General features: G+C 69.7%; 45 protein-coding genes (2 of these 45 only partly in view). 29 read left to right on the forward strand and 16 right to left on the reverse strand.

The window, feature by feature from the left end:
- Positions 1–1,283: the 3' portion of an HNH endonuclease signature motif containing protein gene (locus ITJ61_RS01370; RefSeq protein WP_194685273.1), read on the forward strand. It extends 388 nt beyond the left edge of the window; the window shows 1,283 of its 1,671 coding nt (coding positions 389–1,671); its start codon lies off the left edge, out of view; its stop codon occupies positions 1,281–1,283.
- A gap of 286 nt (positions 1,284–1,569) precedes the next feature.
- On the opposite strand, the gene ITJ61_RS01375 is transcribed toward ITJ61_RS01370, so the two are convergent.
- Positions 1,570–2,379 (reverse strand): substrate-binding domain-containing protein, encoded by an 810-nt coding sequence (locus ITJ61_RS01375; RefSeq protein WP_194685274.1) that lies wholly within the window; start codon positions 2,377–2,379, stop codon positions 1,570–1,572.
- Between the two features lie 96 nt (positions 2,380–2,475).
- Here ITJ61_RS01375 and ITJ61_RS01380 point away from each other — a divergent pair, with 96 nt between their 5' ends.
- Together ITJ61_RS01380 and ITJ61_RS01385 are read left to right on the forward strand one after the other, a co-directional pair.
- Positions 2,476–2,832 (forward strand): DUF5997 family protein, encoded by a 357-nt coding sequence (locus ITJ61_RS01380; RefSeq protein WP_219819490.1) that lies wholly within the window; start codon positions 2,476–2,478, stop codon positions 2,830–2,832.
- Between the two features lie 7 nt (positions 2,833–2,839).
- The gene (locus ITJ61_RS01385; RefSeq protein ID WP_104341120.1) at positions 2,840–3,424 is read left to right on the forward strand and encodes an MOSC domain-containing protein; all 585 of its coding nucleotides are present in this window, start codon (positions 2,840–2,842) and stop codon (positions 3,422–3,424) included.
- Positions 3,425–4,049: 625 nt separating this feature from the next.
- Here the strand turns inward: ITJ61_RS01385 and ITJ61_RS01390 are convergent.
- Genes ITJ61_RS01390 through ITJ61_RS01400 form a run of 3 tightly spaced genes read right to left on the reverse strand, consistent with a single transcriptional unit; the run spans position 4,050 to position 7,217 of the window.
- Positions 4,050–5,504: a dihydrolipoyl dehydrogenase family protein gene (locus ITJ61_RS01390; RefSeq protein WP_194685275.1), complete on the reverse strand. Its 1,455-nt coding sequence runs from the start codon at positions 5,502–5,504 to the stop codon at positions 4,050–4,052.
- Positions 5,494–6,135, reverse strand: coding sequence for an MBL fold metallo-hydrolase (locus ITJ61_RS01395; protein WP_258064751.1), 642 nt, complete (start codon positions 6,133–6,135; stop codon positions 5,494–5,496). Before ITJ61_RS01395 ends, ITJ61_RS01390 begins: the two co-directional genes overlap by 11 nt.
- Entirely contained in the window at positions 6,132–7,217 is a 1,086-nt protein-coding gene (locus ITJ61_RS01400; RefSeq protein WP_194685276.1) for an S-(hydroxymethyl)mycothiol dehydrogenase, read from the reverse strand. Before ITJ61_RS01400 ends, ITJ61_RS01395 begins: the two co-directional genes overlap by 4 nt.
- A 28-nt stretch (positions 7,218–7,245) precedes the next feature.
- Between ITJ61_RS01400 and ITJ61_RS01405 the strand changes: the two genes are divergently transcribed.
- Positions 7,246–8,178: a DUF4031 domain-containing protein gene (locus ITJ61_RS01405; RefSeq protein WP_194685277.1), complete on the forward strand. Its 933-nt coding sequence runs from the start codon at positions 7,246–7,248 to the stop codon at positions 8,176–8,178.
- Here ITJ61_RS01405 and ITJ61_RS01410 read toward each other — a convergent pair.
- Complete coding sequence (locus tag ITJ61_RS01410) at positions 8,175–10,424, reverse strand: ATP-binding cassette domain-containing protein (protein WP_194685278.1); 2,250 nt, start codon at positions 10,422–10,424, stop codon at positions 8,175–8,177. The genes ITJ61_RS01405 and ITJ61_RS01410 overlap by 4 nt on opposite strands.
- A gap of 69 nt (positions 10,425–10,493) precedes the next feature.
- On the opposite strand from ITJ61_RS01410, the gene mgtE reads away from it, so the two are divergent.
- Together mgtE and ITJ61_RS01420 are read left to right on the forward strand one after the other, a co-directional pair.
- Complete coding sequence (gene mgtE / locus ITJ61_RS01415) at positions 10,494–11,846, forward strand: magnesium transporter (RefSeq protein ID WP_194685279.1); 1,353 nt, start codon at positions 10,494–10,496, stop codon at positions 11,844–11,846.
- A gap of 234 nt (positions 11,847–12,080) precedes the next feature.
- On the forward strand, positions 12,081–14,552 hold the full coding sequence (locus ITJ61_RS01420) for a helix-turn-helix transcriptional regulator (RefSeq protein WP_194685280.1): 2,472 nt from the start codon (positions 12,081–12,083) through the stop codon (positions 14,550–14,552).
- A 17-nt stretch (positions 14,553–14,569) separates the two neighbouring features.
- Here the strand turns inward: ITJ61_RS01420 and ITJ61_RS01425 are convergent, their stop codons facing one another.
- Genes ITJ61_RS01425 through ITJ61_RS01435 form a run of 3 tightly spaced genes read right to left on the reverse strand, consistent with a single transcriptional unit; the run spans position 14,570 to position 19,289 of the window.
- Complete coding sequence (locus ITJ61_RS01425; protein WP_104241099.1) at positions 14,570–15,568, reverse strand: NAD-dependent epimerase/dehydratase family protein; 999 nt, start codon at positions 15,566–15,568, stop codon at positions 14,570–14,572.
- Positions 15,565–18,270: an alpha/beta fold hydrolase gene (locus tag ITJ61_RS01430; RefSeq protein ID WP_323744286.1), complete on the reverse strand. Its 2,706-nt coding sequence runs from the start codon at positions 18,268–18,270 to the stop codon at positions 15,565–15,567. Before ITJ61_RS01430 ends, ITJ61_RS01425 begins: the two co-directional genes overlap by 4 nt.
- Entirely contained in the window at positions 18,267–19,289 is a 1,023-nt protein-coding gene (locus tag ITJ61_RS01435) for a 3-oxoacyl-ACP synthase III (RefSeq protein WP_104306560.1), read from the reverse strand. Before ITJ61_RS01435 ends, ITJ61_RS01430 begins: the two co-directional genes overlap by 4 nt.
- Positions 19,290–19,468: 179 nt before the next feature.
- On the opposite strand from ITJ61_RS01435, the gene ITJ61_RS01440 reads away from it, so the two are divergent.
- Positions 19,469–20,530 (forward strand): hypothetical protein, encoded by a 1,062-nt coding sequence (locus ITJ61_RS01440; protein ID WP_104299088.1) that lies wholly within the window; start codon positions 19,469–19,471, stop codon positions 20,528–20,530.
- A 174-nt stretch (positions 20,531–20,704) separates the two neighbouring features.
- Here ITJ61_RS01440 and ITJ61_RS01445 read toward each other — a convergent pair whose 3' ends face one another.
- The gene (locus tag ITJ61_RS01445; protein ID WP_104299087.1) at positions 20,705–22,411 is read right to left on the reverse strand and encodes a cation:proton antiporter; all 1,707 of its coding nucleotides are present in this window, start codon (positions 22,409–22,411) and stop codon (positions 20,705–20,707) included.
- Between the two features lie 191 nt (positions 22,412–22,602).
- Here ITJ61_RS01445 and ITJ61_RS01450 point away from each other — a divergent pair, with 191 nt between their 5' ends.
- Complete coding sequence (locus ITJ61_RS01450) at positions 22,603–23,850, forward strand: LLM class flavin-dependent oxidoreductase (RefSeq protein WP_104306561.1); 1,248 nt, start codon at positions 22,603–22,605, stop codon at positions 23,848–23,850.
- Entirely contained in the window at positions 23,847–25,256 is a 1,410-nt protein-coding gene (locus tag ITJ61_RS01455; RefSeq protein ID WP_194685282.1) for an NtaA/DmoA family FMN-dependent monooxygenase, read from the forward strand. Before ITJ61_RS01450 ends, ITJ61_RS01455 begins: the two co-directional genes overlap by 4 nt.
- On the opposite strand, the gene ITJ61_RS01460 is transcribed toward ITJ61_RS01455, so the two are convergent.
- Positions 25,208–26,671, reverse strand: coding sequence for an XRE family transcriptional regulator (locus ITJ61_RS01460; protein ID WP_194685283.1), 1,464 nt, complete (start codon positions 26,669–26,671; stop codon positions 25,208–25,210). The genes ITJ61_RS01455 and ITJ61_RS01460 overlap by 49 nt on opposite strands.
- A gap of 134 nt (positions 26,672–26,805) precedes the next feature.
- Here ITJ61_RS01460 and aceA point away from each other — a divergent pair, with 134 nt between their 5' ends.
- Positions 26,806–28,116 carry an isocitrate lyase gene (gene aceA, locus ITJ61_RS01465; RefSeq protein ID WP_194685284.1) on the forward strand — a complete coding sequence of 437 codons (1,311 nt, stop codon included), beginning with the start codon at positions 26,806–26,808 and terminating at the stop codon, positions 28,114–28,116.
- A gap of 58 nt (positions 28,117–28,174) precedes the next feature.
- Positions 28,175–29,842 (forward strand): malate synthase A, encoded by a 1,668-nt coding sequence (gene aceB / locus ITJ61_RS01470; RefSeq protein ID WP_194685285.1) that lies wholly within the window; start codon positions 28,175–28,177, stop codon positions 29,840–29,842.
- Between the two features lie 86 nt (positions 29,843–29,928).
- Here aceB and ITJ61_RS01475 read toward each other — a convergent pair whose 3' ends face one another.
- Positions 29,929–30,627 (reverse strand): MarR family transcriptional regulator, encoded by a 699-nt coding sequence (locus ITJ61_RS01475; protein WP_104241109.1) that lies wholly within the window; start codon positions 30,625–30,627, stop codon positions 29,929–29,931.
- A gap of 60 nt (positions 30,628–30,687) precedes the next feature.
- On the opposite strand from ITJ61_RS01475, the gene ITJ61_RS01480 reads away from it, so the two are divergent.
- The 8 genes from ITJ61_RS01480 (at position 30,688) to ITJ61_RS01515 (ending at position 40,352) form a co-directional block, all read left to right on the forward strand.
- A complete protein-coding gene (locus tag ITJ61_RS01480) occupies positions 30,688–31,572 on the forward strand; it encodes a VOC family protein (RefSeq protein ID WP_104241110.1) in 885 nt (294 codons plus the stop codon).
- On the forward strand, positions 31,569–32,207 hold the full coding sequence (locus ITJ61_RS01485; protein ID WP_194685286.1) for an alpha/beta hydrolase: 639 nt from the start codon (positions 31,569–31,571) through the stop codon (positions 32,205–32,207). The genes ITJ61_RS01480 and ITJ61_RS01485 overlap by 4 nt, the downstream gene beginning before the upstream one ends.
- A 133-nt stretch (positions 32,208–32,340) precedes the next feature.
- A complete protein-coding gene (locus ITJ61_RS01490) occupies positions 32,341–33,942 on the forward strand; it encodes an ABC transporter substrate-binding protein (protein ID WP_194685287.1) in 1,602 nt (533 codons plus the stop codon).
- Positions 33,943–33,946: 4 nt separating this feature from the next.
- Positions 33,947–34,981: an ABC transporter permease gene (locus ITJ61_RS01495; RefSeq protein ID WP_104241113.1), complete on the forward strand. Its 1,035-nt coding sequence runs from the start codon at positions 33,947–33,949 to the stop codon at positions 34,979–34,981.
- Entirely contained in the window at positions 34,978–35,937 is a 960-nt protein-coding gene (locus tag ITJ61_RS01500; RefSeq protein ID WP_104307254.1) for an ABC transporter permease, read from the forward strand. The genes ITJ61_RS01495 and ITJ61_RS01500 overlap by 4 nt, the downstream gene beginning before the upstream one ends.
- Complete coding sequence (locus tag ITJ61_RS01505) at positions 35,934–37,598, forward strand: dipeptide ABC transporter ATP-binding protein (protein WP_194685288.1); 1,665 nt, start codon at positions 35,934–35,936, stop codon at positions 37,596–37,598. Before ITJ61_RS01500 ends, ITJ61_RS01505 begins: the two co-directional genes overlap by 4 nt.
- Positions 37,595–39,637, forward strand: a complete 2,043-nt coding sequence (locus tag ITJ61_RS01510) for an FAD/NAD(P)-binding protein (RefSeq protein WP_228496550.1) — start codon at positions 37,595–37,597, stop codon at positions 39,635–39,637. The genes ITJ61_RS01505 and ITJ61_RS01510 overlap by 4 nt, the downstream gene beginning before the upstream one ends.
- Complete coding sequence (locus ITJ61_RS01515; RefSeq protein WP_104341108.1) at positions 39,564–40,352, forward strand: DUF1684 domain-containing protein; 789 nt, start codon at positions 39,564–39,566, stop codon at positions 40,350–40,352. Before ITJ61_RS01510 ends, ITJ61_RS01515 begins: the two co-directional genes overlap by 74 nt.
- Positions 40,353–40,441: 89 nt before the next feature.
- Here ITJ61_RS01515 and ITJ61_RS01520 read toward each other — a convergent pair whose 3' ends face one another.
- Entirely contained in the window at positions 40,442–40,867 is a 426-nt protein-coding gene (locus ITJ61_RS01520; RefSeq protein ID WP_194685289.1) for an RNA-binding S4 domain-containing protein, read from the reverse strand.
- Positions 40,868–40,962: 95 nt separating this feature from the next.
- Here ITJ61_RS01520 and ITJ61_RS01525 point away from each other — a divergent pair, with 95 nt between their 5' ends.
- Positions 40,963–41,535 carry a CDP-alcohol phosphatidyltransferase family protein gene (locus ITJ61_RS01525; protein ID WP_181057884.1) on the forward strand — a complete coding sequence of 191 codons (573 nt, stop codon included), beginning with the start codon at positions 40,963–40,965 and terminating at the stop codon, positions 41,533–41,535.
- Here ITJ61_RS01525 and ITJ61_RS01530 read toward each other — a convergent pair.
- On the reverse strand, positions 41,507–42,322 hold the full coding sequence (locus tag ITJ61_RS01530) for a DUF3097 family protein (protein WP_194686673.1): 816 nt from the start codon (positions 42,320–42,322) through the stop codon (positions 41,507–41,509). The two genes, ITJ61_RS01525 and ITJ61_RS01530, sit on opposite strands and share 29 nt — an antisense overlap.
- Before the next feature lie 257 nt (positions 42,323–42,579).
- Between ITJ61_RS01530 and ITJ61_RS01535 the strand changes: the two genes are divergently transcribed.
- From ITJ61_RS01535 to ITJ61_RS01545, 3 genes are all read left to right on the forward strand, one after another.
- A complete protein-coding gene (locus tag ITJ61_RS01535) occupies positions 42,580–43,080 on the forward strand; it encodes an FHA domain-containing protein (protein ID WP_068478243.1) in 501 nt (166 codons plus the stop codon).
- 65 nt (positions 43,081–43,145) lie between these two features.
- Positions 43,146–43,775: a MerR family transcriptional regulator gene (locus tag ITJ61_RS01540; protein ID WP_308471360.1), complete on the forward strand. Its 630-nt coding sequence runs from the start codon at positions 43,146–43,148 to the stop codon at positions 43,773–43,775.
- Between the two features lie 301 nt (positions 43,776–44,076).
- Positions 44,077–44,619 (forward strand): MerR family transcriptional regulator, encoded by a 543-nt coding sequence (locus ITJ61_RS01545; RefSeq protein WP_104241118.1) that lies wholly within the window; start codon positions 44,077–44,079, stop codon positions 44,617–44,619.
- A 130-nt stretch (positions 44,620–44,749) separates the two neighbouring features.
- Here the strand turns inward: ITJ61_RS01545 and ITJ61_RS01550 are convergent, their stop codons facing one another.
- Entirely contained in the window at positions 44,750–45,616 is an 867-nt protein-coding gene (locus ITJ61_RS01550; RefSeq protein WP_104241119.1) for a ParA family protein, read from the reverse strand.
- A 77-nt stretch (positions 45,617–45,693) separates the two neighbouring features.
- Between ITJ61_RS01550 and ITJ61_RS01555 the strand changes: the two genes are divergently transcribed.
- The 3 genes from ITJ61_RS01555 to def are packed head-to-tail and all read left to right on the forward strand — an operon-like array spanning position 45,694 to position 51,063.
- Complete coding sequence (locus ITJ61_RS01555) at positions 45,694–49,116, forward strand: pyruvate carboxylase (protein WP_104341105.1); 3,423 nt, start codon at positions 45,694–45,696, stop codon at positions 49,114–49,116.
- A complete protein-coding gene (locus ITJ61_RS01560; RefSeq protein WP_194685290.1) occupies positions 49,109–50,515 on the forward strand; it encodes a mycothione reductase in 1,407 nt (468 codons plus the stop codon). Before ITJ61_RS01555 ends, ITJ61_RS01560 begins: the two co-directional genes overlap by 8 nt.
- Positions 50,512–51,063 (forward strand): peptide deformylase, encoded by a 552-nt coding sequence (def, locus tag ITJ61_RS01565; protein WP_194685291.1) that lies wholly within the window; start codon positions 50,512–50,514, stop codon positions 51,061–51,063. Before ITJ61_RS01560 ends, def begins: the two co-directional genes overlap by 4 nt.
- 51 nt (positions 51,064–51,114) lie before the next feature.
- On the opposite strand, the gene ITJ61_RS01570 is transcribed toward def, so the two are convergent.
- Complete coding sequence (locus ITJ61_RS01570; RefSeq protein WP_104306571.1) at positions 51,115–52,935, reverse strand: AMP-dependent synthetase/ligase; 1,821 nt, start codon at positions 52,933–52,935, stop codon at positions 51,115–51,117.
- Between the two features lie 175 nt (positions 52,936–53,110).
- On the opposite strand from ITJ61_RS01570, the gene ITJ61_RS01575 reads away from it, so the two are divergent.
- The 3 genes from ITJ61_RS01575 (at position 53,111) to ITJ61_RS01585 (ending at position 57,254) form a co-directional block, all read left to right on the forward strand.
- A complete protein-coding gene (locus tag ITJ61_RS01575) occupies positions 53,111–53,830 on the forward strand; it encodes a lysophospholipid acyltransferase family protein (RefSeq protein ID WP_104241124.1) in 720 nt (239 codons plus the stop codon).
- A gap of 169 nt (positions 53,831–53,999) precedes the next feature.
- Complete coding sequence (locus tag ITJ61_RS01580; RefSeq protein WP_104241125.1) at positions 54,000–55,385, forward strand: class II 3-deoxy-7-phosphoheptulonate synthase; 1,386 nt, start codon at positions 54,000–54,002, stop codon at positions 55,383–55,385.
- Between the two features lie 165 nt (positions 55,386–55,550).
- Positions 55,551–57,254, forward strand: a complete 1,704-nt coding sequence (locus ITJ61_RS01585; protein ID WP_194685292.1) for an acyltransferase — start codon at positions 55,551–55,553, stop codon at positions 57,252–57,254.
- 51 nt (positions 57,255–57,305) lie between these two features.
- On the opposite strand, the gene pknB is transcribed toward ITJ61_RS01585, so the two are convergent.
- Positions 57,306–57,671, reverse strand: partial view of a Stk1 family PASTA domain-containing Ser/Thr kinase gene (pknB, locus tag ITJ61_RS01590; RefSeq protein WP_194686674.1) — the end only. The gene runs 1,650 nt beyond the window's last position; 366 of the gene's 2,016 nt are visible here — the last part of the coding sequence; the start codon falls outside the window, past its right edge; it ends in the stop codon at positions 57,306–57,308.

Consider the following 57,671-nt stretch of genomic DNA (forward strand, 5'->3'; position numbering starts at 1 on the left):
GCCTGTCGGTGTCGCACGTGAATGCGGGGGAGCAGACAGCACGCCGAGCTGCGTTCGTCCGCGTGATGCTCGCGGAGGTTGGTGCGCGGGTGCTGCCGCCCCGCGCGTTGCGGGGGACGGCGGCGAGGGTCGCGGAGTCGTTGACGCAGGAGTCGGTGTGCGAGCGGTTCGCGCGGGCACGGAAGACGCGGTACGTGTCGGTGACCGAGGCGGAGAACGGCATGTGCCTGCTGCGAGCTCGGTTGCCGCTCATCGAGGGCAAGGCGATCGCGGACCGCCTGCGCAAGCAGGCCAAGGCCGTGATCCGGGCGAGGCCTGCACCCGCCGGCATCACGGGCAGGGCCGGGAGTCCCGGGGCTGCCGGGAGTGCCGGGGACACCCAGAGCACCGAGAACACCCAGAGCACCGGGGGTATTGGGATCAGCGAGAGCGCCGCGAGCGGGGCCCGCGCCGAGGGGGCGGACGCGACTCGGGATGAGGGGCCGGGCGTGATGCCGGGCGAGATGACGGACGAGGCTCCGGATGAGCGAACGGTCGACCAGGTCAAGGCCGACCTGTTCGCAGACGTGCTCCTCACCTCGACGCCCACCTCCAACGGCGCGGCTGCGGGGATAGAGGCGAGCGTGCAGTTCACGATCCCGATCCTCACGCTCCTCGGCCCTGACCGCGCTGTCGCCCCGGACACTGATCGCCTGACTCCGGCGCCCGCGCTGCTGAACGGCATGTCACCCATTCCGCTCGAGGAAGCGAAACGACTCGCGGCGAACGCTCCCTCATTCCAGCGGATCCTCACCCACCCCATCACGGGCGCGGTCGCGGCCGTCGATACCTACCGTCCCACCGCGGCGATGCGGGCCTTCCTCACCGCGAGAGATATTCACTGCCGCTGGCCCGGCTGCCGGCAACCCGCCGCGTGCTGCGACCTCGACCACACCCACGCCTGGGAACACGGCGGCACCACCAGCATCGACAACCTCTGCGGACTGTGCAGAGGGCACCACGTCATGAAACACGCCACCGCATGGACCGTGAGACAACTCGGCGGTGGCGTCCTCGAATGGCGCACCCCCAGTGGCAAGACGTACACCGACCAGCCCGAACACCACGACACCCACGCCAACACCAACATCGAATTCAGGCCGAGCGATGAGGCGCGCGACGGCCGCGCCGCGACAGGCATGGCGATGCCGCGGCCAACGTCTCAGCAGAACAGCAACGTTGAGGCGCCAGCCCCAGATGAGCCGGAGCAGCGGGAGAGCGCAGACGAATTGCCGCCCTTCTAGGCTCGGTGCCGCGCGACGTCAAGAAGGTTGCCGTTGCCGTTGCCGTTGCCGCTGCCGCTGCCGCTGCCGCTGCCGCTGGATTTCACCCGAACCCTGTCAGAGAAGTCGGCAAGAGCTCGGCCTGCCTGCCTGCTTACCCGCCTGCGTGCGTGCGTGCGTACCTGCCTGCCTGCCTGCCTGCCTGCCTGTTGGTTTGTTGGCTCATCTGTCTGGCAGGCGAGCACGCAGCCGGTCGGCCAACAAGCGAGCGAACCAACAAGCCAGCGAGCCAGCCACCCAGCCAGCGCTAGCGGCGCTTGCGCTTGCCGCCCGATCCGCCCGCCTTTGCGCGCTTCGCGGCGAGCTGGGCGCCGCGGCTCGTCCCGGAGGAGGTGCCGATTCGCTTCGCGGTCGCCCGCTTCTTCTGCTGCTCCTTCACGCGGCGCTCGGCCTCCGCCAGCGCCTGCTGCTCTTCCCGCTGCAGCGCGGCAGACTTTGCGCCGGTGCGTCCCCTCGAGCTCCCCGCGGTGCGCCCGCGGACGATGCCGACGAACTCCTCGGTGTCGAGACGGTCATCGGCGACCGCCCAAACCACAGAAACGGGAACCCGAGGGAGGTCGCTGATGACCCGATACGTGACGTCCTTGCGGGCGTGCTGCCTCGCGACCGACTGAGGGACGATCGCCACCCCGGCCCCGCCCGCTACAAGCTCCATCGCGTCCGCCGGATCGGTCGTCATGGCCGCCTCGCCCGAGTCGAGCCCCAGGCGCTCTGCCGCCTCCGCCCAATCGGGGGTCCAAGCGGCCAGCACCAGCTGCCAGTCGTCGAGCTCCTGCAACCGCAACGGTTCATCGATGTCGAGATCCGACTCGACAGCGACCACAGCGACCACATCTTCGGCGAACAGGTCGATCGCGTTCAACCCCTCACGTTCGAAGGGATGCCGCACGAAGGCGACCTGCGCGCCATCGTCGAGAACGAGCTGCCTGGCCTCGGCCGAGTGCAGGGTCGCGAACTCCAGCGGCGTCTCTGCTCTCCGCTCCTCCCACACTCGAGACCACTTCCGTGGGTTGATGCCGGGGGCGAGAGCGACCGTGAGGTGCGTCGGAGTCTCCATGCCCGCAAGGCTACTGGGTACGATGCTCAGATGAGCGAATCAGAAGGCAACTCGGCCGAGAGCCACACCGCGGCCGACCGCGGGTCAGACCAGACCATGAAGCCGGCGACCGCCGCCAAGAAGCTCGGCATCTACCTGCCGGCAACCCCAGAAGCATTCCAGGAGGCCCCGCTCACCCGCAGCGAGTTCCTCGAGCTGCAGGAGACCCCACCCGAATGGCTGCAGGAGCTGCGCCGCACGGGTCCCCACCCGCGCGACATCGTCGCCCGCAAGCTCGGCATTACCAACTCCGGCCTCGCCCGTGGCGGCGTCACCGAAGCGCTCACAACTGAAGAGATCCAGGCTCTCCTCGAAAGCGCCCCATCGTGGCTCTCCCACGAGCGAGGCGTCCAGGCGAAGGTCCGCGCCGAGAACGCCCGAGTCGCCGAACTGCACGCGAAGCGAAAGAACTGAGCCGACCTTGGCCCAGCTGCTCGCCGTCTGCGCCGTAGCGCAGCTCCGCCGGGACCCGGGTGCCGTCGGCGTGACCGCGATCGACAAGCGGACCCTCGAGGGGCCCGTCAAGGTGGGGCGCTACGGGGTCTACGGCGACGTGCAGGCCGATCGGAAGCACCACGGCGGCCTCGACCAGGCGGTCTACGCCTACTCGCAGGTTGACGCCGACCACTGGGCCGAGGAACTCGGCCGCCAGCTCCCTCCGGGGTTCTTCGGCGAGAACCTCCGCATCGACGGGCTCGACGTCAACGACCTCCACATCGGTGACACCCTCCGCATCGGAGACCTCACCGCCGCGGGCTCATCCCGCGTCGTCGAACTCGTCGTGACCGCCCCGCGCGTCCCATGCCAGACCTTCGCCAGGTGGGTCGGGGGAGACGACGAACGTGGCTGGGTGAAGCGATTCAGCGCAGCCGCCCGCGTCGGCGCCTACCTGCGCGTCGCGAAGAACGGCAAGATCGCGGCGGGCGACACCGTCGAAGTCCTCGAGACTGCTGATGAGGGTGCGCCGACAGTTCGTCAGGTCTTCTCCGGCGACCACGGCGGCTGAGACAAGCGAAGTCGAAGCCGGTGCCGGTGTCGGTGTCGGTGGCAAAGTCAGAACCGGTGCCGAAGTCAAAGTCGGAGCCGTCGCCGAAGCAGAATTCAGAGCAAGAGCGAGACCTGGGTCGGAGCGAGTACCGAAGCGAGCGCGAGTGCCAGAGCCGAGGCCCAACCTGGAATGCACACTGCCTCGCACATGCCGGGTTCCCGCCCGTCAGGTGACACGGAGCCGACGCTCGGTGATGCCAAGCCGCCGGGCTGGTGATGCCGAGCCCGCGGTCTCGTGACGCCGAGCCGCTGGTCTGCTGATGCCGAGCCTGCGGTCTGGTGGCGCCGAGCCGCCGGGCTGCTGATGCCGAGCCGCCGGGCTGGTGATGCCGAGCCCGCGGTCTGGTGATGCCGAGCCTGCGGTCTGGTGATGCCAAGCCTGCGGTCTGGTAATGCCGAGCCGCCGGGCTGCTGACGCTGAGCCGCCGGTCTGGTGATGCCGAGCCGCCGGTCTGCTGACGCCCAACCACCCGCCCGCAGCAGCACCCGGCACCAGCACCTCGCGCCAATACCCCGTACCGGCGGGAGGGGCTCGCAGAACCCGCTCGCGCCCTCCGCCGGTGGGCGTGCGCTTGAGTCGCCTGCTACTGCGGACGCCCGTATCCCTCGAGCAGCCGCAGCCAGAGCTCGCTGATCGTCGGGAACGACGGAACCGCATGCCACAGCCGTGACAGTGGCACCTCGCCGACGACCGCGATCGTCGCCGCGTGCAGCAGCTCGCCCACGTCGGGGCCCACCATGGTGAACCCGACGACAACCTGGCGATCCTCGTCCACGACCATCCGGGCCGTTCCCTCGTAGCCCTCCGCGTGCAGCGAAGCCCCAGACACGTTGCCGATGGGCACGTCGACGGCGCGCACCCGAAGGCCCTGCTTCTCGGCGGCACCAGCCGTGAGCCCGACAGCGGCGACCTCAGGGTCCGAGTAGACGAGCTGAGGCACCGCGGCGTGATCAGCCGTCGCGACGTGCGTGCCCCAGGGCCCATCGTCGAGGGTGCGCCCCGCGGCGCGCGCCGCGATCGCATCACCCGCCGCCCGCGCCTGGTACTTGCCCTGGTGCGTCAGCAGGGCGCGATGGTTGACGTCGCCCGCCGCGTACAGCCAGTCGCTGCCGCGGACGAGCATCGTGTCGTCGACATCGATCCAGGCCCCGGACTCGAGCCCGGCCGTCTCGAGACCGACATCGCCCGTGCGCGGGACCCGGCCCGTCGCCACGAGCAGCTCACTGCTCTCGAGTGTGCGGCCGTCGTCGAGCGTCAGCGTGACCCGACCGGACGCATCCCGGACGACACCAGCTGGCGCCGCACCCGTGATGATCGTCGCCCCACGCGAACGCAGGGCCGCCACGACCGCCTCACCGGCGAACGCCTCGAAGCTGCCGAGCACCGTGCTCCGTGCGACCAGCGTCACCTGGGAGCCGAGATCGGTGTAGGCCGTCGCGATCTCGACCGCCACGACGCCGCCGCCGATGATCGTGATCGACTCGGGGATGCGCTCGAGGGACGTCGCCTCTCGGCTCGTCCACGGTTCCGCGTCAGCGAGGCCCGGAATGTCGGGCAGCAGTGCCGCCGACCCGGTCGCGACGACGACGGCGACACGCGCCGAGTACGTCGTCTCGCCGACCGTCACCTCACGCTCACCCGCCAGGCGGGCATGCCCGCGCACGAGCTCGATGCCAGCGTCCGCGAGCCAGGCCACCTGGCCCTCGTCGCTCCACTCGGACACGTACGAGTCGCGACGAGCGAGGACCGCCGACACGTCGAGGTCTCCCGTCGCCGCCTCGCGGCTGCCCGGCACGGCACGCGCCGCGCGCAGAGCAGCCCCGCTCCGGAGGAGCGCCTTCGAGGGAATGCACGCCCAGTACGAGCACTCACCGCCGACCAGCTCCTTCTCGACGATGAGGGTGCTCAGGCCACCCTGAACGGTGCGGTCGGCGACGTTCTCCCCGACGGGGCCCGCGCCGATGACGATGACGTCGAACGTCGTCGCAGCCGTGGGAGGCACGTTCGCCTCGGACGAGGCCTGAGACTCAGTGGCCACGCGCGATCCATTCTTCGAGGTGCGGCGCTTCCGCCCCGATCGTCGTCGAGTCCCCGTGACCCGTGAAGACCTTCGTCTCGGCCGGCAGCGTCAGCAGGCGCTCCGAGATCGACGCGATGATCGTCCCGAAATCGCTGTAGCTCCGACCCGTGGCCCCGGGCCCGCCACTGAAGAGCGTGTCTCCGCTGAACAGCGCCCCGAGGGCCGGGGCGTAGAAGCAGACCGACCCGGGCGAATGGCCCGGCGTGTGCAGCACCTGCAGGTCGACCTCATCGATCACGATGCGGTCGTCGTCCGCCAGTTCGATGTCGGGAGCCGAGTCGGGGTAGACGGCATCCCAGAGCATCCGGTCGCCGTCGTGCAGGGCGACGGGCGCGTCCACGAGCGTCGCGAACTCCTGCGCCGCCGCGATGTGATCGTCGTGCCCGTGCGTCAGGAGCACCCGGCGCACCCGGCGGTCGCCGACCGCATCGCGCACCGCCTGGGCGTCGTGGGCCGGGTCGATCACGACGACGTCCTCGTCGTCGCCGACGAGGTACACGTTGTTGTCGACGTCCCACGTGCCCCCGTCGAGGGAGAACGTGCCGCTCGTGACGACGCGGTCGATGCGCACCTTGCCGTGGCCGCTCACAGCTCCACCACCGAACGCAGAACCGTGCCGTCCTTCATGCGGCCGAACGACGCCTCGATGTCGTCGATGCCGATGCGCTCCGAGACGAAGGCGTCCAGGTCGAGCCTGCCGAGGCGGTACTGCTCGACGAGCATCGGGAAGTCGCGGCTCGGGAGGCAGTCGCCGTACCAGGACGACTTCAGAGCGCCGCCGCGGCCGAAGACGTCGATCAACGGGAGCTCGAGGGTCATCTCGGGCGTCGGCACCCCGACGAGCACAACCCGACCGGCGAGGTCGCGAGCGTAGAACGCCTGCTTGTACGTCTCGGGGCGACCCACGGCCTCGATGACCACGTCGGCTCCGAAGCCGCCCGTGAGGGCCCTGACGCCTTCGACGACGTCCTCCTCGCGAGAGTTGATGGTGTGCGTCGCCCCGAAGTGGGCGGCACGCTCGAGCTTCGCTGGGTCGATGTCGACGGCGATGATCGTCGTCGCCCCGGCGAGGGCGGCCCCGGCGATCGCCGCCATGCCCACCCCGCCGCAGCCGATGACCGCGACCGACTCGCCGCGCTTCACCTCGCCCGTGTTGATGGCGGCACCGATACCGGCCATGACACCGCAGCCCAGCAGGCCGACGGCAGCCGCATCCGATTCCTCGTCGACCTTCGTGCACTGGCCGGCGGCGACGAGCGTCTTCTCGATGAACGCGCCGATGCCGAGTGCCGGGGAGAGCTCCGTGCCGTCCTCCAGCGTCATCTTCTGCGTCGCGTTGTGGGTGTTGAAGCAGTACTGAGGCTGCCCCTTCGCGCAGGCACGGCACTCGCCGCACACCGCGCGCCAGTTCAGGATGACCCGGTCGCCGACCGCGACCTCCGTCACGCCTTCGCCGACCGCCGACACGCGGCCGGTGGCCTCATGGCCGAGCAGGAACGGGAAGTCATCGCTGATCCCGCCCTGCTGATAGTGGAGATCGGTGTGGCAGACACCGCTCGTGATGATGTCGACCACGGCTTCGCCTGGCCCCGGATCGGGGACCAGCACCGTCTCGATCGACACCGGTTCGTTCTTGCCACGGACAACTGCACCTTTGACACGGGAGACCATGTGGCAAGGGTAGTCGTAGTCTCTCTGGATGGTCATCCTGATCGATCCGCCCGTCTGGCCCGCGCACGGCACGACGTTCTCGCACCTCGTGTCCGACGCCTCCGTCGACGAGCTGCACGCCTTCGCCCGAAGGGCGGGCATCCGCGACCGCGCGTTCGACGTCGACCACTACGACGTCCCCGCCGAGCAGTACGACGCCCTCGTCGCGCTCGGGGCCGAACCCGTCGGGGGCTCCGAGCTCGTGCGCCGACTCGTCGCGGGAGGCGTGCGCGTGCCCGCCCGCGACAGGCCCAAGCGAGCCCGGCTCACCCTCATCCGACGTTGGGCCGAGCTCGAGCTGCCCGTGACTGCTGACCGGCGACCGGCGAAGGATGCACTCCGCGACGAGCTCCTGGACGCCTGGTCGGCTCCCTCCCGTCACTACCACGACGCGACGCACCTGCTCTCGGTGCTGGACGCCATCGACATCATGCGCCTCCGCGCCGCCGAGACCGGGGCGCCCCTGGCCGAGCGCGAACTGCTGACCGCCAGGCTCGCCGCCTGGTTCCACGACGCGGTCTACGCGGGCGCCGCCGGCGACGACGAACGCGCCAGCGCCGACCTCGCCGTCGAACGGCTCACGGCCCTCCGCGTCGACCCCGCCCTCGTCGGCGACGTCGAGCGCCTCGTGCTCGCGACCATCGTCCACGCGGTGGCGGAGAGCGACACGGCCGGCCAGATCCTCATGGACGCCGACCTCGCCGTTCTCGCCCGCTCGGAGGACGGCTACGCGCGCTACGTCGCACTGGTCAGACGCGACTACGCGCACGTCACCGACGAGCAGTGGCGCGTCGGCCGCGCGTCCGTGCTCGAGACGCTGCTCGCGACGCCCCGCCTCTTTGTGTCACCCGCGGCCCCAGAGGACTGGGAGGAACGCGCGAGACGAAACCTCGAGGGCGAGCTCGAAGCGATTCGCAGCTAGGCGCCCACGTAGCTCGCGAGGTGCTTGCCGGTGAGGGTCGACGAATCGGCCACGAGCTGCGCCGGCGTCCCCTCGAACACCACCGAGCCGCCATCGTGACCAGCGCCGGGGCCGATGTCGATGATCCAGTCGGCGTGCGCCATGACCGCCTGATGATGCTCGATGACGATGACCGACTTGCCCGAGTCCACGAGCCGATCGAGGAGCGAGAGCAGCTGCCGCACATCCGCGAGGTGCAGGCCCGTCGTCGGCTCGTCGAGCACGTACACGCCACCCTTCTCTGCCATGTGGATCGCGAGCTTGAGCCGCTGGCGCTCGCCACCCGAGAGCGTCGTAAGCGGCTGCCCGAGCCCCAGGTAGCCGAGCCCGACGTCGACGAGGCGCCCCAGCACCTTGTTGGCGGGACCGGTCGCGAAGAACTCGTGCGCCTCCGCGATCGACATCGACAGCACCTCGCTGATGTTCTTGCCGTCGAGCGTGTAGGCGAGCACCTCAGCTTGGAAGCGCTTGCCCTCGCATTCCTCGCACACCGTCGACACCGCCGCCATCATGGCGAGGTCCGTGAAGATGACCCCGAGGCCGTTGCATTTCTGGCAGGCACCGGAGGAGTTCGCACTGAAGAGGCCCGGCTTGACGCCGTTGGCCTTCGCGAAGGCCGCCCGGATCGCGTCGAGGACCCCCGTATACGTGGCCGGTGTGCTCCGCCTGGAGCCGCGGATGGCGGTCTGGTCGACGACGACCACGTTGGCCGACTTCGGGATCGACCCGTGGATGAGGGAGCTCTTCCCCGAGCCTGCGACCCCCGTCACGACCGTCAGCACGCCCAAGGGGATATCGACGTCCACGTCCTTGAGGTTGTGACGCGTCGCCCCACGGATCTCGAGGCTCGTCTTCGAACTCCGCGGCTCCTCCTTGAGCGAGACCCTGTCGTCGAGGTGCTTGCCCGTGAGGGTCCCCGACGCGCGCAGGCCCTCGACGGTGCCCGCGAACTGCAGCTCCCCACCGTCGGAGCCCGCACGGGGACCGAGGTCGACGACGTGGTCTGCGATCGCGATCGTCTCGGGCTTGTGCTCCACGACCAGCACCGTGTTCCCCTTGTCGCGCAGGCGCAGCAGGAGCTCGTTCATGCGCTGGATGTCGTGCGGGTGGAGCCCAACCGTCGGCTCGTCGAACACGTAGGTGACGTCGGTGAGGCTCGAGCCCAGATGCCGCACCATCTTCACGCGCTGCGCCTCGCCACCCGAGAGGCTCCCCGACTCCCGGTCGAGGCTCAGGTAGCCGAGCCCGATGTTCACGAGGGAGTCGAGCGTCTCCTGCAGGGTCGCGATGACCGGGGCGACCTGCCGGTCCTGCACGCCCTTCATGAACGCCGCGAGGTCGCTGATCTGCATCGCCGAGCAGTCCGCGATGTTCCTGCCCTGGATGCGGCTCGCGAGGGCCGCCTGGTTCAGGCGCGCCCCTCGGCACTCCGGGCAGGCGGTGAACGTGACCGCTCGGTCCATGAAGGCGCGGATCGCGGGCTGCACCGCCTCCGGGTCCTTCGACAGGATCGACTTCTGGATGCGGGGGATGAGCCCCTCGTAGGTCAGGTTCATGTTGAGAGCCGGCATGTTGACCTTCGTCGGCTCCTTGTACAGGAAGTCCTGCAGCTCGGCCTCGGAGAAGTCGGCGATCTTCTTGTCGCCGTCGAGGAACGGCGCGTCCGAGTATCCGCGCACCATCCACCCATCGACCTTGTAGCCGGGAATCGTGATCGCGCCCTCGTTCAGCGACTTCGTTCGATCGACGACCTCGTCGATGTCGAGGTCGGTGACGCGTCCGATGCCCTCGCAGCGAGGGCACATGCCCTCGGCGAGGTTGAAGCTGAAGTGGCCGGCTGGTCCAGCTGACGGAGCCCCGAGGCGGGAGAAGATGATGCGGAGCATGGTGTGCGCGTCGGTCGCCGTGCCGACCGTGGAGCGGGCGTTTGCCCCCATGCGCTCCTGGTCGACCACGATGGACGCGCTCAGCCCTTCGAGCACCTCGACGTCCGGCCGGGCGAGGCTCGGCATGAACGACTGCACGAAGGCCGTGTACGTCTCGTTGATGAGTCGCTGGGACTCGGCCGCGATCGTTCCGAACACGAGCGAGCTCTTGCCTGATCCGGAGACGCCCGTGAAGACCGTGAGCTTGCGTTTCGGGATGTCGACGTCGATTCCCTTGAGGTTGTTCTCACGAGCGCCGCGCACGCGGATGGTTTCATGCATGCCGCGATCGTAGCGACCCGCCGAGGCGCGAGCCACGATCCCGAGGGCAGGGTGTGCTTCGATGCCCCCATGCCTCCGATCCACTCCCTCGACGATCTCGTCGAACTCGTCTCGACCGAACTCGCTCGCGGAGACCTGAGCGCCGCCGCGACCGCCCTGGCGAGCGCGCCGCTCCCGGACCTTGCGGTGCTGCTCGAGCGCCTCCCGGCCCGGGATGCCGGGGTCGCGTTCCGGCTGCTGCCGAAGGACGAGGCCATGACCGTGTTCGAGCGGATGGACGCCCCAGCTCAGCGCGAGGTCGTCACGCAGCTCTCCGATGCCGACGTGGCCCGGGTCTTCGCGGAGCTCGACGCCGACGACCGCGTCGCCCTCATGGACGAGCTCCCGGCGAAGATCGCGAAGCGCCTCGTGCAGGAGCTGCCGGCGGATGAACGCGGCGAGACGGCCATCATCCTCGGCTACCCGGTCGGGTCCGTCGGCAGGCGCATGACGCCCGACTACGTGCACGTCTACGCGCACGAGCTCGTGGGAGTGGCGCTCGAGCGCATCCAGAAGCGAGGCGGGGACGCCGAGACGATCTACACGATCCCCGTCGTCGACGACGGTCGACGCCTCCTCGGGGTCGTGAGTCTCCGTGAGCTGTTCTTCGCGTCGCCGCACGACGCCGTCGAGGCGCACATGGCGACCGCCCTCTACGCGCACGCCGATGACGACGCCGAGGTGACGGCCCGGACGCTCGTCGACCGTGGGGTCCTGGCGATGCCCATCGTCGACCGCGAGGAGCGCCTCCTCGGTCTCCTCACGGGCGACGACGCACACCGCATGGTCGAGGCCGCCCGCGACGAGGACGAGGCGCACGCCGGCGCCTCCGAGCCGCTGAGGCGCCCCTACCTGACCACTCCGGTCTTCGCGGTCGTGCGCTCGCGCGTGGTCTGGCTGTTCGTGCTCGCGATCTCCGCCATCCTGACCGTGAGCGTCCTCGAGCTCTTCGAGGCGACCCTGGAGCAGCAGGTTGCCCTCGCTCTGTTCATCCCTCTCCTCACCGGCATCGGCGGCAATACGGGATCGCAGGCCGCGACAACCGTGACGAGGGCCCTGGCGATGGGGGAGGTGCGACCGAGGAACGCCTGGCCCGTCGCCCTCAAGGAGCTGCGCACGGGTATCGTGCTCGGCATCTCGCTGGGAGCGGTGGCCTTCGCCGTCGCGACGTTCTTCTACGGGGTCGGCATCGGCACCGTCATCGGCCTGACCCTGCTCTCCGTCTGCACCATCTCGGCGACCGTCGGCGGCGTCATGCCGCTCGTCGCGAAGTCCATCCGGGTCGATCCGGCCGTCTTCTCGACACCCTTCATCTCCACGTTCTGCGACGCGACGGGACTCATCGTCTACTTCTCGATCGCCAAATCCGTGCTCGGCATCTGACGGAAGCGACCCTGCTGCTCCACCCGAGGCGGGGCGCGCCCGAGCTGAAACGGAGTTCGTGCGTCGCATCGAGTGGACGCCGTTGGACAGCGCTGGACCGTATACGACGCGTGTATCTCCGAAACCGTATCGTGGGGCCGAGGCGTGGCGAAGGAGGACGATCTCCGAAACCACGCAGGACTCTGGGGGGAGTCCGCAGCGCGCAGCGCTGGGAATCAGCAGGAGAGAACACGCATGTCCAGCAGCACGCTCACTGATGCATCTCGGGCCGCAGAGCCTTGGCACACGCTCGAACGCGACCGGCTCTCCGAGCTCGCGCTCGCCGAACAACGCCTCACCCTCATCGTCGGCATGCCGGGCGGCGGTCGAACCACGCTCCTCAGGCAGATGCAGGGCAAGCTCGGCGCGGCCGGCTCCACGGTCCTCTGGTGCCACTCTCGGGCCGAGCTGATTCGCATCCTCGACGACCTGGACTCCGGGGCGCACACGGGTCGCCCCGCGGTCATGCTCGACGACGTCATCGTGGCGCAGGACGACGAACTGTGGCAGGACATCAGGCGGTTCGTGGCTGGCCCCGACCGGGCGCGGGGCGTGCGGTTCCTCATCGCATCTCTCTCCATGCCGGACTGGGCCTCCTCGCTCGGCTCCGAAGGGGTTGTGCTCCATCCGAGCGAGCTCGCCTTCGACATCTCCGAGCTCGACGGGCTGCTGGCGCTCAACGAGCCGGGGGCACCGCCAGGGCTTCGGATGCGGCTCCTCGATGCGTTCGCCGGCCACCCCCTCACAACCCGCATAGCCCTGCAGCGGTATCGTTCCGACGCGGATGCGGAAGGATGGTCCGTCGTCAGCGGTGCGTCGAGCGCCGCCATGACCCTGCAGGAGCTCCGCCGCTTCGACCCCGCCGAACTCGCCCGCGTCGACGCGGTCCGCATGATGCGAGCCGTGAGCGTCCTGCGCCGCTTCTCGAGGGCCGACCTCCACCTGCTCGCCCCGGAGATCGCCGGTGATCACTGGTTCGACCAGCTCGCCTCCTCGCCGTACGGGACCACCGAGGTGAACCGCATCACGCTCGACGTCGAGTTCGTCTGGCACTCCGACACCTTCCGGCGCCTCAACGCAGACCGCTCCCCACACGAGGCGCGGGCGTCCGCCGCCGCGGCCGTCGCATCCTTCCCGGGTGAGCAGAACGTCATGCAGCGGCTCTTCCTCGCCCTGAGAGCTCGCGCGTGGGGTGAGGTCGAGTCGATCGCGCAACGCCACTTCAGGACCATCTACGAGTACGCGCCCCGCGAGACCGTCGAGGAGATGGTGCACGTCCCGACGAGCGTGCTCGCTCGCCTCCTGAGCACGCGCCTGCTGGTCGCGCTCTTCAAGTGGCGGCGCTTCGGGGCGACACGCGGCGTCCTGCTCAGCCTCCGCGAGTCGAGCCTCGCGACGACGAGGATCGCCCCGAGCGACCCCATCGGGCTCTTCGCCCAGGTCACCAGGCACGCGCTTGCGACCTCCTTCGGGGGCGACCGTGCGGCTGCCCGGCGGGGCCTCCGTGACGCGAAGGCCCTCCTCCGCGACGGCGACGAGACCCTGCTCGCCGCGCTCGCCGCCTCTCCCGTCGCTCGGGGCCGGTTCGCGGCCGACTGCCTCGTCCTCGAGTGGGCCGCGATCCTCTCCGACGACCTGCCGTTCGCACTCGAGCTCGCCGCGCTCGCCGCCGAGCAGGGCGAGAGCTTCAACCGGACCGACGCGGATGCGCTGCGGCACATCGAGATCATCGGCATCATCTGCGGCGTCCGCCAGGCCGACACGGAGAAGCTCAGCGGGCGGAGCCTCCCGGGCTTCGCCGAGTGCTTCGAGCTGCTCGACAACGGCGATGAAGCGGGAGCGCTCGACCTGGCCAGGCAGCTCCGAGACCTGCCGCGAGCCGTCCTGCCGCAGGACACGGCTTCCAGCGTCCGGATCCTCATCGAAGCGCTCCTCGGCGACGAGGACCCGATCGCCGAGGTCGATGAACTCCTCGGGCTCAGCGCGAAGGCCTGGCGCGATGGGCGACCCTCCACCCTGCTGACGTTCGCCGCGACGACCTTCTTCCTCACGCGCGGCCAGAGCGCCCGCGCGCAGCTGGCCGCCGACTACGAAGGTGCGCAGGGCGACTGCTACATCAGCCTCGCCCGGAGCCTCGTCGAGCTCGCCAACGGCCGGCACAGGGAAGCCCTCGCGCACGCCGAGGCGGCCTTGGCCGACACCCGGATCGCCCCGAGGTTCGCATCGATCGGGCGAACGATCACGGCGCTGTGCCTGCTGCGGATGGGCAACCTGGCCGCCGCCGCCAACCGCATCGCGACGATCGCCACCCAGTGCCTCGACGACCGCAACGCCCGGTTCGCGCTCCGCTTCGCGACGGATAGCGACGCTGCCCTCATGGCGTCCATCAGCGACAGGCTCCCGAGCCGCATCGCCGCCCTGCTCGTCGTCGCCGCGGAAGACTCCCGCCCGCTGTCAGCCTTCACGGTCGGCGAGGAGCTCTCGAGCGCCGAGATCGAGGTGCTCAGGCTCGTGGGCCAGAACTGGACCAACGCGCAGATCGCCGCCCAGCGCTTCGTCTCCGTGCACACCGTGCGCGCTCAGCTGCGCAGCGTGTTCCGCAAGCTCGGGATAGGCGACCGGCGGTCCGCGGTGGCCGCCGCCGAACGGCGGGGCCTGCTCGACTAGGCACGGTGTGACACGAGCTAGCGTCGCGCTTGGCCCGATCCCGGGTTGGAACCCGCGGTGTGATCCGCGAGGCGCTGCAGCCCCTCGTCCAGCGAAACAGCCGGCGCCCAGTCGAGATCGGCGCGCGTGCGTCGCTGATCGAACCAGTGCGCCGTCGAGAGCTGCTCGGCGAGGAATCGTGTCATCGGCGGCTCGTCCTGCCCCGGTCGGATGCGCCACACACCCTCGATGAGGGAGCCGGCGGCCCGAGCGATGACGGCAGGCACCCGGAGGCGGGGCGGCGGAGCCCCACCCGCGAGGCAGATCCCCTCCATGAGCTCCGCGACGGTCCGCGGCTCCCCGTTCGTGATGACGTAGCTGTTCCCGTGGGCGACCGGCGCTCGCCGCAACGCCGCTGCGATACCCGACGCGGCATTGTCGACGTAGCAGGAGTCGATGAGGGCCGCACCGCGCCCGAGGAGCGGCAGCGTGCCCCTCGAGGCCCGATCGAGGATGCGCGCCACGAGCTGCGTGTCGCCGGGGCCCCACACCAGGTGGGGGCGCACCGCGACCACGGCGAAGTCGGGGGAGTCGGCGGCGAGAGCCCGCAGCTCCGCTTCCGCCTTCGTCCGGGCGTAGCTGCCGTGGGCGAGGTCGGGCCTGGCCGCATCAGCACCCGCGCCGTGGATGGCCGCACCGAAGTGGGCCACGGAGGGGGAGGAGACCATGACGAAGCGGGTCGCGCCCGCAGTCTTCGCGTGCTCGACGAGACGCTCGGTCCCGGCGATGTTGACGGCCTCGAACTCGGCCTCCGATCCGCTCAGCGACACCTTGGCGGCGAGGTGGACAACCCCCTCCATCCCGGTGACGGCACGCGCCACGGCTGCATCGTCGGTGATCGAGCCGAGCGCATCCGTCACGCCGTCGATGCCGCTCGCACTGCGCTGCATCGTCGTGACCTCGTGGCCCTCGTCGCGCAGCTGCGTCGCGACGGCACGTCCCAGCATGCCGCTCGCCCCAGTGACGAGCACCCTCACGGGGCCGACACCCGCTCCCCGGAGAGCGCGCGCTCGGCCCAGCTGGCGAGCGCTGTCCGGTCGATCTTCGAGTTGTGTCTGATGTCGGTGGGCAGCTCGGGAACGATGAGCGCGGCAGCGAGCGGCTGCGTCGTGGAGGCGCGAAGCGCGTCGGCGAGCTCCGCCTCGGCCACGCGGACCCCGCGAGAGGGCTCCCTGGTTTCGAGCACGGCCACCGCCTGCGCCGTTCCGGCCGGTCCGACGCCGACGACCGCGGCGCGCCGCACCCACGGCAGCCTCTCGAGGTCCTGCTCGGTGCCGACCGGCGCGAGTGGACCGTCGACCGTCACGAAGACGTGGGGGAGGCGGCCCTCGATCCAGAGGCGCCCCTCCGCGTCGAGGTGGCCGACGTCGCCGGTGCGGTGCCAGCGGCCCAGGTCATCCTGGTGGGGATTTGCCTGATCTGAGTGTCCCTGCCCGGCGGCCTCTGCGCCGCGGTGGGGCAGATCGCGCACGGCGGCCCGATCGGTCATGGCGAGGCGGTCGTAGCGCGCCTTGAGGTGGGGGGCGCTGATGATGACCTCACCAAGCACACCAGCCTCGTCTGAGGGGGCGCCGGTCGCGGCACCCGTCTCGTCGAGAGCGCTGATGCGGACGACGTTGCGCCCGATCGGCGTGCCGACGCAGACGCCGTGGTCAGCGGCGAGCGCGGCAGCGGAGATGCCCTCGCGGTCGATGTCGGTGACGAGCAGGCACTCGGTCATTCCGTACGGGGTGTGCGCCTCCGCGTTGGGCATGAGGGCGCAGGCGTCGTCGAGCAGTCGAGCCCCGATGGGCGCCCCCGTCGAGAGGAACGTGTCGACGCTCCCGAGGGCCTCCTGCTGCGCCGCATCGAGGTCGTCTCGCGTCGCGACGACGTTGAGGATCGCGGCCGGCGAGAGGAACACGATGCGAGCATCCGCCGCCACGACAGCATCGGCCACCGCGGTGGCCGTGAGAGTTCGGGGGGAGGTGACGTCCATATCCGGCGTCACCGACCGGGTTCCGAGGGCCGGGCCGAGCAAGGCGAAGGGCGCGAAGCCCGTGACGAGGCCCGATTCGGCCGTCACCCCGTAGGTGTCGCGGAGCGTGTCCCGCACGGCCTGCAGCTGACGGTGCGTGTAGACGACGCCCTTCGCAGGTCCGGTCGAGCCCGAGGTGAACAGCACCGCTGCGAGGTCCTCGGGGCCGGGCGGAGTGGGCAGCGCCGCGCCGCGCCCGAGCTCGGCCACCTCGGCGAGCGAGTGCGCGACACCGAGGGCGGCTCGAGCGCGGGCGGGGATGCTCGTGGCGCTGATGCGCAGGCCAGGCCAGCCGAGCGCCTTGGCCGCCGTCAAGCCGGGGACCTGGCCGATGATGACGTCGGGCCAGGCGCCCCGGACGGCGCGGGAGAGGCCCTTGACGCCGAGCCCGGCATCCGCGACGACGACGACGGCGCCGATGCGCAGGCAGGCGTAGACGATGGCGGTGAGGGTGACGCCAGGCTGCACGAGCAGGGAGACGCGGTCGCCCCGGCGCACCCCGACGGCGCTCAGGCCGGCCGCGATCTCGTCGACTCGGCGCGCAAGCTGGCGCCAGGAGACCCGCAGCGGGGCACCGTTCGCCCCGCGCCCCATCTCGAGGGCGGCGATGCTCGGGTCGTCACGGTGCTCGCCCAACGCAGCCCACATGGGCGTGGATGCATCGTCGGGGCTCGCCTCCGGAGCGTGCTGGCCTCGGCGGCGAGCGGTTCCCGCGGCGACGTCGTCGAGCCAGGCGAGGAGATGCGTCGCGTACGGGGTGTCCTCCGCGATGAGGTGACCCGCGCCTTCGAAGCGGTGCACCTCGGCGTGGGGGAGGCGACGCATGAGGTCGCCCAGGTACAGGTCGGTGAAGATCGGGTCGCGGGGGCCCCAGAGCAGCAGCGCTGGCACGTCGAGCGCCGCGACGCCAGCCGAGACCCCCTGCAGCGCCGCGTGGCTCTGGGTGGATTCGTCGACCGGGATGTCGGCCACGAACTGCTCGATGCCGAGCCGCGAGGCCCGGTCGAGGTACGGCGCCGAGTAGGCGGCCTTCACCTGGGGGGTGAGCGGCGGATTCGCGAGGGCGAGCGTCGTTGCCAGGAAGGCCGGGCTCGTCGACGTGGATGCGCGCAGCACGGGGCCGAAGCGGGCGAGGCGCAGGGCGGCCGGGATGGGCAGCTCGCTCGGCTGGTCGACGGCGGTGTTGAGGGAGGCGACCGCGGTGAGCAGCTCCGGGTGGCGGACCGCCCAGCCGAGCGCGACGACCCCGCCCCAGTCGTGGCCGAGGGACACGACGTCGCCGCTGAGCTCGAGCTCGTCGGTCAGCGCGCCGAGATCGAGGATGCGCTGCTCGAGCGTGCGACGCACCTCGGTGCGCTCGGAGAAGCCCATCTCGAGCTGGTCGACCGCGATGACGCGCCACGCGGATGCCCCGGACTCGGCGGCCGAGATCGATTCGCTCACCAGCGAGCGCCAGAGGTACGACCACGTGGGGTTGCCGTGCACGGCGAGGACCGTGCCGACGGGTTCGATCCCCAGCTCCTGGAGGATCGGCCCCGTGTCGAGGAGATGCCAGGTGCGGCTCGAGCCGGTGTCCTCGCCGACGCCCGTCGTCTCGACGAGGCGGCTGAATCGTTCCTGGAGTCCGGGCAGGCCGGCAGGCGGGCGAGAGGCCGACCTCACCACTTGAGCTCCATCATCGCCGTGTTGAGGCCGGACCCGACCCCCATGAGGAGGACCCGGTCGTCGCGCTTCAGGCTCTTCGACTGCAGGTCGAGGGTGATGGGGATGGACGCGGGACCGACGTTCCCGAGCGTCGGGTAGGTGGTCGGCACGCGCTTCGCGTCGAGGCCGACGGCCTTGACGATCGCGTTGGTGTGGACGCGCGACACCTGGTGGGTGATGTAGTGGTCCATCGACGACCAGTTCCAGTCGGTCTGCGCCTCTTTCCAGGCCGACACGACGAGGTCGAGGCCGCCGCGCAGCAGCGCCTTGGCATCCGTGAACATGCCCTGCACGCTGCCGACGCACAGCTCGTGGAACTGGGTCGCGGCTCGCGTCACGCCGCCGAGGATCTGGTGCCCCTCCGGGTGCTCATCCGTGCGTCCGAGCACGGCCGCCGCCGCACCGGAGCCGAGCGTGAGGCTCGCGAACTCGCTCATGAAGTCCTCGCGCCCGATGTCGTCGCGTAGCAGCCGGTTGATGGTGTTCACCTGGATCTCGTCGGCGTCCTCGCCGTTGACGATGATGGCGTAGCGGATCTGGCCAGCCTCGATCATCTGCGCCGCGAGCGTCATGCCGTTCACGAAGCCGAGGCACGCGTTCGCGATGTCGAAGTTCACAGCCGAGCTCGGCATACCCAGGCCGTGGTGCATGCGCACGGCCACCGATGGCTCGAGATGGGTGCGGGTCACGGACGTGTTGATGAGCAGGCCCACCTGGCTCGCGTCCACACCCGCGCGGCGGAGCGCCTCGTGGCCGGCGGCGACGGTCGCCTCGGTGAACGATTCCCCCTCAGCCCAGTTGCGTCGCTCGGTCACGCCGGCGACGCGCTCGAGGAGGTTGCCGGGGAGCCTGAGCCGCTTCAGGCCGGCGGAGAGCTTGCCTTCGATGTCTGCCGAAGCCGTTGCCTTCGAAGGAAGGCTGCTCGCGACCGACAGCAGCGAGACGTTGTGGAAGCGAGTAGTCGCGTTACCTGTCATAGATGTGATTTGCGTCCTGAGCCGTGCAGAGAGTAGGGAGGGGCGTAACCACGTCAGTCTAGGTGCTCGCCGATGACCGAACTCTCAGGCCCGATCATTAGCGTGCAGAGATGTTGCCAAGTGATATTCCTAGCCATGAAGATCTGCTTGAACTGACCGAGTACCGGGGCGAGGGCAGCGTGAGCATCGCCATCCCGGCCTCGAGCGCCCCGAGCGAGTCGGAGGCCCTGCGACTGGAGTTGCGGGCCGCCGTGAGCCAGGCGGCGAAGGAGCTCGAGACCCTCGGTCTGGATCGGACGCGCATCGCGAAGATCCTCGATCCAGCGAAGCAGCTCGAGTCCGATCCCGAGTTCTGGCGGGCGCAATCCCGCTCCCTCGTCATCCTCGCGTCCAGTGACCGTTTCCGTACCTTCCGCCTCGCCAACCGCCTCGGCCAGCACGTCGCGGTGGGCGACCGCTTCGACGTCGGCGCACTGCTGCGCGCGACCACGTTCCCGAACTGCGGCTTCGTGCTCGGGCTCTCCCGAGGCGAGGTGACGCTCTTCGAGGTGCTCGCCGACGCGAAGCCGCGCCAGCTGCCCATCGAGGGGCTCCCCGACGATCTCGCGACGGTGCTCGAGCACACGACCACCGGCGGCCGCTTCGACCGGCAGCGCGCGCAGGGAACGACGGGCGACCGGATCGGGCACGAGCGCTTCGCGCGCATCGTGCAGGAGCAGGTCATCCCGATCCTCCGAGACTCGGGTGCCCCGCTCATCCTCGCCGCGACCGGCGACTTCGACACCGCCTACCGGGCCGTGAACGAGTACCCGGGGCTCCTCGAGCAGCGCATCGGCGCACACCCGGGTTCGCTCGCGCCTGGGGAGCTCGACGCGAAGGCGCGCGGCATCCTCGACGACCACTACCGGGGAGAGATCAACGACTGGCGCGAGGAGTTCGGCACGAAGCGGAGCAACGGCCACGCGACCACCTCCATCAACGAGGTCGCCAAGGCGGCCTCGCAGGGCGCCGTCGCCGAGCTCTACTTCGACATGGACTCGACCCTGGAGGGCGAGCTGGACGAGGACGGCAAGCTCACGCGCGCCGAGACGCCCGGCCCGCACACCTACGCCATCGTGGATGAGATCGCCGCCCGCGCCCTCAAGCACGGCGCCAAGGTCAGGGCCGTCCGGCGTGGCGACCTCGTCGACGGCGCCGAGGTGGCCGCGACGCTGCGGTATCCGCTGAACGCCACGGCGTAGCCGCACCGGCAGCGCTCACGGCAACTGCCGACGGGTGCTCAAGCGACACGGCGGGGTGTGGGCTCAGGACGAGCCCGCACCCCGCCGTCGTGTGTGAGGGAGTCGCATCGGGCGGCGCCGAACTCGCGTCGGGCGCCGCGCGAACTCGCGTTTGGCCCGCCTCCCACACTCGCGTCAGGCGCCGCCGAAGCGGAGGGCCTCGGCATCGAGGCGGTGCTGCGCCTGCTCGATGGTCCGAGACGAGTAGCTCCCCGACGACCTCGCATCGAGCAGCGCCAGTTGGGCGTTGTCGAGCAGGATGCGCGTGAGCTCTCGCCGCTGCACGTGCGTGTCCTGCGCGTCCTCGTCGAGGTCGACGGGCTTGGAGAGCAGCCGGCTCATTCGGGAGGCGACGGCCTGCACCTGCTCGAGCAGCTCAGCGTCGTACGCTCCGCCATCAGCACGCCGAAGCTCCGGGTTCGCGAGCGACTCGCGCGCGACGTCGAACACCTCGTCGGCGAGGCTCGCGAGCTCCCGGGCGTCCGCGTCGGCGTCCGTGCCGGTGACCCCGAGCTTCCTGATGAGAAGCGGGAGGGTGCCGCCCTGCACGACGAGCGTCACGATCGCCACCGTGAAGGCGATCAGCACGAGCTGCGGCCGGTACGGGAAATCCGCGGGCAGCGACTGCGCCGCCGCGAGCGTGACGACCCCGCGCATCCCGGACCACGCCAGGACGGCCCCGCCTCGCCAGCCGAGCCCCTCGTCGCGATAGAACGCGATGTCGGCGCTCGCGCGCTTGGCCCGGTCGACGAGGCGCGGCCGCGTGCTCGCGAGTCCGGGGGCGGTCACCCGCTTGAGGAACTGCTCGACGCGAGGCGCGACGAGCTCGGCTCGGCGCTGCTCCCTGCGGAGCATCAGCACGAGCGGGATGACGAACAGCACCCGGATGACGACCAGCGCGATCGTCGCGAGCAGGCCGATGCCGACAGCGTGCAGCAGCCCGATGCCGTCCTCGTCGCCGTCCACGGACTCGATGAGCGCCGACAGCTCGAAGCCCATGAGGAGGAAGACGCCGTTCTCCAGCAGGAGCTGCGCCGTGCGCCAGTTCGTGCGCTCGCTGATGCGATCCTGCGGGCTGAACCGGCTCGCACTGGCGTGCCCCGTGATGAGTCCCGCGACCACGACCGCGAGCACACCGGAGCCACCGACCTCCTCCGTCGGCACGTAGGCCAGGAACGGCACCGTGAACGAGATCGCCGTCGTCAGCACGGCGCTGTCGAGCTTGGAGCGCACGTACACGGTGACCGCGCCGACCACGGCGCCGAGGACGACGGCCAGGGTCACGGCGAGCACGAAGTCACCGACAGCTCCCCAGAACGACAGCGCTCCCGCCGTCGCCGCGATCGCGCTGCGGAGCATGACAAGCGCCGTCGCGTCGTTCACGAGGCCCTCGCCCTCGAGCACCGTCACGAGGCGCGGAGGAAGGCCGAGCCGCTTGCCGACCGCCGTCGCGGCCACCGCATCCGGCGGGCTGATGACGGCCCCGAGCGCGATCGCGGCGGCGAGGTTCAGGTCGGGGAGGAGCGCGTAGAGGAGCAGCCCGCTGCCGAACGCCGAGATGATAACGAGCAGCACCGACAGTCCCGTGATGGAACGCAGGTTGCGGCGGAAATCCGCGAGCGGAACGTTCACGGCGGCCGAGTAGAGGATGGGCGGCAGCACGATCGTGAGGATCAGCTCAGGGGGGAACTCGAAGTCAGGGACCCCGGGCAGATAGCCGACCCCGATGCCGACGAGCACCAGCAGGATGGGCGCCGCGACCCCCAGCTTGGGCGCGATGGCGGCCACGGCGACGATGATGAGGACCGCCGCCACACCGAAGACTGCGAGTTCGAGCTCCATGGAACAGCAGACTAATCGGCCACGGCCGTGATCCCGGTCGCTCGCGCGCGTCGCAATGTTGCACTCCATTTCGGCGGGTGACGCACCCGGACTCCCGGCTGTGACGCGCGGAACTACGATCGGGCAACCCAGAACACCGCGGCTGCTGCGCTCCGCGGTGCTCGGACACCGGATCCCGTGAGAGAGGCATCATGTCGAGACGACCAAGCCCCGGACGATTCACGGTCGGGCTCGCGCTCCAGGGCGCAGGCTGGCACCCAGCCGCGTGGACGGTGCTGCCACGCGGTGACGGGACTCGGCTCACGGAGCTCGGCTACTGGCGCGAACTCGTCCAGCACGCCGAGCGCGCCGGCATCGACTACGTCACCTTCGAGGACGCCTACCAGATCGAGGGGAGCGCCCCGGACTGGGAGGCATCTCGCGATCTCGCCGAGGTGTCGCTCGACGCGACCCTTCTCGCGGCCGCCCTCGCCCCGCACACCAAGCGGATCGGGCTCGTCCCCACCATCGGCCTCACGCACGCGGAGCCGTTCCACGCTGCCACGAGCATCCAGACCCTCGACTTCGTGTCGCTCGGCCGCGCGGGCCTCCGGGCCAAGCTCAGCGCGAGTGCCGCGGAGGCGGCGAGCTTCGGACGCAAGAGCTCACTCGGCCTCGACGCGATCTTCGCCGAAGGGGCGGACTCGGTCGAGGTCATCCGGCGGCTCTGGGACAGCTGGGAAGACGACGCCGTCATCCGCGACGAGCCGACGGGCCGATTCATCGACGCGGACCGCCTGCACTACGCGGACTTCGAGGGCGAGCACTTCAGCGTGAAGGGGCCCTCCATCGTGCCGCGCTCGCCGCAGGGGCAGCCGCCGGTCTTCGCGCTCGCGCAGACGCAGGACGCGTTCGAGTTCGCGGCGCGGCAGGCCGACGTCGTGTTCGTCACGCCCGGCCGAGCCACGGTCGCCGAGCTCCTCGCAGCGATCCGGGAGGCAGAGCAGCGCGTTGGCCGCACGGGCGAGCCCCTCCGCGTCGTCGCCGACCTGGAGATCTTCCTCGGCGACGAGGACGGGTCGACCGAGGAGCACTTCCGAGCGCTCGACGAGCGCGTCCGCGCAGACTCCGGCTACCGCAGCGACACCAGAGTCGTGGTCAGGTCCAACGTGACGACCGCCGAGCTCATCGCCAAGTACGCGGACGCCGGCCTCGACGGCGTGCGCGTCCGCCCCCTGACCCACGGCGACGTCGCCGAGTTCGTCGACAGGGTGCGCCCCATGCTCGAGGCCCGAGGCATCGTCTCGCCCCCGAACCCCCGCGAGAAGTCACCGAGCCTGCGCAAGACGCTCGGGCTCGAACCGCGCCCCGCGAACCGCTTCGCCGCAGCCCATGCAGACCGCCAAGCGGCTCGCGGCCGCGGCGCCCTCGTCAACGATGGAAAGGCACAGCGCGCATGAGCGGCACGCCCCTCAAGCAGGTCCACCTCGCGGCGCACTTCCCCGGGGTCAACAACACGACCATCTGGACCGACCCAGATGCAGGAAGCCAGATCGACCTCGCCTCCTTCCGGGCCTTCGCGGAGACCGCCGAGCGCGGCAGGTTCGACTACCTGTTCCTCGCCGAGGGGCTTCGGCTTCGTGAGCACAAGGGGCGCATCCACGAGCTCGACGTCGTCGGGCGCCCCAACACGCTCGTGATCCTCGCCGCACTCGCCAGCCTCACCGAGCACATCGGACTCGTCGGCACGCTCTCCTCGACCTTCAACGAGCCGGCAGATCTCGCGAGGCAGCTCGCGACCCTCGACCACCTCTCGAAAGGACGAGCCGGCTGGAACGTCGTCACGTCGAGCGACGCCTTCCACGGCCAGAACTTCCGCCGTGGCGGGTTCCTGGAGTACTCGGAGCGCTACGAGCGGGCCGAGGAGTTCGTGCGGCTCTCGAAGCGTCTCTGGGACGCGTGGGAGGCCGACGCGATCGCCGCCAACCCCGGCCGTGGCGAGTACCTGCGACCAGGCGGGGTCAGCCGCATCAACCACGTCGGCAAGCACTTCGACGTCGAGACGATCCCGAACGTGCCACGCAGTCCCCAGCGCTACCCGGTCATCGTGCAGGCCGGCGACTCCCCGGCTGGGCGAGACTTCGCGTCGGCGAACGCCGAGATCATCTTCTCCCTGCACGCCGCCTTCGAAGACGGCAAGCGGTTCTACGACGACGTCAAGGGCCGCCTGCCCGCAGCTGGCCGCTCACGCGACTCCCTCCTGATTATGCCGGCCGCGACATTCGTGATCGGCGATTCTGAGGCGGATGCCCGCGAGCGGTCCCGCGAGGAGGCCCTCGCCCAGGTCAGCCCGCAGACGGCGATCGCGATGCTCGAGCAGGTGTGGGGAAGGGACCTGTCTGGCGTCGACCCGGACGGCCCGCTGCCCGACCTCGAGCCTGGCGACGAGCGCATCCGCGCCGGTCAGGCGAACGACCTCTCCAAGCAGCGCGCCCAGATCTCCAGGTTCAGGGAGATCGCGGAGCGGGACTCGCTCACCGTGCGCGAGCTGATGGTGAAGCTCAACACGCGGCACACCTTCGTCGGGACCGCGTCGCACATCGCCGATGAGATCTCCCGCTACGTCCAGGGCGGCGCCTCCGACGGGTTCGTCATCGTGCCCTCGCTGATCCCCAACGGGCTCGACCGCTTCGTCGACGGCGTCATCCCAGAGCTGCAGGAGCGCGGCGTGTACCGCGAGGAGTACACGCCTGGGGCCACCCTCCGCGAGACGCTCGGACTGCCGGCGGAGCCGCCATCGGCCGATGCGCCCAGCGGTCAGCTGCTCGGCGCGGGCGGTGCCTCCGGGGGTGCCGCCGGGGCGTGACGATCCAGGAACTCGTACACCTCCACCTCGTCGACGCCGGGGAACGCCCCGGTCGGCATCGCCGCATGCAGTGAGGTGTGGAGGCGGGCGTTCGGGAACGACGCGCCCGCCCACCTCGCCGACAGCTGCTCAGAGGGGCGACGACAGCAGTCGCCGTTCGGGCAGGTGGAGGTGTGCCTGCGCGTCGTCTCGCGCCCCGCGAACCATTTCGCGTGCTCGAAGGCCGTGCCGACGCTGACCGAGAAGGTGCCAAGGGGCGTGTTCTGGATGCGCGAGGTGCACCAGTAGGTGCCGACCGGCTTGTCCGTGTACTGGTGGTAGGGGCTGAATCGGTCCTCGACGTCGAACACCCGCCGCGCGCTCCACTGCCTGCACACGAACTGGCCCTCCACGGCGCCGAGCGCGTCGGTGGGGAAGCTGACGCTGTCGTTCTCGTAGGCCTTCGAGATGACCCCGGACTCGCTGACCTTCAGGAAGTGGACCGGGATGCCGAGGTGATGCGTGCTGAGGTTCGTGAACCGGTGGGCTGCGGTCTCGTAGCTCACCCCGTACGCGTCGCGGAGGTCCTCGACCGAAAGCGCCCGACGCTGCTGGGCCGCACCCATGAGCTTCGCGGCGCCCAGCTCCGGGATCAGGAGCGCCCCGGTGAAGTAGTTCGTCTCGACCCGCTGCAGGAGGAACTCCGCGTAGTCGCGCGGTGCCTCGTGGCCGAGCACGTAGCTCGAGATGGTCTGCAGGATGATGGATCGTGGGTCAGCATCCGGCGACTGGGCCAGGGGCACGTAGATGCGACCGTGTCTCCGATCGACGACCGATCGGGTCGAGACGGGCAGGTCGCGCACGTAGTGCAGCGTCAGCCCGAGGTGAGCCGCGATGTCGGCCGCGGTGCGCTGCGAGAGCGGCCCATCCTCGTGCCCGACGCTCGTGAGCAGCGCAGAGGCCTGCTCCTCGAGTTCCGCGTAGTAGTTGTCCCGCTCGCGCATGGCACGCCGCAGCTCGGTGTTGGCTCGCCGAGCCTCCTCGGGGGTCGCGGCCCGCTCTGAGTCGATTCTGGCGAGCTCCCGGTAGAGCGCGAGGATCGTCTCGATGGCCTCGTCGCTCAGCGAGCGGCGGATGGGAAGCGGATCCAGGCCGAGCGCGAGGGCGATCCGGCCCGCCTGCGCGCGTTCGAGCTCGACTTCGAGGGACGCGCGCTTCGAGAGCGGGGCGTCGGAGAGCAGCTCGTCGACGCTCACCCCGAAGAGGCGCGCGAAGGCCTGCAGCTCAGACAGTCGAACCTCGCGCTTCCCGGTCTCGATGGCGGAGATCTGCGAGGGCGCGCGCTTGATGGCGGTGCCGAGCGCCTCGAGGGTGAGGCCCCGCTCCTGCCGTATCGAGCGGATGCGTCGGCCGAGCGTCAGAACGTCGATGTCCATGTGCGCAACCGTGCCACACGCATCCTTCTGCGCGCTAGAAGAACGGGCAGATTTCTAGTCGGAGTTTCCGTCTCGAGCGTCCAGGACGGCACAGGATCGACACAACACCAGTTCTTCGAGCAAAGGAGCTCATCATGGACCAGACGACGCCTCACGGAACCGAGTCGGCGCAGGCGAAGGCCGCGAGCATCGAGACCGCCTGGAAGACGGAAGCCCGCTGGAGCGGCATCACACGCGACTTCTCCGCCGAGGACGTCGTCGCACTGCGGGGGAGCGTCGTCGAGGAGCAGACGCTCGCACGCCGAGGAGCGGAGCGCCTCTGGGGCCTCGTGAACGACGACGACGGCAGCTGGGTCGCCGCCCTCGGGGCCCTAACAGGCAACCAGGCCGTGCAGCAGGTGCGTGCCGGCCTCAAGGCCATCTACCTCTCCGGGTGGCAGGTCGCCGCCGACGCGAACCTCTCCGGCCAGACCTACCCGGACCAGAGCCTCTACCCGGCGAACTCCGTGCCGGCCGTCGTCCGCCGCATCAACAATGCCCTCCTCCGTGCCGACCAGATCGAGACCGCCGAGGACGGGGCGCCGAGCCGCGACTGGCTCGCGCCCATCGTCGCCGACGCCGAAGCCGGCTTCGGCGGCCCGCTCAACGCCTACGAGCTCATGGCCTCCATGATCCAGGCAGGAGCCGCAGGCGTGCACTGGGAAGACCAGCTCGCGAGCGAGAAGAAATGCGGTCACATGGGCGGCAAGGTCCTCGTGCCGACCCAGCAGCACATCCGCACCCTCAACGCGGCCCGCCTCGCCGCCGACGTCGCCGGCGTGCCCAGCGTCATCATCGCCCGCACCGACTCCCTCGCCGCGAACCTCATCACGAGCGACGTCGACGAGCGCGACCGACCGTTCCTGACGGGCGACCGGACCGCCGAAGGGTTCTACGAGACGAAGCCAGGCATCGAGACCGTGCTCGCCCGCGGGCACGCATACGCCCCGTACGCCGACCTCCTCTGGGTCGAGAGCGGCGAACCCGACCTCGAGCTGGCCCGAACCTTCGCCGAGAGCATCCACGCCGAGTTCCCCGACAAGAAGCTCGCCTACAACTGCTCGCCGTCCTTCAACTGGAAGCGCCACCTCGACGACGAGCAGATCGCCGCGTTCCAGCGTGAGCTCGCTGCCATGGGCTACACCTTCCAGTTCATCACCCTCGCCGGATTCCACGCGCTCAACCACTCCATGTACACGCTCGCCCGCGACTACAGCGCCCGCCACATGAGCGCCTACGTCGACCTCCAGGAGGCCGAGTTCGCAAGCGAGGCCGACGGCTACACGGCGACGAAGCACCAGCGCGAGGTCGGCACCGGCTACTTCGACCGCCTGTCCTCGAGCCTCAACCCCGCCAGCTCCACACTCGCCCTCGTCGGCTCCACCGAGTCCGAGCAGTTCCACTGAACCGCGCGACGTCACACTCTCCCTCGACTTCCCTGACCCATCGACGCAGAAAGCAGCCATGACCATGAACAGCACACCAGAACCGCGCCTGAAGGTGACCGGGCCGATCGGCGATCGCTTCGACGAGATCCTCACCCGCGAAGCCCTCGAGTTCGTCCTGCGGCTCCACGACCAGTTTGCGGGCAGGCGCCACGAACGCCTCCTCGCCAGGATGGACGGCCGGAAGGCCGTCGAGAACGGCCGCGACTTCCGCTTCCTGAGCGAGACCGCCCCCGTGCGGGAGGACCCGAGCTGGCGAGTCGCGGGGGCCGGCCCCGGTCTCGAGGACCGCCGCATCGAGATCACCGGTCCCACCGATCGCAAGATGACCATCAACGCCCTCAACTCCGGAGCGAACGCCTGGCTGGCTGACCTCGAGGACGCGACGAGCCCGACCTGGCAGAACATCGTCGGCGGGCAGGTCTCGCTCCTGGATGCGGTCAGGGAGCGCATCGAGTACACGAGTCCGGAAGGAAAGGAGTACTCGGTCACCGCCGACAAGACGCCGACCATCATCGTCAGGCCCCGCGGCTGGCACCTCGTCGAGAAGCACCTGAGCTACACCGACCGCTCGGGCCAGCAGCGGCCCGCATCCGGTTCGCTCGTGGACTTCGGGCTCTACTTCTTCCACAACGCCACGGAGCTGCTGGCGCGCGGGCGCGGTCCCTACTTCTACCTGCCCAAGCTCGAGAACCACCTCGAGGCGCGCCTCTGGGACGACGTCTTCACCTTCTCGGAACGGGCCATCGGCATCGAGCACGGCACGATCCGGGCGACCGTGCTCATCGAGACGCTGCCCGCGGCCTTCGAGATGGACGAGATCCTCTACGAGCTGCGCGAGCACTGCGCGGGCCTCAACGCCGGACGATGGGACTACATCTTCAGCTTCATCAAGCACTACCGCTCGCGCGGACCCCAGTACGTCTTCCCCAACCGCGACCGGATCACGATGACGGTCCCGTTCATGCGGGCGTACACGGAGCTGCTCGTGCGAACCTGCCACGCGCGGGGCGCCCACGCGATCGGCGGCATGAGCGCCTTCATCCCGAACTCCCGCGAGCCCGAGGTCACGGCGCGTGCCCTCGAGAAGGTGCGTGCCGACAAGGCGAGGGAGGCTGCAGACGGATTCGACGGGTCCTGGGTCGCGCATCCGGGACTCATCGACGTCGCGCGCGCAGAATTCGACGCCGTGCTCGGCGGGGCACCCAACCAGCTTGGACGAGACCGCTCTGAGGTCGACGTCACGGCGGCGCAGCTCCTCGACGTGCGCTCGCTGGAGAAGCACGTCACCGACGAGGGGGTGCGCGCCAACGTCTCCGTCGCGCTGCGTTACATCGAGAGCTGGCTGCGCGGGGTGGGTGCCGTCGCGATCGACGGCCTCATGGAGGATGCGGCGACGGCCGAGATCTCACGCTCCCAGCTGTGGCAGTGGATCGCCCAGCAGACCGTGACCGAATCCGGCACGGTGGTGACGCGTGAGCTGGTCGAGTCGCTGCTCGACGGCGCCCTCAGCGACGCGCGGCGCTTCGAGGGCGACCGCTTCGAGGCCGCCGCGCAGATCCTGCGACGGGTCTCGTTGGACGACGAGTTCCCGACGTTCCTGACGATCCCCGCCTACGCGCACCATCTCTGCGAGAGGCCGGTCGCGCGGAGCATCGAGCGTGAGGCGCACCTCGCCGCAGCTTGAGCGGGAGGCAGCCCGGTGCCCGCCGCCGCGGCACGCGAGCAGCGCTGGTGGTTCGGGCGTCTCCGCCTGCCTCCCTGCCCGGGCCGTCAGCGCTGCAGCGGTGCGAGCCCACGCGCCTCGAGGGCGCCCTCGAGGATGCCCACGGCGCGGGGGCCGACGCCGTGCAGGGAGAGCAGGTGCTCGCGGCTCGCGCCGGCGACGTCGCCGAGCAGGGTCTGGCCATCGCCGGCGAGCGCACGGGTCGCGGGAGCCCCGATGCCCAATCGGGCGATCGGCTCGGAGTCCGAGCCCGCCGGCTCCGTCGCGGTCCGGTGGACGCCGAAGCGGTCCTCGGGGTCGATCCGGTCGAGCAGCTTCTGGGAGATCCTGCCGAGTGTGCTGAATTCCTCAGGGGTGAGCGCATCCACGATGAGCTCCCGCACCTTGCCGACGTGGCCGGGTGCGGTCTCCTCGAGGAACAGCATGCCGCTGTCGCTGAGCTTCGCGATCTTCGCCCTTCGGTCGCCCGGGTGGCTCGTGCGCTCGACGTGGCCGCGCTGCTCCAGGCCGAGGACGACACGGGAGAGGCGCGGGAGCGTGGCATTGGTGCGCGTCGCGAGGTCGGTCATCCGGAGGCTCCGGCCCGGCGACTCCGAGAGCACCGCCATCACGAGATACTCGTAGTGCGTGATGCCGGCGTCGTTGCCGAGCTGCGTGTCGAGCGCACCCGGGAGCAGCTCGACGACCCCGATGAAGTGCAGCCACGAGTGCTGCTCGTCCGCAGAGAGCCATCTGGGTTCGGTCATGCCCTCATCCTCGCGCCTTTTACTTGTAGATGCAAGTTCTTGAGTGCTACGGTTCGTGCCATGACGACATCAGATGGCGACAAGCTCGACGCAGGCACCGGGATGGGCCTCGTCTCACTCCACGTCGGCGACCTCGCCGCGCAATCCGAGTACTACCGCACGGCGCTCGCCCTCGAGCCGATCGCTGAGACCGACGGCGAGATCACGCTCGGTCGAGGAGCCGCCCCGCTCGTGCGCCTCCGGCACACCCCCGGCCTCCCGGTCGCTCCGCGCCGTGCCGCCGGGCTCTTCCATACCGCGCTCCTGTTCGACACGCCGAGCGACCTCGCCGCGACCGTCTACCGGGCGGCCCAGCACCCGCGCTCCCAGTTCGTCGGCTCCTCCGACCACCACGTCAGCGAGGCCTTCTACTTCACCGACCCAGAGGGCAACGGCATCGAGCTCTACACCGACCGTCCGCGTGACACGTGGCTCGACGCCGCCGGGCGCATCGCCATGTCCACCGAGTTCCTCGATCCCAACGCCTATCTGCGAGCCAACCTCGTCGAAGACACCGCGGATGCGCCCCAGAAGGCCGCAGCGGACGTCGGCCATGTGCACCTGCAGGTCGGCGACGTCGACACGGCGAAGAGCTTCTACGTCGACACCCTCGGCTTCGAGACGACGACCACCTATCCAGGAGCGCTCTTCGTGAGCGCGGGCGGCTACCACCACCACATCGCCCTCAACGTCTGGAACAGTGCAGGCGCCGGACCCCGAGCAGCGACCCTGGGCCTCGGCCAGCTCACGATCGAGGTTCCAGAACGGACCGAGCTCGACGCGGTCGCCGACCGGCTCCGCGGCGCCGGCCTCCAGTTCGCCGACGACGGCGCGACCATCACCGTGCTGGATCCCTGGCGCTCCGAGGTCGTGCTCCGCACGCGTGCGCAGGCGGTCGCGGCATGAGCGGGCTCGCGATCAGCACGGCGCTCTCGTCGATCGACGCCTCGAGCAAGCGGCCGATCCTCCTGCTCATGCACGGCTACGGATCGCACGAGGACGACCTCACGAGCCTCCTGCCCTCCCTCGGCGACGGCTTCGACTGGGCCTCCCTGCGCGCGCCCCTCGTCCTCCGCGAGGAGACGCCCGCCGAGGTCGGCTCCTACGCCTGGGTGCCCATCGACCGCCCGGGTCTGCCCGACCCGGCCAAGGCCGCAGCGGCCACGGACGCCGTGCTCGCCTGGCTCGACCAGAACACGGCACCGGCCGCGAACGTCATCCCGATCGGCTTCTCTCAGGGCGGGCTCATGGTGACCCAGCTGCTGCGCCGGGAGCCGCAGCGCTTCGAGCGCGGGGCCGTCCTCTCCGGCTTCTCCCTGCAGGGCGAGCAGCCGGGCGACGAGGAGCTCACCAGCATCCGTCCACCCGTGTTCTTCGGGCGCGGGGACCGGGACCAGATCATCAGCGACGCCACCTTCGATCGGACCACCGCGTGGCTGTCCGGTCACGCGACGGCCAGCGAGCACACCTACCCGGGCCTCGCGCACGGCATCTCGCCGCAGGAGCTCGAAGACCTCGCCGGGTTCCTCCGCGCAATGTGACCCTGCGTGTCCTCCTGGTACCTGAGATTTCGGCCGTCCACCTGAGTGGGCGGCCGTCTTCCTAGTCTCTGGACATCCCCGTACCTGGGACGGATCCCGCAATCGGGGTGCGTTCCGCTGAGAAGGAGTCCAGATGACCCGCTCGACCAGACCGCTTTCCGCCGCCGCCCTCGCCGCGGTCGGGATGATGGCGCTCGCCTCGTGCGCGTCGCAGTCTGGAGCGGTTCCGGCGGCCGACGCAGAGCCTGTTCAGGGCGGCAACCTGCGCGTCGGCATCCTCAGCGACATCGGATGCATCGACCCGGCCCAGGTCGGCAACAACAACAACGTCAACATCGCCCGCCAGACCGTCGCGTCGCTCACGACGCAGGACGTCGAGACCGGCGAGGTGCTTCCGTGGCTCGCCGAGTCCTGGGAGATCTCGGACGACGCGAGGGAGTTCACCTTCACGCTCGCCGAGGGGCCGACCTTCGCCGACGGCACGCCCATCGACGCCGAAGCCGTCAAGGCCAACGCGGAGGGTGTCCAGGCGCTCGGCGCGAAGTCGGCGCTCGGCAATCTGTACCTCGCCGGCCTCGAGTCGGTCACCGTCGTGGACCCGCAGACGGTCACCTACACCTTCGCCGAGCCGTCGGCGCAGTTCCTGCAGGCGACCTCCACCTTCACGCTCGGGCTCGTCTCCACCGAGAGCACGAAGCTCAGCCAGGAAGCGCGCTGCGACGGCGACTTCATCGGCTCGGGGCCCTTCTCCGTCGAGAGCTACACCCCCAACGCCGAGACGGTCCTCGCCGCCCGCGAGGACTACACGTGGGGTGCCTCGACGACCGGCAACACCGAGCGTCCCTACCTCGATACGATCACGTACTCCGTCATCCCGGAGGCATCGACGCTCACCGGGTCGCTCCAGTCCGGCCAGCTCGACGTCTCGACCGACGTCTCCTTCGTCGACCTCGACGCACTCAAGGGCGCCGGCGCGAACGTGCAGAACCGTGCCAACCCCGGTGTCGTCTACAACCTCATCCCGAATGCCTCGCACCCGATCCTCTCCGACAAGAACGTGCGCCTCGCCGTGCAGAAGAGCATCAACCGCGAGGAGCTCCTCGCCCTCCTGACGCCAGAGGACAGCCCGGCCACGAGCGTGCTCGCCACGTCGACGCCCTACTACAGCGACCAGAGCGACATCCTCGAGTACAACGTCGAGGACGCCGCGAAGCTGCTCGACGAAGCCGGCTGGGTCGAAGGCGCGGACGGCATCCGCGAGAAGGACGGCCAGAAGCTGAGCTTCGAGCTCGCCTACTGGCAGCCGACCACCAACGTCCTCGAGCAGGTGCAGGTCCAGCTCGCCGCCGTCGGCATCGACCTCCAGCTCCGCGAGGCCCCCATCGCCGACGTGACCGCGATCAACGACGGCACGCAGCCGTTCACCTGGGCGAACATCACCCGCGCCGACCCGGACGCGCTCCGCGTGTTCTTCTCGGCTGAGGGCGGCAACAAGTACAACTACCGCGAGGTCGGCCCGATCGACGAGGTGCTCAACTCGCAGGCCGCCATCGTCGATGCGGATGCGCGCCAGACCGAGGTCGACGCGGCTGTCACCCAGCTGCTCGAGGAGGGCTACGCCGTCCCCGTCATCCAGCTCTCCACGAACCTCGTCCAGGCGCCCGGCGTCCAGGGAGTGCAGTTCGAGGCGTCCAGCAGGCTCGACTTCTCGGCAGCCTGGAAGGCCGCGGAGTAACCGTATGGCTCGCTACTTCGCGTGGAGGCTCGCCCTGGGGATCCTGGTCCTCTGGGCGGCCTTCACCCTGTCGTTCCTCCTCCTCTACCTCCTCCCCGGCGACGCTGCGGCCGTGGCCGCGGCCGGCGGCGGAGAGGGGGCCGCAGACCCGGCCGCCATCGAGGCGCTGAGAGCGGAGCTCGGGCTCGACGCTCCGTTCCACGAGCAGTACCTGGCCGCCCTCGGGGGAGCCCTGGTCCTCGACTTCGGCAGCTCCGTGCAGAACGGCATCCCCGCCACCGAGGTGCTCGCCCGCGCGCTCCCGTCGACGGCAACCCTCGCCGGGGCAGCCCTCGTGCTGTCCGTCATCGGCGGCATCGGACTCGCGCTCGTCAGCAACCTCATCCGATCCTCCTGGCTGCGCGGCATCCTCCAATCGCTGCCCTCCCTCGCCATCGCGGTCCCGACGTTCTGGCTCGGGCTCCTCCTCCTGCAGGTCTTCTCCTTCCAGCTCGGCTGGGTGCCAGCCTTCGGCAGCACGGGGTTCGTGGGGCTCATCCTCCCGGCGCTGACGCTCTCGATCCCGACCGGCGCCTACCTTGCCCAGGTGCTCACCCGCAGCCTGCACGAGACCCTCGCCCGGCCCTTCATCGAGCAGGCCAGGGCGAAGGGGGCCGGCGACACACGCATCCTCGTGCGCCACGCGCTCAGGAACGCGGCCCTGCCGACCCTCACGATCGGCGGGGTGCTCGTCGGCCAGCTCCTCGCGGGAACCGTCGTCACCGAGACCGTCTTCTCCCGCGACGGCGTCGGCCGCATGATCGTGACCGCCGTCGCCAACCGCGACATCCCCCTCGTCATGATCGCGGTCGTCTTCGCCGCCGCGATCTTCGTCGTCACCAACCTCATCGTCGACGCGCTCTACCCGCTCGTCGACCCCCGCCTCTCGCACTCCACGAAGCAGCGCCCCGCGACCAAGGGGCGTCCGACACCCCCATCGGCGCCCGGCGCAGCTTCCACGGAGCCCGGCAGGACACGAGCCAACGAGGTCGCAGCATGAACCAGCCCCTCCTCACACCGCCGTCGGACCTCGCTGTGCTGAGTCGCACCGAGCGGTACGTTGCCCCGGGCAGTGCCGGCGGCGCCGCCGCCGAGCGGACCCCGCAGCCCGTGCCTGCCGCCGTGAAGTCGTCGTCGTTCGCGCGCTTCCGCAGCCTCCTGCGCCTGCCGTCCCTCATCCTGGCGGTCGCCGTGCTCGCCACCGTCGTCGCTTGGGCTATCGCGCCGTCGATCTTCACGCCGTACGACGCCATCAACGGCACCCTCCTCGACCGCCTCCAGCCGCCGAGCCCCGCGCACCCCTTCGGCACCGACAACCTGGGCCGAGACACCCTCGCGCGCTTCATCCACGGCTCGCAGACCACCCTCCTCGCGTCCGGCCTCGCCGTCGTCATCGCGCTCGGCACCGGGGCGCTCCTCGGGCTCCTCGCCGGATACCTCCGGGGATTCGTCGACGAGGCGATCATGCGCTTCATGGACGTCATCCTCGCGATCCCCGCCCTGCTGCTCTCGCTCACCATCATCACGGGACTCGGCTTCGGGACGCTCAACATCGCGATCGCGGTCGGCCTCGCGTCCACGGCAGCCTTCGCGCGCATCATGCGCTCGCAGGTCCTCTCGGTTGCCACCGCCGGCTACATCGAGGCGGCGAAGCTCTCGGGCGCTCGCTGGCCGAGCATCATCTTTCGCCAGGTCCTCCCCGCCGCGATCACCCCGGTCCTCGCGCTCGCCGCCATCGAGTTCGGCGCCGCAGTGCTCGCCATCTCCGCCCTCAGCTTCCTCGGCTTCGGAGCCCCGCCGCCCCAGCCGGAGTGGGGCGCCCTCATCTCCGAGGGCCGCGACTACCTGCAGGCCGCTTGGTGGCTCACCACCCTGCCCGGACTCGTGATCGTCGCGGTCGTGCTCTCCACGGCGCGCATCTCGCGCTGGCTCCAAGAACGAGGAGACCGCTCATGACCTCCACACCCCTGACGCATCAGGCAGGCGGCGAACCGCAGCCGCTCCTGTCCGTCCGCGACCTCCAGCTCGCCTACAAGGGAGCCACGACGCTCGCCGTCGCCGGCGTCTCCTTCGACGTGTACCCGGGGGAGCAGGTCGCCATCGTCGGCGAGTCCGGCTCGGGCAAGACCAGCGTCGCCAAGTCGATCGTCGACCTCCTCCCCGCGAGCACCGCGGTGACCGCGAACGCCCTCCGCTACGACGGCCTCGACCTCACCGCCCTGACGCCGCTCGAATGGCGTGCCGTCCGCGGTGCACGCATCGGCCTCATCCCGCAGGACCCATCGGCGTCTCTGAACCCGCTGCAGACCGTCGGAGCGCAGGTCGCCGAGGTGCTCCTCATCCACGGCCTCGCCACCAAGAAGGACGCACGCGCGCGAGCCGTCGAACTCCTCCAGGACGCAGGCATCCCGGATGCGGCGAAGCGTGCGGCGCAGTACCCCCACCAGTTCTCCGGCGGCATGCGGCAGCGGGTCCTCATCGCGGCCGCGCTCGCAGCCTCGCCCGGCCTCATCATCGCCGACGAGCCGACGAGCGCCCTCGACGTGACCGTCCAACGCCAGATCCTCGACCTCATCGCGGAACGGGCCGCCGTCGCATCCACGGCCGTGCTCTTCATCACCCACGACCTCGGGGTGGCAGCCGACCGGGCCGACCGCATCCTCGTCATGCAGCACGGAGCGATCGTCGAGGCTGGCCCGGCCGCCCAGGTCCTCGAGGACCCGCAGCACCCGTACACGAAGCGACTCGTCGCGGCCGCACCCACCAGGACCTCGACGCGGCTCGCGCCGGCCACCGGCACCCTCGGCATCGACCGCAGCCGCCCGGTGCTGGAGGTCAGGGGACTGAGCAAGACGTTCCGTCTGCCGGGAGGCGCACGGGTCGACGCGACCAAGGACGTCGCCTTCTCGATCGCCCGCGGCGAGAGCTACGCGCTCGTCGGCGAGTCGGGGTCCGGCAAGAGCACGACCGCCCGCCTCGCCCTGCTCCTCGAACGACCGGACCAGGGGAGCATCCGCCTCGACGGCCTCGAAGTCGCCGGCGCCAGAGGCAGCGCCCTGAGAGCCTTCCGCCGCAGGACCGGGCTCGTGCACCAGGACCCCTACTCATCGCTCGACCCGCGCTTCACCGTCGCGGACTCCATCGAGCAGCCGCTGCGGGCCTTCGGGATCGGCGACAAGCAGTCGCGCCGCGCGCGGGTGCTCGAGCTGCTGGACGACGTCGCGCTCCCCGCCGATTTCGCGCAACGGCGCTCGACGCAGCTCTCCGGAGGGCAGCGGCAGCGCGTCGCCATCGCACGAGCACTCGCCCTGAAGCCAGAGCTCATCGTCCTCGACGAAGCCGTCTCCGCCCTCGACGTCTCCGTCCAGGCGCAGATCCTCCAGCTCCTCGTCGACCTCCAGGCCGATCACTCGCTGAGCTACCTGTTCATCACCCACGACCTCGGGGTCGTCCGCCAGATCGCCGATCGCGTCGGCGTGCTCCGCGGCGGCGAGCTGCTCGAGGAAGGCACCGTCGACGAGGTCTTCGAGCGCAGCACCAACGCATACACCCGAGCGCTCGTCGACGCCATCCCCGGGGGCAAGCCCACCGAGCGCGTCCTGGAGGCGATCGCATGACATCCGCGGCCAGGCTCATCGACATCGACAGCACCAGGGGAGCCAGGTGCATCGCGGTCCTCGGCGCCGGACCTCGCGGAGCTGGGCTCCTCGAGCGCATCGTCGCCAACTACGACGGGGACACCACGGGCCCGCTTGTCGTGCACCTCATCGACCCGCACCCGCCTGGAGCCGGACGCATCTGGCGAGACGCCCAGTCCGGGCTCCTGAAGCTCAACTCGCTGGCGGCCGACGTCACCATGTTCACCGACGAGACGAGCACCATCGAGGGCCCGGTCAGGCAGGGCCCCTCCCTCGTCGAATGGGCTGAGCTCGCGAGCCGCGGCGAGCTGGACGGGTACGACCTCGACGCGGAGGACCAGCAGGTGGCCGACGAGGTGCGCTCACTCGGTCCGGCGAGCTTCCCCACGAGGCGCCTGCAGAGCAGGTACCTGGGCTGGTTCTTCGAGCAGGCGGCGGACTCGGCGCCGGAGGGCCTGACGGTCCTCGTCCATGCCGCGGAGGTGACGGGCGTCACGACGATCGACAACGGCGCGCAGCGCGTCGAGCTCGACACGGGCGACAGCCTCACCGTCGACGTCGTCGTGTACGCGCTCGGCCATTCCGGAACCCTGGTCCACGAAGGGACGAGAACCGCCGAGCTGAGCGAGTTCGCGGCCCGCCACGACCTCGCCTACGTGCCGCCCTCGTTCACGGCAGACGCAGACTTCAGTGCAGTGGAAGCCGGGGAGCCCGTCATCGTCCGCGGTCTCGGCCTCGCCGCCGTCGACCTGCTCGTGCTGCTCACCGAAGGGCGCGGGGGAGCGTTCCTGCCAGGAGACGAGCCGGGACGCCTCAAGTACCGTCCCTCCGGCCGCGAGCCGCGCATCCTCGTCGGCTCCAGGCGGGGCGTTCCCTACCACTCCAAGGTCACGAGCGTGCTCCAGGGGGAGCCGTTCGAGACCCGCTACTTCACCGCGGACATCGCCCGCGAGATCGTCGCCGAGCACGAGATCCTGGACTTCCGGACGCACTTCTGGCCGCTCCTCGCCAAGGAGATGCTGCACGGCTATTACCGCGAGCTCTTCACGGGGCACCCCGACCGAGTCCGCGTGTCCTGGGTCGAGTTCCGAGCCGAGCTCGACCGATTCGCCGCGCAGTCGCCCGAACTCCACGAGGCGGTGCTCGCCGCGCTCGTCGACCCGAGCGACGAGCTCGACATCGAGACCTTCGACCACCCCCTGCGCGGGGCCGCGGCTACCGACGTCGGCTCGGTGTCGGTCGCCCTCCACGACTACATCCGCGAAGACCTCCGCAGGAGGAACAGCCAGCAGCACAGCGAGAACCAGGGTCTCTTCCTCGCCCTCCTCTTCTCCTTCATGACCTTCGTCGAGTTCCAGGATGCCCCCAACTGGTCGCCGGCCTCGCTCGCCGGAGACGTTCGCGTCTGGTGGAAGGGCTTCTTCAGCTACGTCGCGTCCGGCCCGCCAGGACACCGTCTCGACGAGCTCCTCGCGCTCAGCGAGGCCGGTGTCGTGCACTTCCTGGGCGGCGAGCTGCGCGTCTGGGAGGACGAGGAGGCAGGCCTCTTCCGGGCCAAGGGCACGACGCTCGAGCGACAGGTGTCGGCCCGCGCGCTCATCGACGCCTGGCTTCCCGACGCCGACGTCGCCCACACCGACAACCTGGCGCTCAGGCAGCTCATCGAGTCGGGCGAAGGGCGCGAGCGCATCGCCGCCACCCCGGAGGGCAGCCTCGCCACCGGCGTCATCGAGGTGCGCCGCGAGGACTCGAGGATCGTGCAGGCAGACGGGACGACGCATCCCCGTCGGTTCGCCATCGGCCCGTACACGTCCAATCCATTCGTCGGGGCGTTCTCCCGCCCCCGGACCAACGCCGTCTCGTTCCGCGAGAACGACGCCGTCGCCCTGAGTACGTTGAGACTCGTCGGCGAGATCAGCAGAGAGAACGAGGAGAGGGAACAGCATGAGCACGCAGCAGAGCACCACTACCGGAGACCACTTCAGCGCACGCTGGGCGGCCTGGCACGAAAGTCGTGAGCGCGCGGTCCGTGCCCCGTACGGACCGGCGGCCCTCGTCGCGACCAACTGGCTCGCCAACGGCGTCGAGCTCGAACTCGAGGGCGTCGCGGGAACCTGGAGCATCGTCGACGGCGCCGTCGTCGGCAGCGGGCTCGCTGAGAGCGGGTACGTGGACGCCTCCGGCTCCGGAGTCGGCGACCGCGTGGCCCTGAAGACGGGCGAGGAGCTCCGCGACGGTGCGCGCATCCTCCGGGCATTCGCGCGCGACGATCAGCGCGCCCTCCGAGTGCTCGACCCCGAGGCGTCGGGGCGAGCCGCGCTCCTCGGCATCGACAGCTACCAGCCCGACGACGACTACGTCGTGTCCGCGAGCTTCCGTCCCTCGACCGAGCAGGTCGACGTGCTCCAGGCGGACGGCTACGTGTCCAGGAAGGACCTCGGCGGGAAGCTCGACTTCGAGCTCGGCGGCTCGGCGTTCTCGATCGACGCCGACCACACCGAGGCAGGACTCCAAGTCGTGTTCGCCGACACGACGAGCGGTGTCGAGAGCTACCGTTTCCGGTTCCTGACCGTCCCAGCCCCCGAGGCCGACGGGGCGACGACGATCGACTTCAATCGCGCCTACCTGCCGCCGTGCGCCTTCAGCGACCACTTCGTCTGCCCGACGCCTGCCGCCGACAACCGACTCAGCGTGCCGGTCAGAGCTGGCGAGCGGAACGCCATCAAGGCCTGACGCCAACGTCCAGTCGCTGACGACGATCGCGAACCGCGCCCCACGGAACCCAACCCGGAGCGCGGTTCGCGATCACTCGTCCGGGTCGATCACTCGTCCGGGTCGAGCAGGGGCCGTTCGTCGCGGCCGCGGATGCGATCGATCTCTCGACGCTCCCGTTTCGTCGGACGCCCGGCCCCACGGTCGCGGTACGCGATGGGGGCGGCGAACTCCCGAGGGGGAGGCGGAGGGGAGTTGTCGATGAGGGCCTTCGCCGCGATCGGCGCGCCGACGCGCTTCTTGAGGAGCTCCTGCGCGACGAGGACCCGGTCGCGGTCGGTCCGCACCCGAACCTCGTCGCCGATGTGGATGCGCTGCGCTGGCTTGGCCCGATCGCCGTCGATCTTGACGTGCCCGGCCTTGCAGGCCGCGGTCGCGGCGCTGCGCGTCTTGTAGATGCGGACCGCCCAGAGCCACACGTCGACCCGCACGGACGCGGGTCCTGACTGGTGGTAGCCGTGCTCGTCTCGGTCCATCCGATGATCGTATCGAGTTCGCGCGGCTGCGCCCAGCGGTCGTGCACAGCGGTCGTGCACAGACGCGCGAGGCGTGCCACTGCGACAATGACGTCATGGCAGGCGACCGGCATGAGAGCCCGATGCGGTGGGCGACGCTGCCCAACGCCATCTCGGTGGCACGACTGCTGGTCTTCGTGCCCCTCACCATCTGGCTTGCCGCCGACGGCCGGGAGCTGGCCGCCACCCTGAGCCTCGCTGCGTTCGGGGCCACCGACTGGATCGACGGCTTCCTCGCGCGCCGCCTCGGGCAGGTCTCCCGAGTGGGGGAGGTCCTCGACCCGGTCGCCGACCGGCTCGGCATCATCATCATCGGCTTCGGCCTTGCACTCCTCGGCTACTTCCCGTGGTTCGTGCTGGTCACGATCTTCCTCTGCGACCTGGCGCTGCTCGTCATCGGGCTGGCGCGGCTCGAGCGGGTCCGCGAGGGGCGCGTGAACCTGCTCGGCAAGGCCAGGTCGGCGTTCATCATGGTCGCCATGCCGCTCCACCTGCTGTCGTACGCCGAGCAGGTCCCCGCCGAGCCGCTGCGCACCATCACGTGGTGGATGCTGCTGATCGGGACGGTCCTGCACGTCGCAGCAGGAGCCGTCTACGCGGTCAGGTACCTGCGCCGCCGGGCTCCGTGACGAAGTCGATGAGCTCCTCCACCCGGCCGAGCAGCGACGGCTCCAGGTCCCGGTAGTCGCGGACGCGCTCCAGGATGCGCTGCCAGGCCCTTGCCGTGTCCGCCTGCTCCTCTGCGGGCCAGCCGAGGGCCTTGCAGATGCCCTTCTTCCAGTCCTGGCCCCGAGGAATGACGGGCCACGCCTTGAGGCCGAGGCGCTCGGGCTTCACCGACTGCCACACGTCGACGTACGGGTGGCCGACGACCCGCACGTGCGAGGCGCCGAAGCGCCGCGTGATGTCGTCGGCGATGCGCTGCTCCTTCGAGCCCTTGACGAGGTGATCGAGCAGCACTCCGACTCGGCGCGTCGGGCTCGGTCCGAACACCGTCAGCACCTCGGCGAGGTGGTCGGCGCCCTGCAGGAACTCGACGACGACCCCGTCGATGCGCAGGTCGTGGCCCCAGACCTTCTCGACGAGCTCGGCGTCGTGCTTGCCCTCAACGAAGATTCGCCCGGCCCTCGCAGTCCTCGCCTTGGCATCGGCGACGTGGAAGGAGCCGGACGCGCTGCGTGCGCGCCCAGACTGCTGCTTGGCCGCCGGGGGCCCGAGCAGGACGGCCTCGTCCTCGAGCAGGAAGATCGAATCGGCGGGGAACGCCTTGCGCTGGCCGTCGAAGTCCTGCAGCGTCACCGTCTGCTTGTTCGCCGACGCGAGGCGGCCGTAGAAGCCGCTGGCCGCATCCTCGAGCCACATGCCGCTCGCCATGGGCACCTTGCGCGTGAGCGGCGCGGACTTGCGTTCTCGCATGCGGGCGATGGGGTCGCCCGCGTAGCGGTCATCGGACCCAGCGCGGCCGTCGAAACTCGCGCGATCGCCGGAGGAGGAGACGTCTAGCACCCCGAAAGTGTACGCCGAGGGTGAAAATGGGGTTCGATTTCCCCGCTCGTTTCGACAACACTCAGTCGTCTGACGCACAATGGCAGGCGGTGCTGCTGCAATTAACCGACCGGAATTCGGGCACCCCCGATTCCGCTACGCTTGAGCATCGACTCGAGGAGGCAAATATGGCTGGTTCTGACGCTGAGGCGCGAACCCCTGAAGGCGACGGCGTCGTCGATGAGCAGACGCAGTCTTCGACGATGTCGTTCACCGGCGATTTCAGCGCGCAGCTCGCTGCGCTCATTGCAGGTGGCGTGTCGAAGGAGGAGATGGAGTCCATCAGCGCGCTCCCCTCCGGATCCGCGCTCCTGATCGTCCGTCGCGGTTCCAACGTGGGAGCCAGGTTCCTGCTCGATACCGACCTCCAGGTCGCTGGCAGGCACCCGAACGCGGAGATCTTCCTCGACGACGTCACGGTGTCCCGTCGTCACGCCGAGTTCACGCGGCACGGCCGCGAGTTCCACATGCGCGATCTCGGTTCGCTCAACGGCACGTACTACAACGGCGAGCGCATCAACTCCGCCGTCCTCACCAACGGCGGCGAAGTGCAGGTCGGCAAATTCCGCCTCACTTTCTACAGCTCCCCGCTTGACACCAGCCTGACTTCCGCGTCTGCCGGGAACTGATCGTGGCCGCTATGGCGGCGGCGGCTTCTGCGCGGGGACCAGGTCGGACGCTCAGCATCGGTCAGGTGCTGCAGCGGCTGAACGTCGAGTTCCCGGAGCTGAGCCCCTCCAAGCTCCGCTTCCTCGAGGACAAGGGCCTCGTGCACCCCGAGCGAACGCCGAAGGGGTATCGCAAGTTCTCCGCGGCCGACGTCGCTCGCCTGCGCGAGGTGCTCACCATGCAGCGCGACCTCTACCTGCCGCTCAAGGTGATTGCCGAGTACTTCGACGACCTCGACCGCGGCCTCGAGCCTGAGCTTCCGGGATCGCGGGCACCGCAGCGGCAGACGATGCTCGCCGCGGGCACGGTCCTTGATCGTGCGCAGCTCCTCGAGCGGTCTGGGGCGAAGCCCGCGCTGCTCGAGCAGGCCGTGAGCGCCGGACTCATCCCAGCGGCGAGTCGGTACCAGGAAGACGAGCTCACCATGCTGAGCACGCTCGTGGAGCTCGAGCGAGTGGGCATCGAGCCCCGCCACCTGCGCCCCTTCCGCGCCGCCGCTCACCACGAGTTCGGGCTCATCGAGCAGGCGCTCTCGACGAACGCGCGGCGAGCACGCTCGCAGGGTGAGGCCGTCGAGCGTGCCAACGAGCTCGCCGAGCACCTCGGCTCGGTTCGCCGGTCCCTCATCCGCCAAGCGGTTCGCGGTCGCAGGTAGGTTCATCCTCCACTTGAACGTGAAGTGGATTCTCGAGCCACGATCTCGTGCCACGACACGCCGCAGGCCTGCCGTGGAGGCCTGAAATCCGGGGCAAGTCGGGTCAGGATCACATCGTTGTCGTTCGGAAGTAGCCGAGCGGCATGCACTCCAATAGAATCGACCCAGACGGCTCGGGACTTACCTCAAGTTCCCTTGTGGTACAAGGCTTCCCCAGGGCGCATCTGCTCCCCGGAGCGCAGGGCCTTGCTCCAGGAGTACGGGGCGCTGAGTTGGTCGAAAACGTGTGAAAGGTGCAGGCATGAGCGAGCAGGGACAGGGCGACGCGCCAACCGGCGGCGAGTTGGTCTTCACCGACGGCATTCCGGACCTCGATCCGGGCTCCGGGTACCGTGGCGCCGTTGCCGCTCGTGCCGCGGGCATCACCTATCGGCAGCTCGACTACTGGGCTCGCACCGGTCTTGTCGAGCCGACGGTTCGAGGGGCGAAGGGTTCTGGCTCCCAGCGTCTCTACTCGTTCCGCGACATCCTCGTCCTCAAGCTCGTGAAGCGACTGCTCGAGACGGGCATCTCGCTCCAGCAGATCCGCACGGCGGTCGACCAGCTCGCCGAGACCGGCGTCGTCGACCTCGCGCAGACGACGCTCATGTCTGACGGTGCAAGCGTCTACCTGTGCACCTCGAACGACCAGGTCATCGACCTCGTGCACCGCGGGCAGGGCGTGTTCGGCATCTTCGTCGGCCAGGTGCTCCGCGAGGTCGAGTCGACACTCGTCGACTTCGAGCAGCAGACGCTCGACCCTGTCGACGAGCTCGCAGCTCGCCGCGCCAGCCGCGCGAGCTGACGCCGTCGGCGACCCGCCGTCTCAGCACGTCCGGGGGCCTGACCGCGTTCCGGTGCCTGACCGCGTCGAGGGCGCTCGTCCACGTCGACGTGGGCCCGCGCCGCTGAAGCCGCTGGTTCCCGGAAGCTCGCTAGGTGTTCGACCGGCCCCGTTGACGCCCACGCGTCACCGGGGCTTCGTCGTCTCCGGTGGCGGGGGCTTCCGCGTAGGTGCCCAGCCGGCCGGCCCGCATGATGCGGTCGAGCAGCTTGTCGAAGTTCGCCGCCATCTCCTCGGCTGAGCTTCCCGGCCAGAGGTGCACGGGCTTGGCCGCTCCCTGCGCCTGCTGCAGGGAGGTGCGCTCCGGGAGCGCGGGGGAGAGCACGAGGGGCCCGAACATGTCCCGGAGCTCACCGAGGCGGAACTGGTGCTCGAGGGACTGGTGCTTCGCACGATTGACGATGATGCCGAGCGGCTGGAGCCGCGGCGACAGCTCGCGCCTGATCTCGTCCACGGCCCGGAGCGCGCGGTCGGCGGCGGCGACCGAGAAGAGCCCGGGCTCGGTGACGACCGCGACACGGTCCGAGGCGGCCCAGGCCGTGCGCGTGAGCGCGTTCAGCGAGGGCGGGCAGTCGATGAGGACGAGGTCGTAGTCCTCCTCGACGACGGCAAGTGCCTCCTCGAGGCGCCAGATCTCTCGGATCGAGGGATTCGGAGTATCGAAGCTCAGCGCTGCTGGACTGCCCACCATGAGGTCGATGACGCCGCGGCTGCCTTCGCCCCACGCCGAGCGGGCGATCGCGGCGCGAACCGTGCTGGGCTTCGGCGAGCGGAGGACGTCGGAGATCGTGGCGCCATCCTGCGCGCGGGCATCGAGCCCGGTGGAGACGTCGGACTGGGGATCCAGGTCGACGACGAGGGTTCTGAGCCCGCGGGCCCAGGCGGCGGAAGCGAGGCCAAGGGTCACCGTGGTCTTGCCGACGCCGCCCTTGAGAGAACTGATGCTGAGGACGAACACCAGCCCAGGCTACATTCACTAGGCTTGAGGTCACGTTGCTGCATGCCCCTGTCGTGTTGTCGGAAGGTGGAACACCGGTGTTCAAGAAGATCCTGGTCGCGAATCGAGGCGAGATCGCGATCCGCGCATTCCGCGCCGCAGTCGAGCTCGGAGCGCGGACGGTCGCGGTGTACCCGTACGAGGACCGCAACTCCCTGCACCGCCTGAAAGCTGACGAGGCGTACCAGATCGGCACCGTCGGACAGCCCGTCCGCGCCTACCTCGATGTCGCCGAGATCCTCCGCGTCGCGAAGGAGTCGGGGGCTGACGCCATCTACCCCGGCTACGGCTTCCTGAGTGAGAACCCGGAACTGGCGCGCGCTGCCCAGGAGGCCGGCATCGCGTTCATCGGTCCGCCGCCGCGTGTCCTCGAGTCCGCGGGCAACAAGGTCACGGCGAAGAACCAGGCCATCGCCGCCGGCGTGCCGGTGCTGGCCTCGAGCCAGCCCTCGACGGATCTCGACGAGCTCTGCGCGGCCGCCGACGAGATCGGCTTCCCGATCTTCGCGAAGGCCGTCGCCGGAGGCGGCGGACGCGGCATGCGTCGCGTCGAGCGCCCCGAGGACCTTCGCGAGGCGCTCGAGTCTGCGATGAAGGAGGCGGAGAGCGCCTTCGGCGACCCGACGATGTTCGTGGAGCAGGCGGTGCTGCGGCCTCGCCACATCGAGGTGCAGATCCTCGCGGATGAGCACGGCAACGTCGTGCACCTGTTCGAGCGCGACTGCAGCGTCCAGCGTCGACACCAGAAGGTCGTCGAGATCGCTCCCGCTCCGAACCTCCCGCAGGAGGTCAGGGACAAGCTCTACGCGGATGCCGTGGCCTTCGCGAAGTCCATCGACTACGTCAACGCCGGCACCGTGGAGTTCCTCCTGGACACAGCCGGGCCGCGCGCAGGTCAGCACGTCTTCATCGAGATGAACCCCCGCATCCAGGTCGAGCACACCGTGACGGAAGAGGTCACGGATGTCGACCTCGTCCAGGCGCAGATGCGCGTGGCCTCGGGCGAGCGCCTCGACGATATGGGCCTCCAACAGCACCAGCTGGAACTCCACGGCTTCGCGCTGCAGTGCCGCATCACGACCGAGGACCCCTCCCAGGGCTTCCGTCCCGACACCGGCGTCATCACGACGTACCGCTCCGCGGGCGGCTCCGGCATCCGCATCGACGGCGGCACCATCGCAACGGGCGCGGAGGTCCTGCCGCACTTCGACTCGATGCTCATGAAGCTCACGGCTCGCGGACGCGACTTCCCCGCAGCCGTCCGGCGGGCCCGTCGAGCGCTCTCCGAGTTCCGCATCCGCGGCGTCGCCACGAACATCCCCTTCCTCCTCGGCGTGCTCGACGACCCCGACTTCCAGCGTGGCGACGTCGCGACCGACTTCATCGAGAAGCGTCCAGGGCTGCTCGAGTACCGCCGACCCGGCGACCGGGGGACCAAGATCGTCAACTGGCTCGCCGACGTCACGGTCAACGCCCCGCACGGCGCTCGGCCGACCTCCGTCGAGCCCCGCTCGAAGCTCCCTGAGCTCGACACCGCCCTCCCGCTGCCCGGCGGGCGCCGACAGGAGCTGCTCGAGCTCGGGCCGACGGCCTTCGCGGCGCAGCTGCGTTCGGAGCGGCGACTCGCCGTGACCGACACCACGTTCCGCGACGCGCACCAATCGCTCCTCGCGACCCGCGTCCGCACGCGGGATCTCGTCACAGCGGCGCCCTACCTCGCGCGCCTCACGCCGGAGCTGCTCTCCATCGAAGCCTGGGGAGGGGCGACGTACGACGTCGCGCTCCGCTTCCTCGGTGAGGAGCCCTGGGAGCGCCTCGCGAGCCTCCGCGAGGCTGTCCCGAACATCCCCCTGCAGATGCTGCTCCGCGGGCGGAACACCGTCGGCTACACGCCGTACCCCGAGGCCGTGACCAAGGCGTTCGTCCACGAGGCGACCGCGACGGGCGTCGACATCTTCCGCATCTTCGACGCGCTGAACGACGTCTCGCAGATGAAGCCCGCCATCGACGCAGTGCTCGAGACCGGCACCGCCGTCGCCGAGGTCGCCCTCTGCTACACCGGCAACCTCGCCGACCCCGCTGAGCCGTTCTACACGCTCGACTACTACCTGCGCCTCGCGGAGCAGATCGTGGAGGCGGGCGCGCACATCATCGCGATCAAGGACATGGCGGGTCTCCTGCGCCCGCAGGCGGCCTCGATCCTCGTCACGGCCCTGCGCGAGCGCTTCGACCTGCCCGTCCACCTGCATACGCACGACACCGCTGGTGGGCAGCTGGCGACGCTCCTGGCGGCAAGCGAGGCGGGCGTCGACGCCGTCGACGTCGCCAGCGCTCCGATGTCGGGCACGACGAGCCAGGCGAGTCTCTCGGCGCTGGTCGCGTCGCTCGAGCACACGGAGCGGGACACCGGCATCAGCCTCACGAACGTCACCGATCTCGAGCCCTACTGGGAGGCAGTCCGCCTCGTCTACCGCCCCTTCGAGTCGGGTCTCCCCGGCCCGACCGGTCGCGTGTACAAGCACGAGATCCCCGGAGGCCAGCTGTCGAACCTCCGCCAGCAGGCCATCGCACTCGGACTCGCGGACCAGTTCGAGCGCATCGAGGACATGTACGACGCGGCCGACAAGATCCTCGGCCGCATCCCCAAGGTGACTCCCTCATCGAAGGTCGTCGGAGACCTCGCCCTGCACCTCGTCGCGGTGGGAGCCGACCCGGCCGACTTCGCCGAGAACCCGGGCAAGTTCGACATCCCGGACTCGGTCATCGGCTTCATGGCGGGCGAACTCGGCGAGCTGCCCAACGGATGGCCGGAGCCCTTCCGCAGCAAGGTGCTCGAGGGCCGCGACGTGAAGATCGAGATCACGCCGCTCTCCGCGGCCGACGAAGCCGGCCTCGCCGGCGACAGCCTCGAGCGCAGGCGCACCCTCAACAGGCTCCTGTTCCCGCAGCCGACCGCGAGCTACGAGGACACGGTCCGGCTCTTCGGCGACCTGTCCGTGCTCGACACCCTCGACTACCTGTACGGGCTCGAGCCTGGCGAAGAGCACGTGATCCACATCGGCAAGGGCGTGCAGCTCTTCGTCGGGCTCGAGGCCATCGGCGAACCGGATGCGGACGGCATGCGCACCGTCATGGCCACCCTGAACGGTCAGCTGCGGCCGGTCTTCGTGCGCGACCGCAGCATCAAGGTCGACACGATCGAACGCGAGAAGGCCGACAGCGGAAATCCCGGTCACGTGGCAGCGCCGTTCTCCGGCGTCGTCACGCTGCGTGTGGACGTCGGCGAACGCGTCGCCCAGGGGCAGACCGTCGCGACGATCGAGGCGATGAAGATGGAGGCCGGGATCACCGCACCCGTCGCCGGAGTCGTCGAGCGCCTCGCGATCTCCTCACCGCTCGAGGTCGGCAACGGGGACCTCCTCGTCGTCGTGCGTCCGGGTGCCGAGAGCGCCGATGCCTGAGCGCACCGACGCCGAGCACTTCGGCCTCATCATCATCGGCGCAGGCTCGGGGAACTCCCTCCCCCCAGGCGACGAGAGCGGGCCGAAAACCGCGATCGTCGACGACGGCCCGCACTTCGGCGGAACCTGCCTCAACGTCGGCTGCATCCCGACGAAGATGTACGTCCACGTGGCGGACATCGTGCGGGTCGCGCGCGACGCCGACCGCCTTGGCATCCACGACGTCCGGCTGCGCCCGTCGTGGCCGGAGGTGCGCGACCGCGTGTTCGGCCGCATCGACCACATCAGCGAGAGCGGGGAGCACTACCGGGAGAACGGCAACCCTCGGGTCACGCTCGTCCGAGAGCGAGTCGAGATGCTCGGCGACCGCGAGGTGCTCACGGCTTCCGGGAGGCGCCTCACGGCCGACACGCTGGTCATCGCTGCGGGCAGTCGCGCGCGCCACCACGACGTCGTTCCGCCCAGCTCGCCGCTCGTCCACACCTCCGACACGATCATGCGCATCGATGACGCGCCTCGTCGCCTGGCGATCATCGGCGGCGGCTCCATCGCCTCTGAGTTCGCGCACGTCTTCAGCGCCTTCGGCTCCGAGGTGACGCAGCTGGTGCGCGGGCGCGTGCTCTCCTCGCTCGATGCCGACGTCGCCGAGACCTTCGCGGACGCGGCACGGGAGCGCTGGCGCCTTGAGACCGGCACCTCCGTCGTCGGCTTCTCCGACGACGGCGGCGTCGCGACACTCACGACCGACTCGGGAGAGCGCATCGAGGTCGACGCTGTGCTCGTCGCGATCGGACGCATCCCGAACACCGACACGCTCGGGACCTTCGAGGTCGGCTTCGACCACCACGACGACGGCCGGCTGCGCGTGGACGCCTACCAGCGCGTCCTCCGCGACGGCCACCAGGTGCCCGGCGTCTTCGCCCTCGGCGACATCGACTCGGAGCACCAGCTCAAGCACGTCGCCAACCACGAGGCGCGGGTCGTCGCCCACAACATCGCCGTCGAGCCCGGCCGTCGCCTCATGAAGAACACCCTCGGTCCGGTCCCCGACGTGGTGTTCACCGAGCCCCAGATCGCCAGCTTCGGAGCAACCCTCGAGCGGGCCGAGCAGCTCGGCTACGACGCGTTCGAGGTCGTGCACGAGTACGGGTCCACCGCATGGGGGTGGGCGCTCGAAGACCAGCGCAGCTTCTGTAAACTCGTGATCGCGCGTGGAAGCGCGACCATCCTCGGGGCGCACATCGTGGGCCCAGACGCGGCGGTCCTGCTCCAGCCCCTCGTCCTCGCGGCGAGCTTCGGGCACTCCATCCGGGGTCTCGCGCGCGGCCAGTACTGGCCCCACCCCGCGGCTAGCGAGGTGGTCGAGAACGCGCTGCTGCGCGCTGAGGAGGAACTGTGACCGTTCGCCCCATCCGCTTCTACGGAGATCCGGTGCTGCGCACGCCCGCCGAGCAGATCACTGTCGTCGACGACCGCATCCGCAGTCTTGTTACCGACCTGCTCGACACGACGGCGCTCGACGGCCGTGCCGGGGTGGCTGCTCCGCAGATCGGGGTCGGGCTCGCCGCGTTCTCGTACAACATCGACGGGCAGACCGGCTACGTGCTCAACCCGGTCCTCGAGAGCACCTGGGGAGAGGTCGAGGAGATCGACGAGGGCTGCCTCTCCGTCCCCGGCCTCTGGAACAAGACGCCACGGTACGAGCACGCTCGGGTCACCGGAATCGACCTGGACGGCGAGCCCGTCGTCCTCGAGGGCTCCGGCCTCATGGCTCAGATGCTGCAGCACGAGACCGACCACCTCAGGGGGGTCGTGTACATCGACACGCTCGCGCCCGAGCACCGCAAGGAAGCCATGCGGGAGATCCGGGGCAGCGAGTGGTTCGCGCCCGCGACCGCCTCTGCTGGATCCGCGAAGGCCAGCGCCTTCGGCCGCACGTCGCTCTGACGACGCTGACCGGAGGCGCTGGCCGCGAGGGTCCAGCTCTCCGAGCTCGAGCTACTTGAGCGTGATGCCCTGCGTCGCGGGTGCGGCGTTGTAGATGCCCTCTATGATTCCTCGGTACTTCTCGAGGATCACGTGGCGCTTGATCGACATCTTCGGCGTGAGCGTGCCGTCCGCTTCCGTGAACTCGCCGTCGAGCACGACGAACTTGCGGATCGACTCGGCCCGGGAGACGCGCGTGTTCGCGAGGTCGACGGCATGCTGGATCTCGGCCAGCACCTTCGGGTGCTCCGCGGCCTGGGCGACCGAGATGCTCGGGTCCTCGCCGTTGTTGGAGAGCCAGGTCTTGAGCATCTCGGGATCGAGCGTGACGAGCGCGGAGATGAACGGGCGCTGATCTCCGACGACGACGATCTGGCCGACGAGCGGGTTGGCTCGGATCGGGTCCTCGAGCGCCGCGGGGGAGACGTTCTTCCCGCCGGAGGTCACGATGATCTCCTTGATTCGCCCGGTGACGGTGATGTAGCCGTCGTCGTCGATCGAGCCGAGATCTCCCGTCTTGAACCATTCGCCGTCGAAGGCCGCGGCCGTGGCCTCTGGGTTCTTCCAGTACTCGCGGAACACGTTGATGCCCTTGACCTGGAGCTCGCCGCTGTCATCGGTGCGCACGGCGACGCCGGGCAGCGCCGGCCCGACGGTGCCGATCTTCGATTTCTCCGCGAGGTTCACGGACGCAGGGGCCGTGGTCTCGGTGAGGCCGTAGCCCTCGAGGATGTTCACGCCGATGGCCCGGTAGAAGTGGCCGAGACGCGCGCCGAGTGGCGCGGAACCCGAGACGGCGTGCTTGACCCGGCCGCCCATGACCTCGCGCAGCTTCGAGTAGACGAGCTTGTCGAACAGCTTGTACTGGAGGCCGAGGACAAGCGGCGTCCGGCCCGCGTCCTGCGATTCCGAGTAGCGGACCGCGACGTCTGCCGCCTTGCGGAAGATCTTGCCCCGGCCGCCGGTCTCCGCCTTCTGCTCCGCCGAGTTGTAGACCTTCTCGAACACGCGGGGCACCGCGAGGAGGAAGGTCGGGTGGAAGGTGCCGAGCGACTCCACGAGCTTCGTGGTGTCGTGCTGGTGGCCCACCTTGACTCCGCCGTAGATGCAGAGCACTGAGATGAAGCGGGCGAAGACATGCGCGAGCGTGATGAAGAGCACCGTTGATGCGCCGGGGTAGATGAGCGCGCCGAGCGGGTCCTTCACGTTGCGGCACAGCTCGACGAAGTTCGAGTGCGTGATGACGCACCCCTTGGGGCGTCCCGTCGATCCCGAGGTGTAGATGAGCGTCGCGATGTCAGCGCCGTTCGCGATCCCACGACGGCGCTCGATCTCTGCGTCCTCGACGCCGGCCCCGAGCCGGATGAGCTCCTCGATCGCGCCGGCGTGCAGCGCGTAGCGCACGCGCAGCGCCTCGACAGTGTCCGAGATCTCGTCGAGCTTGTCGTCGTGCTCCGGGAGCTCGGAGATGATGCCGACGGCCTCCGAGTCCTCGAGCATCCACTCGATCTGCGCTGACGAGCTGGTCTCGTAGACCGGCACCATGACCGCACCGGCGTACCAGAGCGCGAAGTCGACGAGCGTCCACTCGTAGTTCGTCTTCGCGACGAACGCGATGCGCTCCCCGGGCTCGATGCCAGCGGCGACGAAGCCCTTGGCGAGGGTGTGCACCTTCGCGTGGAACTCCTTGACCGGCACGTCGCGCCAGGTGCTGCCTTCCGGCAGGGCGAAGAGGGCGAGATCCGGCGATTCTCGAAGTCGGTACTCGAGCAGATCTGTGGTGTTCCAGCTCGGCTCCGGGCTGACGACGGCGGGGGTCTCGGATAGCTTCATTGCAACTCCTGAGTGTGGTCCTGGTCGTGAGCCGCCTGAACGCCCATCGTCCGGACCGATTCGACTTCACGTTCCGTGGCTTCCAACCCTACCGTTTCGGAAACGGGGAGCGGCGCAACGGGGCCGGGCATGTCCCGAGTACACTGATGTGCCATCGCCTATCGGGAGGCCACGCATGTTGTATTGGGTGCTCAAGCATCTCTTCGCAGGTCCCTTGGTGCGCGGAACGTTCCGCCCTTGGGTGCGCGGCGTCGAGAACATACCGGCGAAGGGGCCGGTCATTCTGGCGTCGAACCACTTGTCGGTCATCGATTCGTTCTTCATGCCGTTGTCGATCGACCGCCGCGTCTACTTCCTCGCGAAGAAGGAGTACTTCACCGGCACGGGGATCAAGGGCTATCTGACGGCGCAGTTCTTCAAGTCGACGGGCATGCTCCCGATCGACCGGGGTGGCGGAGCAGCGAGCGAGGCGTCCTTGCAGACGGGCCTGCGCGTGCTCGGCGAGGGCAAGGTGCTCGGCATCTATCCGGAGGGCACCCGCAGCCCCGACGCACGGATGTTCCGTGGGCGCACGGGAATCGCGCGCATGATCATGCAGGCGGACAAGCCCGTCACGGTCGTCCCCGTGGTCATGGTCGACACGGAGCGCGTCCTGCCCATCGGAGCGAAGGTTCCTCGTCTCCGCAAGGTCGGCATGGTCTTCGGCGAGCCGCTCACCTTCACGCGGTACGAGGGCATGGCCGCTGACCGCTTCGTGCTCCGCTCCATCACGGACGAGATCATGAGCGAGCTGCACGCCCTCAGCAACCAGGACTATCGCGACATCTATGCCTCGTCCATCCGAACCAAGATGGACGCAGAGGCCAAGGCGCTCGCCGCCGCGCAGAAGCACTGAATCGCCGAGCAGGTCCGGGCGTTCGAGAAGCCCTGAGCGATCAACAGAGCAGAGCGCCGCGGCCCCGAGTATCGTCGGGGCCGTTCGGCGTGAGATCCAGCAACACACCAGCGCTGCAGCGCCCAAGCTGCCAGCATGAGATCAGAGACATGAGATCAGAGAAGCGAGCATGAGCCAATTCACCTCCACCCACACAGAGTCGATCCCGACGCCCCCCGGCGTGCTCGAGGGGCTCGACGCCTGGCGCGAGCTGCCGATCCGGCAGCAGCCGCAGTGGGGCGACGCGACCAAGGTCGCGAGCGTCTCAGGTGAGCTCGCGTCGCTGCCGCCACTCGTCTTCGCCGGCGAGGTCGACCGCCTGCGCGACCGTATCGCGACGGCCGCTGCCGGGCAGGCGTTCGTCCTGCAGGGTGGCGACTGCGCCGAGACCTTCGCGGGCGCGACGGCAGACAAGATCCGTGCGCGGGTGCGCACGATCCTGCAGATGGCCGTCGTGCTGACGTACGGCGCGTCGATGCCGGTCGTCAAGATGGGCCGCATGGCCGGTCAGTTCGCGAAGCCCAGGTCGAGCGACAACGAGACGCGCGGCGACGTGACGCTGCCCGCGTACCGCGGAGACATCGTCAACGACTTCGATTTCACCGAGGAGGGCCGCACCCCGGACCCGGAGCGCATGCTCCGCGGCTACCACACGGCCGCTTCCACGCTGAACCTCGTCCGGGCATTCACGACGGGCGGCTTCGCCGACCTCCGCGAGGTGCACTCCTGGAACCAGGGCTTCGCCGCCAACCCCGCCAATGCGCGCTACGAGCAGCTCGCGGCTGAGATCGATCGTGCCGTCCGCTTCATGGCGGCCGCCGGAGCTGACTTCTACGCACTCCGTGACGTCGAGTTCTTCGTCGGCCATGAGGGGCTCCTCATGGACTACGAGCGACCCATGACCCGCATCGACTCCCGCACCGGTCTGCCGTACGACACGTCCGGCCACTTCATCTGGATCGGGGAGCGCACGCGCGACCTGGACGAGGCGCACGTCGACTTCTTCAGCCGCGTGAAGAACCCCATCGGCGTGAAGCTCGGGCCATCGACGACGCCCGACACCATGCTGCGGCTCATCGACAAGATCGACCCGAACCGCGAACCTGGTCGGCTCACGTTCATCACCCGCATGGGCGCAGGCAAGATCCGCGACGCGCTTCCGCCCCTGCTCGAGGCGATCAAGAGCAGCGATGCGCAGCCGCTGTGGATCACCGACCCGATGCACGGAAACGGGATCACGACGCCGAACGGCTACAAGACGCGTCGCTTCGACGACGTCGTGGACGAGGTCAAGGGCTTCTTCGAGGCGCACCGCGCCGCGGGGACGCACCCGGGCGGCATCCACGTCGAGCTCACGGGTGATGACGTCACCGAGTGCCTCGGCGGTTCCGAGCACATCGACGAGAAGACCCTCGAGACCCGCTACGAGTCGCTGTGCGACCCGCGTCTCAACCACATGCAGTCGCTCGAGCTCGCGTTCCTCGTGGCCGAGGAGCTGCGCGCGGGCAAGCACTAGAGGGACTCGGTCGTGACCTCGAAGGCGCTTCGGGTCGTGTGACGTGACGAGGCCTCCTGGCATGGTGGAGCTGTCGAGCTCTGCCGTCGCCAGGAGGCCTCTCTCGGCGTTTGGGAGCACGAAGCCTGAACTCCGCCGCCGCATCGCTCGTGAAAGGATGAGCGCATGAGCGCTGACAGCGTCCGCCGAGTCGATTTCCTCCCATGGGAGTACGATCCCCACTCCGCCGACGGAGCCGCCCAAGCTGAGCGACTGCGCGAACTGGCAGCGTCGGGTGCCGTGATCGGCGACCGGGTGTTCGTCTCGGCGAGCGCCGCCGTCTTCTGCGATCGGCTGTCGATCGGCGACCGCAGCTACATCGCCGCCAACGCCTACGTGACCGACAACGTCGCGATCGGCGCGGACTGCTCCGTCAACCCCTTCGCAGTGGTCCGCGGCGACGTGCAGATGGGCGACGGCGTCCGAATCGGCGCACACACCTCGATCCTCGGCTTCAACCACGAGATGGAGCCGGACGCTCCGGTCTTCACCCAGGGGCTGTCGAGTCGAGGGATCGTCCTCGGAGACGACGTCTGGATCGGCTCGCAGGTGACGATCCTCGACGGGGTGGTGGTCGGCGACCACGTCGTGATCGGCGCGGGCTCGGTGGTCACGAAGAGCGTCCCTGACCACGCGGTCGTAGCGGGCAATCCTGCGCGCGTCCTCCGCGACCGCCGGGCGCCGGCACGCGAAGCCGGGCTCAGGGAGGGGCTCCGACGCTTCGGGGACACGGCTCGGGCTGAGATCACGGCGGTGCTCGCGCGCTGCTTCGAGGGCGGCCGCTTCGTCGATCGCCCAGGCACGGCTGCGGCGCCCACCCTTCGACCTTGGGCCGACGCCGTCGAGCTCGCCGACCTGCTGCTGCACGCGCCGCCGCCCGGCTTCGACGCCGCGGACCTGCTCCGGAGGCTGACGGCGAGGCAGGATCCCGCGACGGGCCTGGTCGCCGACGGCGATCTCTCGGACGCCGGCCTCGAGCGAGCGCAGACGTCGCCGGATCCGCAGTCGTCGGAACGGCTTTCGGCCTTCGAGGGGCCGGCGAGCTACCACGTCCTCAGCGCCAGCTACGCCGTGCGGCTGCTGGGCGGGCGGATGCCCCACCCGATCCGCGCCGTGCACGGGCTCACGGGAACCGACGTGACGGCGGCCCTCGACGCCCGCGACTGGGCTGCTGGCGTCTGGGGCTCCGGTGCCGCGGTCGACGCGGTCGCGACGGCGTGCGCCGCGAACATGCTGGATCATTCCGACGCCCTCGACGACGGGGGAGTCGGGCCGCTCCTCACCGTGCTCGGCTGGGCGGTCGCACGCGCGGACCCGCGAACAGGCCTGTGGGGGGAAGAGCTCCCGGACGCGGAGTCGCTACGGCTGCAGGCCGTGAACGGCTTCTACCGGCTCACCCGCGGACTCTTCGCGCAGTTCGGACTGCCGCTGCCGTATCCGGTCGCGACGATCGACACCGTGCTGCTGCACGCCGCGGACCCCCACCTCTCCACGCCAGACGGCTGGACGGCGTGCAACGTGCTCGATATCGCGCATCCGCTCTGGCTCGCTTCGCAGCAGACCAAGCACCGCCGCGGGGAGATCGCGGAGTGGGCGCGCGGGGCGCTCGAACAGGCGCTCGGCCAGTGGGTTCCTGGCGAAGGGATGGCGTTCGCGCCGCGCTCCTCGGGGGAGGATGGCGAACCAGGGTTGCAGGGGACCGAGATGTGGCTGAGCATCATCTGGCTGCTCGCGGACCTGCTTCGCGCATCGGATTCGCTGGGCTACCGCATGCGCGGGGTGCATCGTCCTGAGCCCATCGCGGCACTTCGGTCAGCGTCACGCTCCTAGCGCTCGGTCGCGGGAGGCGAGAGCCCGGGCCACGCCCCAGCGGCAGAGCGCCTACAGCGTTGCGGTGGCCGTGAGCGTGACGTTCGACCCGGCCGGTACCTCGACCCCGGCGGCGGGCGACTGCGTCGAGACGACGAACTTGATGACCGGGTTCGGGTCGTTGACGATGCCGGGTGGAACGTTGTGGCCGACCGTCAGCCCGAGTCCCTCGAGCGTCGCGATGGCTTCTCCGATGGGTGCGCCGACGACGTTGGGGAGGACGACGGGGGCTGGCCCCTTCGAGACCGAGATGTTGATGGTGTCGCCCGGAACGACCGGATCGGTGGTGGTCGAGGAGGCGATGACGGTACCGCTGGCGACCGAGGCCGAGAATTCCCGGCTCGACACGTTGACGACGAGACCGGCTTCCTCGATGAG

The sequence above is a fragment of the Pseudoclavibacter sp. VKM Ac-2888 genome (assembly GCF_015351285.1).
Classification (GTDB): domain Bacteria; phylum Actinomycetota; class Actinomycetes; order Actinomycetales; family Microbacteriaceae; genus Pseudoclavibacter.

Bases quoted from the DNA above. Each gene is read 5' to 3' on its own strand.
- ITJ61_RS01375 (WP_194685274.1), bottom strand. From the start codon at position 2,379: ATGGAGACTCCGACGCACCTCACGGTCGCTCTCGCCCCCGGCATCAAC.
- ITJ61_RS01380 (WP_219819490.1), top strand. From the start codon at position 2,476: ATGAAGCCGGCGACCGCCGCCAAGAAGCTCGGCATCTACCTGCCGGCA.
- ITJ61_RS01400 (WP_194685276.1), bottom strand. From the start codon at position 7,217: ATGGTCTCCCGTGTCAAAGGTGCAGTTGTCCGTGGCAAGAACGAACCG.
- ITJ61_RS01405 (WP_194685277.1), top strand. From the start codon at position 7,246: ATGGTCATCCTGATCGATCCGCCCGTCTGGCCCGCGCACGGCACGACG.
- ITJ61_RS01410 (WP_194685278.1), bottom strand. From the start codon at position 10,424: ATGCATGAAACCATCCGCGTGCGCGGCGCTCGTGAGAACAACCTCAAG.
- mgtE (WP_194685279.1), top strand. From the start codon at position 10,494: ATGCCTCCGATCCACTCCCTCGACGATCTCGTCGAACTCGTCTCGACC.
- ITJ61_RS01420 (WP_194685280.1), top strand. From the start codon at position 12,081: ATGTCCAGCAGCACGCTCACTGATGCATCTCGGGCCGCAGAGCCTTGG.
- ITJ61_RS01435 (WP_104306560.1), bottom strand. From the start codon at position 19,289: ATGACAGGTAACGCGACTACTCGCTTCCACAACGTCTCGCTGCTGTCG.
- ITJ61_RS01445 (WP_104299087.1), bottom strand. From the start codon at position 22,411: ATGGAGCTCGAACTCGCAGTCTTCGGTGTGGCGGCGGTCCTCATCATC.
- ITJ61_RS01450 (WP_104306561.1), top strand. From the start codon at position 22,603: ATGTCGAGACGACCAAGCCCCGGACGATTCACGGTCGGGCTCGCGCTC.
- ITJ61_RS01455 (WP_194685282.1), top strand. From the start codon at position 23,847: ATGAGCGGCACGCCCCTCAAGCAGGTCCACCTCGCGGCGCACTTCCCC.
- ITJ61_RS01460 (WP_194685283.1), bottom strand. From the start codon at position 26,671: ATGGACATCGACGTTCTGACGCTCGGCCGACGCATCCGCTCGATACGG.
- aceA (WP_194685284.1), top strand. From the start codon at position 26,806: ATGGACCAGACGACGCCTCACGGAACCGAGTCGGCGCAGGCGAAGGCC.
- aceB (WP_194685285.1), top strand. From the start codon at position 28,175: ATGACCATGAACAGCACACCAGAACCGCGCCTGAAGGTGACCGGGCCG.
- ITJ61_RS01475 (WP_104241109.1), bottom strand. From the start codon at position 30,627: ATGACCGAACCCAGATGGCTCTCTGCGGACGAGCAGCACTCGTGGCTG.
- ITJ61_RS01480 (WP_104241110.1), top strand. From the start codon at position 30,688: ATGACGACATCAGATGGCGACAAGCTCGACGCAGGCACCGGGATGGGC.
- ITJ61_RS01485 (WP_194685286.1), top strand. From the start codon at position 31,569: ATGAGCGGGCTCGCGATCAGCACGGCGCTCTCGTCGATCGACGCCTCG.
- ITJ61_RS01490 (WP_194685287.1), top strand. From the start codon at position 32,341: ATGACCCGCTCGACCAGACCGCTTTCCGCCGCCGCCCTCGCCGCGGTC.
- ITJ61_RS01495 (WP_104241113.1), top strand. From the start codon at position 33,947: ATGGCTCGCTACTTCGCGTGGAGGCTCGCCCTGGGGATCCTGGTCCTC.
- ITJ61_RS01500 (WP_104307254.1), top strand. From the start codon at position 34,978: ATGAACCAGCCCCTCCTCACACCGCCGTCGGACCTCGCTGTGCTGAGT.
- ITJ61_RS01505 (WP_194685288.1), top strand. From the start codon at position 35,934: ATGACCTCCACACCCCTGACGCATCAGGCAGGCGGCGAACCGCAGCCG.
- ITJ61_RS01510 (WP_228496550.1), top strand. From the start codon at position 37,595: ATGACATCCGCGGCCAGGCTCATCGACATCGACAGCACCAGGGGAGCC.
- ITJ61_RS01515 (WP_104341108.1), top strand. From the start codon at position 39,564: ATGAGCACGCAGCAGAGCACCACTACCGGAGACCACTTCAGCGCACGC.
- ITJ61_RS01520 (WP_194685289.1), bottom strand. From the start codon at position 40,867: ATGGACCGAGACGAGCACGGCTACCACCAGTCAGGACCCGCGTCCGTG.
- ITJ61_RS01525 (WP_181057884.1), top strand. From the start codon at position 40,963: ATGGCAGGCGACCGGCATGAGAGCCCGATGCGGTGGGCGACGCTGCCC.
- ITJ61_RS01530 (WP_194686673.1), bottom strand. From the start codon at position 42,322: ATGCGAGAACGCAAGTCCGCGCCGCTCACGCGCAAGGTGCCCATGGCG.
- ITJ61_RS01535 (WP_068478243.1), top strand. From the start codon at position 42,580: ATGGCTGGTTCTGACGCTGAGGCGCGAACCCCTGAAGGCGACGGCGTC.
- ITJ61_RS01545 (WP_104241118.1), top strand. From the start codon at position 44,077: ATGAGCGAGCAGGGACAGGGCGACGCGCCAACCGGCGGCGAGTTGGTC.
- ITJ61_RS01560 (WP_194685290.1), top strand. From the start codon at position 49,109: ATGCCTGAGCGCACCGACGCCGAGCACTTCGGCCTCATCATCATCGGC.
- ITJ61_RS01570 (WP_104306571.1), bottom strand. From the start codon at position 52,935: ATGAAGCTATCCGAGACCCCCGCCGTCGTCAGCCCGGAGCCGAGCTGG.
- ITJ61_RS01575 (WP_104241124.1), top strand. From the start codon at position 53,111: ATGTTGTATTGGGTGCTCAAGCATCTCTTCGCAGGTCCCTTGGTGCGC.
- ITJ61_RS01580 (WP_104241125.1), top strand. From the start codon at position 54,000: ATGAGCCAATTCACCTCCACCCACACAGAGTCGATCCCGACGCCCCCC.
- ITJ61_RS01585 (WP_194685292.1), top strand. From the start codon at position 55,551: ATGAGCGCTGACAGCGTCCGCCGAGTCGATTTCCTCCCATGGGAGTAC.